Annotated in this window: 46 protein-coding genes (1 of these 46 running past the window's edge); 32 read left to right on the plus strand and 14 right to left on the minus strand. The window is 39.9% G+C overall.

Going from position 1 to position 57,671, the window contains the following annotated elements:
- A partial coding sequence (locus tag WC615_RS00005) for a DUF2135 domain-containing protein (RefSeq protein WP_372976085.1) occupies positions 1 to 2,020 on the plus strand: 2,020 nt, incomplete at its 5' end.
- 95 nt (positions 2,021 to 2,115) lie between these two features.
- Positions 2,116 to 3,258: a TlpA family protein disulfide reductase gene (locus WC615_RS00010; RefSeq protein ID WP_372976086.1), complete on the plus strand. Its 1,143-nt coding sequence runs from the start codon at positions 2,116 to 2,118 to the stop codon at positions 3,256 to 3,258.
- Positions 3,259 to 3,271: 13 nt separating this feature from the next.
- Here WC615_RS00010 and WC615_RS00015 read toward each other — a convergent pair whose 3' ends face one another.
- Positions 3,272 to 3,484 carry a hypothetical protein gene (locus tag WC615_RS00015; RefSeq protein WP_372976087.1) on the minus strand — a complete coding sequence of 71 codons (213 nt, stop codon included), beginning with the start codon at positions 3,482 to 3,484 and terminating at the stop codon, positions 3,272 to 3,274.
- A gap of 156 nt (positions 3,485 to 3,640) precedes the next feature.
- Positions 3,641 to 3,928, minus strand: a complete 288-nt coding sequence (locus tag WC615_RS00020) for a hypothetical protein (RefSeq protein ID WP_372976088.1) — start codon at positions 3,926 to 3,928, stop codon at positions 3,641 to 3,643.
- Between the two features lie 611 nt (positions 3,929 to 4,539).
- Here WC615_RS00020 and WC615_RS00025 point away from each other — a divergent pair.
- The 12 genes from WC615_RS00025 (at position 4,540) to WC615_RS00080 (ending at position 20,855) form a co-directional block, all read left to right on the plus strand.
- Positions 4,540 to 6,771, plus strand: coding sequence for a hypothetical protein (locus WC615_RS00025; protein ID WP_372976089.1), 2,232 nt, complete (start codon positions 4,540 to 4,542; stop codon positions 6,769 to 6,771).
- Positions 6,772 to 6,940: 169 nt separating this feature from the next.
- Positions 6,941 to 9,250, plus strand: a complete 2,310-nt coding sequence (locus tag WC615_RS00030; protein WP_372976090.1) for an ATP-binding protein — start codon at positions 6,941 to 6,943, stop codon at positions 9,248 to 9,250.
- Between the two features lie 7 nt (positions 9,251 to 9,257).
- Positions 9,258 to 10,343 carry a hypothetical protein gene (locus WC615_RS00035; protein ID WP_372976091.1) on the plus strand — a complete coding sequence of 362 codons (1,086 nt, stop codon included), beginning with the start codon at positions 9,258 to 9,260 and terminating at the stop codon, positions 10,341 to 10,343.
- A 2-nt stretch (positions 10,344 to 10,345) separates the two neighbouring features.
- Positions 10,346 to 11,110, plus strand: coding sequence for a hypothetical protein (locus WC615_RS00040; protein WP_372976092.1), 765 nt, complete (start codon positions 10,346 to 10,348; stop codon positions 11,108 to 11,110).
- Positions 11,110 to 12,954, plus strand: coding sequence for a class I SAM-dependent DNA methyltransferase (locus WC615_RS00045; protein ID WP_372976093.1), 1,845 nt, complete (start codon positions 11,110 to 11,112; stop codon positions 12,952 to 12,954). Before WC615_RS00040 ends, WC615_RS00045 begins: the two co-directional genes overlap by 1 nt.
- A gap of 409 nt (positions 12,955 to 13,363) precedes the next feature.
- Positions 13,364 to 15,202 carry an SIR2 family protein gene (locus tag WC615_RS00050; protein WP_372976094.1) on the plus strand — a complete coding sequence of 613 codons (1,839 nt, stop codon included), beginning with the start codon at positions 13,364 to 13,366 and terminating at the stop codon, positions 15,200 to 15,202.
- 379 nt (positions 15,203 to 15,581) lie between these two features.
- Entirely contained in the window at positions 15,582 to 17,303 is a 1,722-nt protein-coding gene (locus tag WC615_RS00055; RefSeq protein ID WP_372976095.1) for a hypothetical protein, read from the plus strand.
- Between the two features lie 200 nt (positions 17,304 to 17,503).
- Positions 17,504 to 18,277, plus strand: coding sequence for a hypothetical protein (locus WC615_RS00060; RefSeq protein WP_372976096.1), 774 nt, complete (start codon positions 17,504 to 17,506; stop codon positions 18,275 to 18,277).
- Between the two features lie 150 nt (positions 18,278 to 18,427).
- Positions 18,428 to 18,691, plus strand: coding sequence for a helix-turn-helix domain-containing protein (locus WC615_RS00065; protein WP_372976097.1), 264 nt, complete (start codon positions 18,428 to 18,430; stop codon positions 18,689 to 18,691).
- On the plus strand, positions 18,688 to 19,008 hold the full coding sequence (locus tag WC615_RS00070) for a hypothetical protein (protein ID WP_372976098.1): 321 nt from the start codon (positions 18,688 to 18,690) through the stop codon (positions 19,006 to 19,008). Before WC615_RS00065 ends, WC615_RS00070 begins: the two co-directional genes overlap by 4 nt.
- A gap of 351 nt (positions 19,009 to 19,359) precedes the next feature.
- A complete protein-coding gene (locus WC615_RS00075) occupies positions 19,360 to 19,914 on the plus strand; it encodes a BfmA/BtgA family mobilization protein (protein WP_372976099.1) in 555 nt (184 codons plus the stop codon).
- A 23-nt stretch (positions 19,915 to 19,937) separates the two neighbouring features.
- Complete coding sequence (locus tag WC615_RS00080) at positions 19,938 to 20,855, plus strand: DUF5712 family protein (RefSeq protein ID WP_372976100.1); 918 nt, start codon at positions 19,938 to 19,940, stop codon at positions 20,853 to 20,855.
- A 329-nt stretch (positions 20,856 to 21,184) separates the two neighbouring features.
- On the opposite strand, the gene WC615_RS00085 is transcribed toward WC615_RS00080, so the two are convergent.
- The 3 genes from WC615_RS00085 to WC615_RS00095 all read right to left on the minus strand — a co-directional run bounded on the left by WC615_RS00085 (position 21,185) and on the right by WC615_RS00095 (position 23,091).
- Entirely contained in the window at positions 21,185 to 21,706 is a 522-nt protein-coding gene (locus WC615_RS00085) for a hypothetical protein (RefSeq protein WP_372976101.1), read from the minus strand.
- 1 nt (position 21,707) lies between these two features.
- Positions 21,708 to 22,376 (minus strand): DUF3800 domain-containing protein, encoded by a 669-nt coding sequence (locus WC615_RS00090; RefSeq protein WP_121245172.1) that lies wholly within the window; start codon positions 22,374 to 22,376, stop codon positions 21,708 to 21,710.
- Between the two features lie 295 nt (positions 22,377 to 22,671).
- Positions 22,672 to 23,091, minus strand: a complete 420-nt coding sequence (locus tag WC615_RS00095) for a helix-turn-helix transcriptional regulator (protein WP_372976102.1) — start codon at positions 23,089 to 23,091, stop codon at positions 22,672 to 22,674.
- Between the two features lie 167 nt (positions 23,092 to 23,258).
- Here WC615_RS00095 and WC615_RS00100 point away from each other — a divergent pair, with 167 nt between their 5' ends.
- The 4 genes from WC615_RS00100 (at position 23,259) to WC615_RS00115 (ending at position 30,755) form a co-directional block, all read left to right on the plus strand.
- Complete coding sequence (locus WC615_RS00100; protein ID WP_372976103.1) at positions 23,259 to 24,806, plus strand: HEPN domain-containing protein; 1,548 nt, start codon at positions 23,259 to 23,261, stop codon at positions 24,804 to 24,806.
- A 478-nt stretch (positions 24,807 to 25,284) separates the two neighbouring features.
- On the plus strand, positions 25,285 to 25,575 hold the full coding sequence (locus WC615_RS00105; protein WP_372976104.1) for a helix-turn-helix domain-containing protein: 291 nt from the start codon (positions 25,285 to 25,287) through the stop codon (positions 25,573 to 25,575).
- A gap of 29 nt (positions 25,576 to 25,604) precedes the next feature.
- The gene (locus WC615_RS00110) at positions 25,605 to 26,831 is read left to right on the plus strand and encodes a site-specific integrase (RefSeq protein ID WP_372976296.1); all 1,227 of its coding nucleotides are present in this window, start codon (positions 25,605 to 25,607) and stop codon (positions 26,829 to 26,831) included.
- Positions 26,832 to 26,945: 114 nt separating this feature from the next.
- Positions 26,946 to 30,755, plus strand: coding sequence for a hypothetical protein (locus tag WC615_RS00115; protein ID WP_372976105.1), 3,810 nt, complete (start codon positions 26,946 to 26,948; stop codon positions 30,753 to 30,755).
- Between the two features lie 137 nt (positions 30,756 to 30,892).
- Here the strand turns inward: WC615_RS00115 and WC615_RS00120 are convergent, their stop codons facing one another.
- Positions 30,893 to 32,110 (minus strand): site-specific integrase, encoded by a 1,218-nt coding sequence (locus tag WC615_RS00120; RefSeq protein WP_372976106.1) that lies wholly within the window; start codon positions 32,108 to 32,110, stop codon positions 30,893 to 30,895.
- A 443-nt stretch (positions 32,111 to 32,553) separates the two neighbouring features.
- On the opposite strand from WC615_RS00120, the gene WC615_RS00125 reads away from it, so the two are divergent.
- Positions 32,554 to 32,877: a hypothetical protein gene (locus tag WC615_RS00125; protein ID WP_372976107.1), complete on the plus strand. Its 324-nt coding sequence runs from the start codon at positions 32,554 to 32,556 to the stop codon at positions 32,875 to 32,877.
- A 26-nt stretch (positions 32,878 to 32,903) separates the two neighbouring features.
- Here the strand turns inward: WC615_RS00125 and WC615_RS00130 are convergent, their stop codons facing one another.
- Entirely contained in the window at positions 32,904 to 34,526 is a 1,623-nt protein-coding gene (locus WC615_RS00130) for a hypothetical protein (protein ID WP_372976108.1), read from the minus strand.
- A gap of 139 nt (positions 34,527 to 34,665) precedes the next feature.
- On the opposite strand from WC615_RS00130, the gene WC615_RS00135 reads away from it, so the two are divergent.
- The 7 genes from WC615_RS00135 to WC615_RS00165 all read left to right on the plus strand — a co-directional run bounded on the left by WC615_RS00135 (position 34,666) and on the right by WC615_RS00165 (position 40,484).
- Positions 34,666 to 35,271, plus strand: coding sequence for an AAA family ATPase (locus WC615_RS00135; RefSeq protein WP_372976109.1), 606 nt, complete (start codon positions 34,666 to 34,668; stop codon positions 35,269 to 35,271).
- A 65-nt stretch (positions 35,272 to 35,336) separates the two neighbouring features.
- Entirely contained in the window at positions 35,337 to 35,609 is a 273-nt protein-coding gene (locus tag WC615_RS00140; protein WP_372976110.1) for a hypothetical protein, read from the plus strand.
- Between the two features lie 191 nt (positions 35,610 to 35,800).
- Positions 35,801 to 36,211 carry a hypothetical protein gene (locus WC615_RS00145; RefSeq protein WP_372976111.1) on the plus strand — a complete coding sequence of 137 codons (411 nt, stop codon included), beginning with the start codon at positions 35,801 to 35,803 and terminating at the stop codon, positions 36,209 to 36,211.
- On the plus strand, positions 36,178 to 37,434 hold the full coding sequence (locus WC615_RS00150; RefSeq protein WP_372976112.1) for a relaxase/mobilization nuclease domain-containing protein: 1,257 nt from the start codon (positions 36,178 to 36,180) through the stop codon (positions 37,432 to 37,434). The genes WC615_RS00145 and WC615_RS00150 overlap by 34 nt, the downstream gene beginning before the upstream one ends.
- 11 nt (positions 37,435 to 37,445) lie before the next feature.
- The gene (mobC, locus tag WC615_RS00155) at positions 37,446 to 39,395 is read left to right on the plus strand and encodes a conjugal transfer protein MobC (protein WP_372976113.1); all 1,950 of its coding nucleotides are present in this window, start codon (positions 37,446 to 37,448) and stop codon (positions 39,393 to 39,395) included.
- 196 nt (positions 39,396 to 39,591) lie between these two features.
- Positions 39,592 to 40,044 carry a MauE/DoxX family redox-associated membrane protein gene (locus tag WC615_RS00160; protein ID WP_372976114.1) on the plus strand — a complete coding sequence of 151 codons (453 nt, stop codon included), beginning with the start codon at positions 39,592 to 39,594 and terminating at the stop codon, positions 40,042 to 40,044.
- A gap of 134 nt (positions 40,045 to 40,178) precedes the next feature.
- Complete coding sequence (locus WC615_RS00165; protein WP_372976115.1) at positions 40,179 to 40,484, plus strand: hypothetical protein; 306 nt, start codon at positions 40,179 to 40,181, stop codon at positions 40,482 to 40,484.
- A gap of 47 nt (positions 40,485 to 40,531) precedes the next feature.
- Here the strand turns inward: WC615_RS00165 and WC615_RS00170 are convergent, their stop codons facing one another.
- The 4 genes from WC615_RS00170 to WC615_RS00185 all read right to left on the minus strand — a co-directional run bounded on the left by WC615_RS00170 (position 40,532) and on the right by WC615_RS00185 (position 47,128).
- Positions 40,532 to 41,086: a redoxin domain-containing protein gene (locus WC615_RS00170; RefSeq protein ID WP_372976116.1), complete on the minus strand. Its 555-nt coding sequence runs from the start codon at positions 41,084 to 41,086 to the stop codon at positions 40,532 to 40,534.
- 7 nt (positions 41,087 to 41,093) lie between these two features.
- Complete coding sequence (locus tag WC615_RS00175; RefSeq protein ID WP_372976117.1) at positions 41,094 to 42,473, minus strand: RagB/SusD family nutrient uptake outer membrane protein; 1,380 nt, start codon at positions 42,471 to 42,473, stop codon at positions 41,094 to 41,096.
- Positions 42,474 to 42,484: 11 nt separating this feature from the next.
- Positions 42,485 to 45,853, minus strand: a complete 3,369-nt coding sequence (locus WC615_RS00180; protein ID WP_372976118.1) for a SusC/RagA family TonB-linked outer membrane protein — start codon at positions 45,851 to 45,853, stop codon at positions 42,485 to 42,487.
- A gap of 162 nt (positions 45,854 to 46,015) precedes the next feature.
- Positions 46,016 to 47,128: a FecR family protein gene (locus WC615_RS00185; protein ID WP_372976119.1), complete on the minus strand. Its 1,113-nt coding sequence runs from the start codon at positions 47,126 to 47,128 to the stop codon at positions 46,016 to 46,018.
- Between the two features lie 154 nt (positions 47,129 to 47,282).
- Between WC615_RS00185 and WC615_RS00190 the strand changes: the two genes are divergently transcribed.
- From WC615_RS00190 to WC615_RS00200, 3 genes are all read left to right on the plus strand, one after another.
- Positions 47,283 to 47,423, plus strand: coding sequence for a hypothetical protein (locus WC615_RS00190; RefSeq protein ID WP_372976120.1), 141 nt, complete (start codon positions 47,283 to 47,285; stop codon positions 47,421 to 47,423).
- A gap of 202 nt (positions 47,424 to 47,625) precedes the next feature.
- Entirely contained in the window at positions 47,626 to 47,892 is a 267-nt protein-coding gene (locus tag WC615_RS00195; protein ID WP_372976121.1) for a hypothetical protein, read from the plus strand.
- 2 nt (positions 47,893 to 47,894) lie between these two features.
- The gene (locus WC615_RS00200) at positions 47,895 to 51,719 is read left to right on the plus strand and encodes a hypothetical protein (protein WP_372976122.1); all 3,825 of its coding nucleotides are present in this window, start codon (positions 47,895 to 47,897) and stop codon (positions 51,717 to 51,719) included.
- A gap of 118 nt (positions 51,720 to 51,837) precedes the next feature.
- Here the strand turns inward: WC615_RS00200 and WC615_RS00205 are convergent, their stop codons facing one another.
- Positions 51,838 to 52,164, minus strand: coding sequence for a hypothetical protein (locus WC615_RS00205; RefSeq protein ID WP_372976123.1), 327 nt, complete (start codon positions 52,162 to 52,164; stop codon positions 51,838 to 51,840).
- A gap of 432 nt (positions 52,165 to 52,596) precedes the next feature.
- Here WC615_RS00205 and WC615_RS00210 point away from each other — a divergent pair, with 432 nt between their 5' ends.
- The 3 genes from WC615_RS00210 to WC615_RS00220 all read left to right on the plus strand — a co-directional run bounded on the left by WC615_RS00210 (position 52,597) and on the right by WC615_RS00220 (position 56,153).
- A complete protein-coding gene (locus WC615_RS00210; RefSeq protein ID WP_372976124.1) occupies positions 52,597 to 52,833 on the plus strand; it encodes a hypothetical protein in 237 nt (78 codons plus the stop codon).
- A 471-nt stretch (positions 52,834 to 53,304) separates the two neighbouring features.
- Positions 53,305 to 55,281, plus strand: coding sequence for a hypothetical protein (locus WC615_RS00215; protein WP_372976125.1), 1,977 nt, complete (start codon positions 53,305 to 53,307; stop codon positions 55,279 to 55,281).
- Positions 55,278 to 56,153 carry a hypothetical protein gene (locus WC615_RS00220; RefSeq protein WP_372976126.1) on the plus strand — a complete coding sequence of 292 codons (876 nt, stop codon included), beginning with the start codon at positions 55,278 to 55,280 and terminating at the stop codon, positions 56,151 to 56,153. Before WC615_RS00215 ends, WC615_RS00220 begins: the two co-directional genes overlap by 4 nt.
- Before the next feature lie 100 nt (positions 56,154 to 56,253).
- Here WC615_RS00220 and WC615_RS00225 read toward each other — a convergent pair whose 3' ends face one another.
- Both WC615_RS00225 and WC615_RS00230 read right to left on the minus strand, forming a co-directional pair.
- Complete coding sequence (locus tag WC615_RS00225) at positions 56,254 to 57,045, minus strand: hypothetical protein (protein WP_372976127.1); 792 nt, start codon at positions 57,043 to 57,045, stop codon at positions 56,254 to 56,256.
- 23 nt (positions 57,046 to 57,068) lie between these two features.
- Positions 57,069 to 57,671 carry the 3' portion of a hypothetical protein gene (locus WC615_RS00230; protein ID WP_372976128.1) on the minus strand. Its footprint extends 282 nt past the window's final position, so only the last 603 of its 885 coding nucleotides appear in the window; the start codon falls outside the window, past its right edge; its stop codon occupies positions 57,069 to 57,071.

A 57,671-nucleotide genomic window follows, 5' to 3' on the forward strand; every position in this document is an offset into this window, starting at 1 on the left:
GATGCAGCCCCTGCATTTTTTAGGCATCAAAAATGGCGGAGATATTGAAGAAAGTTATCCATCACTGCCAGTTACCGTTAATGGCGCTTTTTCAATAGCCGGTATTACGCGCAACCCAAATCAGTCAATTATTTTACAGTTTGGCTATGGCAACAAGGTGAGCATTGAAAAAACCGTCGATCTCGACTTGCAAAAAAATGCTGTTGATAATGTTGATGTTGCCAAACTTTGGGCACAGAAAAAAATAAACGAACTGGATATTGATTATAATGCCAATAAACAACCGATAGAACAACTGGGTAAACGCTTTGGCATTATTACCCGTAACACATCGCTAATTGTGCTGGAAACAATTAATGATTATATCCAATATGAGATTGAGCCGCCTGCAGAATTGCGTGCCGAATATAATGCCATTATGAAGCAGCGGGGCGGCAATGTAAACTCCCTGCAAAGAGAAAACCTTACTACGGCCATAAATATGATGGATGAGTTGACACGTTGGTGGAACCAGGATAACAACCCTAAACTAACCCCAAAAGCCAAAAGGAAAATTGTTACGGGCGACACCCCTTCAGTAGTCCAAATTGACGAACCTGTTGGCAATGCAGATGTAAGGCAGGTTGTTGAGGAGAGGAGTGCCCAGGCGGCGAGTCAGCGTGTAAACCCGGGGCAACTTAACGAGGTTGTAGTGACCGGGACCAATGTACAAAGAAGAAGGGATGTAACAGGTTCGGTTAGTACCATAAATCCCCCCGAGAGCGCGCAAGGCTATTTTACGCAGCAAAATAAAACCCAGGCGTTGAATGGCAGGGTTGTCGGTTTGCAGGTAACAACAACAAACCCAAACACGCGCATCGTACTAATAGGCAACAGGTCGGTGGCCTCAAACGACAAAGCGCTGGTGGTTGTAGATAATATTATTGTTCCGCAGGATGTTTTGAAAAATTTAAAGCCGGATGATATCGATAATATATCTGTATTGAATGGCTCAAGTGCAACTGCTTTATATGGGGCAAATGCAGCGAGCGGCGCGATCATTATCACCACTAAAAGAAGCGCAGCTTCAAATGCAGATACATTGCGAAGTAGTGCTGCAAAAGGTATCGATATCACTTATAAAAAGGCTGACGAAGATTATCTGAAAGTGCTTAAAAAAACGACCAAAGAGAATCAGTATCAAAAATATTTAGAACTGCGTGCCGGCCAAAAAAGTAACCCGGTATATTATTTTGATGTGGCTAATTATTTCATAACAACAGGTAACCGGGAGATTGGTGTACGGGTATTAAGCAACCTGGCCGAGTTAGACCTGGAGAGCTACGAATTATACAAAATGCTGGGCTATAAATTTAAACAGCTTGGTGATTTTGAAAGCGAAGTATTTGCCTTTAAAAAGGTAACCGAACTGCGCCCCTTAGACCCGCAAAGCTACCGCGATTACGGGCTGGCACTTGCCGATGCCGGCAAATATCAAAAAGCGCTTGATGTACTTTATGCCGCCATGACAAAAAGCTACACCAACGATGCCGACAATATTTACAGAGGGATACAGGAGATCTTCCTGCCCGAGATCAATCATATTATAGCGCTGCATAAACCACGGCTTTCCCTGTCTGCTATCCCTAAAAAGTTTATTAAACCACTGCCTGTTGATGTAAGGATTGTGATGAACTGGAACATGAATAATACCGATATTGACCTGTGGGTAACCGACCCCAATGGCGAAAAATGCTTTTATAGCCATAACCGCACCGCAGCCGGTGGCCGTATCTCGCGCGACATGACCCAGGGTTTTGGCCCCGAACAATTCATGCTGAAAAAAGCCATAAAAGGCACCTACAAAATAGAGATTGATTATTATGGTGATACCCAGGCAACAATTGCCGGGCCAACAACCATTATGGCCGAGATGTACACCAATTACGGAACACCAAAAGAAAAGAAAGAGATGATTGTGCTGCAAATGAAAAAAGACGCCAAAGGCGGAGTATACATCGGCGACCTTGATTTTAAATAACAAACAGCCGGGTTTAACAAAATGTTGAACCCGGCTTAAAAGTTCTTTTAAAACTGAAAAGATATTCTCTATTTTCGGTCTCCTGATTATTTATAATGAAATACTATTACCTTATTGCCGCGGTGTTGTTTATTACAGCCTGCAACCAACCTCCTAAAGTTGAATTAAACGTTAAAGCCACCGGCATAGCAAGCGGCACGGTCATCATCAACCAAAACAACCAGGAGCTGTTGAGCCAAAATATAAAGGATGGCGACGCTACCATCAGCAAGGCTTTTGAAGCACCCGGCTATTTTAATATTACTATACTGGATAACACCAAGCCATTAAGCGCCAAAAACAATTTCGAGGTATACCTGGAGAATGGCAGCTATACCATAGATGTTAAACCAAACAGCAAGGGCATTTACCCGGGCATTACAACCACATCGCAAACTCAGCAACAGCTTTCTGATTATTATAAAACCGAGAATGAATTAGCCGGGGGCCTTAACCACACTATAGATTCGTTACTGATATATCTGGATACGCGCGAAGCGAAAGCGTTACCTAAAAAAGCGCATACAGCACTGACCGATAAAACCCGGGGCTACCAAATAAAGCGGAGAAAGCTGGAGCCGGAGATACTAACTGCCTACGTGGCCAAACATCCCGATAATGTTGTCGCTGCACATATTATGGCGCAGCAATACCTGGATGAGTACCCGGTTGAATACAACAGCATTTTTAAAAAGCTTACCGAAAAAGCCAAAAGTACCGACGACGGCGTAAAGATTACCAACAAACTAAGCATCTTAACCAACCTTTTGCCGGGAGCAGACGCCCCCGATATTGCTGGTTTTACCCCCGATGGGAAGGCCTTTGATAAAAAATCTATACGCGCCAAAGTAATATTGGTAGAGTTTTGGACATCAACCAGTCAGTTAAGTGAAATGAACCACTCTAAAATGCTTAATGCCCTTATTTTAAGCGATGGCGATAAAAAGAACTTTAAAATGGTAAGTATTGCAACCGATGCTAATAAACAGACTTGGGAACGCGCGGTAAAACTAAGCCAGTTAACCTGGTCACAGGTGGCCGATTTTAAAGGCGATAGTTCGCCAAACGTTGCTAACTGGCAGATAAAAACAAACCCGGCCTATTTCCTGGTCGATGGGCAATGGCACATACTTAAAGCTAATATAGATCTGGCAGATGTAGACCAGTTTGTACATGATTATTTGAAGAAGAAGGGCTAATACTATCCTTCTGCTAATCCTGGCTTGTTTCGTTTATTAAATAAATAACACCAATTACACTCGCTAAAAGAAAAATAATGTTTTTCACATCCCACAGATACTGCAAGTGAGCGGATGGGTGGTTAGCTTGAATATTGTTAAGCAGCCAGGTACCGGCAACCAGCCAAATAAACCCTATAATAGGGTAGAAGAGTATCGGCCAGAATAAAAACTTCCTGCTCACCATAGGTTAGATTTATTGTTAAACACAAAATGCAATATAAACAAAAAGCCCTTCAGATTTTCACCCGATGGGCCTTGGCAAACTCAACGTAATATATAGGTAAATAAAACGATTAACCTAACTAATTTTGAATGGGACAAAGAAACTACCTGCCGCCAATTAAAGAAATTGTAACACCAACTGCTCCCACTCGTCTTGTAAAGACAAGTTTGGGCGAATCTGCCGTGCTTTGCTATACCAGTAATCCGCGTTCCAGATATCACCTTCTTTACGGTGCAGGTATGCATGCACCCACGCGGATCCATGATCTTTTAGTTGATCAACCAGGGCATGCGCTTGATACCAATCACCTTTACCATCATACCAAAGGCTTTTTAACTGAACAGAGAGCCCGCCAACAGGCTGGTCTAAATTCAATGATTCTTTAAATTCGATTAAAGTTTTCACTGCTCATTCTTTTTTTCAAAAATAAGGGTAAAATACGATTTGTAGTAAGTGTTACCAATATCGCTGATCTTGGGGGGCTGAATTACTCACCAAAAAGGTGATTTTTAATGGATAATTTAATATTGTCAGAAAACAAAAAACCCTCAGATGATATCATCTGAGGGTTTTGCCCAATTTTACTATTGATAAAGCGGAATGGACGGGACTCGAACCGAGTTTGATACACTCCTTATTTTCAATAGATTACAATCTTCAAACGGTGGTAATTCCCGAATTTCCCACAATCAATTTGATCCAATTTGATTCCTAATGACTTAAGTAAAAATAGCAACTTATATCTATTGCTGCAATATATGTTGAGAGTAATATTCCTCAAATCTCATAAAAAGGATAATACTCACAGCTGATTTACGACCAAAACAGATTTGCTTACTCCATCAATTGATAATGTTCAGTTATCCGTTGTTAATAAAACAATATACATTCTTAATATTCTATAAGGCATCAGAATCGAAATGCGGCATTTCCTTAAAGCCTTAATAATGGTTTCCCAAGAAAAGTATGGATAAATACAAATATCATTAACTTGCAGTTTGTTCTAAACTATTACAATGGCCCTTTACGATTTTTCTTCCCTAAACTCATCTGACCTTGAACTGTTAGTATGTGACCTGCTTAATAAGGAAAATCAAGAACTGGGTAATGGATATATTTATCAGATTTTCAAGCCAGGTAAAGACAAAGGAATTGACTTTCGTCATGCTTTAAAATATGACGAAAATCACATTGTAGGACAAGTCAAGCATTATCTAAACTCTGGATTTGACGCTCTAATAAAACATCTCAAGGAATTTGAAAAGACGAAAGTTCTTAAATTAAAAACCAACCGTTACATATTCGCGACCTCCCTTCCATTAAGTGTATATGATAAGAGCAAAATCTATAAGATTTTTCAACCTCATATAATAACTACGGACGACATTCATGGACAGGAGTCTTTGAACCAGTTACTTGAACGTTACCCAATTGTACTTGATAATCATTTTAAGCTATGGTATTCAAGCACGCATGTACTTAAAAAAATAATTTTTTATGAGATCCTAGGTAGATCTTTAGAGTTTACAGAAGAATACCTGAAGAAGAAAATCAAGCTTTTTGTAGAAACATCTGAATTTCAAAAGGCAAAGAAGATATTGGCCGAAAACCGGGTTATTGTGATCAGTGGCGATCCTGGTTCAGGCAAAACCACTCTTGCCGAAATGTTGGTTTACGAATATTTGAAAAATGATTACCACTTAACGTATTTAGTAGATGACGTTCGGGAGATAAATCGGGTTATAACCGCGGACGATACTCCGCAGCTGTTTTATTATGATGATTTCCTGGGCCATAATGCCGCAGAAATTCAAAAGGCCAAAAGTACAGAATCTGTATTTATCACAATTCTTAATAGGTTATTGCGCGCCCAAAATAAGTACTTCATAATGACGACGAGGAGCATAATATTGAAGGACGTTACGGAAAGTTCTCAGCGTTTCAGAGATTTACATATCGAACGTTTTGTGTTTATTCCGTTTGAAAAAGAAAATTCATCCTTCAGGCAAAGAATTCTAGAAAACCATATCGACGTATCAAACTTGCCTTTTACCTTAAAGAAGGTGATACAACAACCTAAAATAGGTGAGTTCATAATTCATCATAGCAGTTTTTCTCCACGCTCTGTTGAATACATAACCAATCCGATTAGGGTGGGGAAACTTACAATGAAACAGTATAGAAATTATATCATTGATAACTTCAATTATCCCGATGAAATCTGGCGGGATGCCTACGAGCAACAAATTTCTGAAATTGATAGATTGTTGTTAAATACTTTTTACAGTTTGGGCGATTCAGTTGAATATGAAAACCTTGAAAAAGCATTCGCTGCAAGGATTAAATACGAAACTGAAAATTATAATTTAATATTTCCGACAGGGTCTTTTCTTAAATCCTTTCGAAAGCTATCGGGAAGTTTCCTTATTAAAGCGTACAGCGATCCTAATAGCAGTCATCTCAAATTCGCTAACCCTTCAATAGTCGATTTTTTAGATAACTATATTAAAATTGATAACACTGAGATCACGAGAATTACTCATTCATGCGTCTATGTCGAACAACTCTATGGCAGATTTTATAAATATTTTGATGAAACGGCAATTAAATTAATGCCGGATTTTTTGAAGCAGAAACTGTACCATCCTCAAAGCTTTTTACAACCCGATGGCCAAGATAATTTATTGATCAATTTAGTTTTTTTACTTTACAATTTTGACAAAACAAGCAAATCTTTGCCGTTGATATGCAACTACCTTGGGCAAATTCATGATTTTGAAGAATTGTTATTAGATCAGTTTATTTTGGACAATTTAAAGATTATTGTTGAAGATGTAGATGAAGAATTAGTGATTAAAACGCTCTCGGGAATAGGGATGCCAATATTTGAGCATATAATCGATAGCGAATATGAATTACACAGTATGTTGGATTGTTGCCACATGGTAGAGGCAAAATTTGGAATCGAGCCCCAAAAGCTTTTGAAGCGTAGCTCAAAAGACCTTTATAACCAGACAAAAGATGAATTTTTCAATAATTTGGAAGAGGAACTTGACGATTTAAAGACAAAAATATTGGATGAAAAAGAATTGGAAGAACCATTGACAACATATACAAATTATGCCAAAGATTTGGCACATTTCGGTCTCGATCTGCCAAACTTCGGGCGGTATTTTAATACTTTAGATTGGATCGATTGCGCAATGGAAAATCAGTTTAGGCAAAAATTGAGAAATGATAAAGATTGATAATGAAGTTAGCGACAAATTAACTTTATTTAACTTTGTAAACAGTAATAACTTATTTCAAAGAATACAATAAGTATATTACATTAACGGTATTTTTTTGCAACATTGACCAATTGTTGTTTGCAAGCTATATAAACAGTATTTCCTATCTTCGAAAAAAAAGTTTCTGTTGAATAAAGAACAAGACATAATCGCTTCCATCCAGAATGTTTTAGAGAACGATCCTAAAAATTACTCTAAAATTCTGGAACTATCTGCTCAGCTTAGTGAGTTTGATACGGAAAACGTACGCTTTTCTGTTGATGCCGGTGTTATAAGCAGACTTGGAAGGGAACTTGTTGGCAAAGAAGAAACCGCAGTATCTGAACTGATAAAAAATGCTTACGATGCTGATGCACTATCTGTAACGGTAGATTTTTTTGAATGTGATCGGCCGGGTGGTCGTTTGAATATTGATGACAACGGCTTAGGGATGACCCGGCAACAGCTGGTGAATGGCTTCATGAAAATTTCTTCCAGTGACAAAATTCATTTTCCAAAATCGTTACGTTATCAGCGAACAAGGGCAGGTCAAAAGGGCATCGGCCGTTTCGCCACACAGCGATTGGGTGATAGGCTCACAATTATAACGCAAACGCTCGATGAAGCTTTCGCAAGTAAGGTTACAATTAATTGGGATGACTTTGCAATTGATGCCAATTTAATTTTGATTGAAAATAAAATTGAATACGTTGAAAAAGTTAAACCTGAAGGTACGACACTTTATATTGAGGGCTTGCGCGAGGCCTGGTCAGAAGTAACAATTAAGAGGGCATTCCGGCACGTTAGTGATTTGCTACAACCATTCCCACTTTCTGAACATTACGAAAAATCAGTTGATGATCCGGGGTTCGCGGCGAGTTTTTCAAAAGATGACCAACAAGTAATTGATTTGCAAAGTGCATTTTATGAACATGCCTTGGCAGAAATTGAAGGTTATGTTGACGCGGATGGACATGGATTTTATGCGTTCAAAAGTGAAAAACTTGAAATGCAAGAGGAAGTATTTCTCGTCGGCAAAAAAGATCGTAATGACCCATTTATTGAGTTAAAAAACATTCATTTTAAAGCATATTATTTTATTTACAATGCAAAGGGAACAAATTATTTACCCAAACTTGTAAATACATATATCAAAGAAAATGCCGAAGAAAACGGAGGTATTAGACTATATCGAAACGGATTCCGCGTTTTACCCTATGCTTTAAAAGACGATGATTGGTTGGGGCTGGATGCATCTGTCAGACGCAGATCAATACTTCCACCGCACGGAAACAATAATTTCTTTGGGTTTGTCGAAGTTGTTGACACCTATGGTGTTATGTTTCAAGAACGATCCAGTCGTGAAGGTCTAATAGAAAATATAGCTTTCAGGGAACTTCAGGATTTTTGCTATAAGGTTTTATCTGAAGTAGCGTTAAAGATATCGGTCGTTCGAGAAAGAAAGGGGACGTCAAATCAGAAAGGCTGGATTGGGAAATCTTCTAAGGAAATCATAGATGATGCTAAAAAGGAAGTTGAAAATCTAATAAGCGCCACAACCGGCGACAATACATCTAATACTTCTGAGTCCGCTGAGGATGAACCAAAGCGAATATATCACAGTGTTGATAATACGCTAATCATTGAAAGCCTGCAAAAGGTTGAGGAGTTTCTCGAAGATGCGAAAAGTGCTCAGGAAGAGGAGGCCCGCGAACATGATCAGTTACTTAAAGAGGTACAGCTATTGCGTATACTCGCAGGTTTAGGATTAACTATCGGCGAGTTTGTTCATGAAATCAATCATTATAATCCTGCGCTGAAATATGATAGCGAGTTACTTGTATCGTTAGCAACCACTCCGAAGTATAAGGATGCTGGAGTGCGACTATTCAGTAATCTGAATGCCTTAACTGTTTATACAGCATATTTTCAAAGGGCAATTTCTGAAAACGCAAATCGCGAATTAAAACCCGTAGAGATTCGCGACGTCGCCGGCGACTTTATTACCGTTATTAGACCGGATTTGGAAAGAAGCGGTATCGAATTGGGTAACCCGGAATTCAATGGGTATAAACTTTTTACCCTGCCGATGCATAAATCAGAATGGGCGTCAATTTTATTTAACCTTTACACCAATTCTAAAAAAGCCATCATAAGGGCAAATAGGAAAGGTAAAATATCAATAAGAGGCGGCTCGTCAGGCAAAATCATTTATTTAGAGTTTTCTGATAATGGTGATGGTATTCCGGAAAAGGATTACGAAAATATTTTTGATGCGTTTTTTACCACTAGTGCCCCAGTAGGCAATGCAACAACAGAAATTGAAGAATTGACCGGGACGGGCCTCGGGCTAAAGATCGTTAATGATATAATTGAAGGTTACGGGGGGCGGGTATTTGTTTCGCCATCTCCAAAAGAATATAGCACCACTATACGAATAGAACTTCCTAAACTTTAACCATAAAATGAGCAAGTATTCACTATTATACCTGGATGACGAAAAAGATCGTTTGGTACTGCCGATTAAAGAAAAATTAGAAGATCAGGGGCAATTAACAATAACGGTGGATAAGCCAAAATCATTTGAGGATGAAATCGACAAATTAGCCGCAATCTTACCTGATTTCAGCGGTATTGTGCTGGACCTCCAATTAAATGGCCCGCAAGAGGATGGATCTCAAGTTCGGTATCAAGCCCCCTCACTCGCTCAACAATTAAGAATTTTGGCTTCTGAAGGCAAAGCGAAAGATGTTCCTATATTTTTGTGTTCAACGGACGATAAAGTTAAAGCTTCCTTTAAAAGAGATTTTACAAGTCATGACCTGTTCGATTGGACTTTTATGAAGGATGAAATCTCCTCAGCAACAATTGATAAAATTTGCTCGATAGTAGAAGGGTATGACCAAATAACAAAAGGCACTAAAGATTTCTCAGCACTGCTTCAGAGAGACTACAACGATCTCGATCAACGAATTCTTTCAAGATTTATAAACGAAGAAAACCCTCCTGTTCACGAAGTTGCACGAATTATTTTTAAAGAAGTAATCCAGGAACCGGGCTTATTGATTAATGAAGAGATTTTGGCGGCGCGCTTAGGTATCGATAAAGAAAAATCCAAAGATTGGGATAAAATTCTTGATGCCTTTAAAAGTGCGGGCTACGATGGCATCTTTGAATCAGGTTGGAATAGATGGTGGGCTGATCGGGTAGCAGACCTATTTGAATCATTTGCTAAAGAAAATTTGGGCTTTCTAAATGCAACGGAGAGAGTTAACGCTCTAAAAGCCAAATTCAATCTTGAAAACATCGTTCCGGCTAAAGCTTTACCATTATCAAACAGCACTAATTTTTGGACTATTTGCCAAGCTACAGGTAATCCTATCGACACTTTCGAGGGTTATAAAATAGATAAGAAGAAAGAACCCAGACCTTGGCAAGAATATAGTTATGTGTCCTTGTATGCTTTGATGGAAAGAATTGCTGAGGCTAAAAATATCAAACTTCACCCATCAGAATTTGAACGGTTTGACATTGAAAGCGCCGCGTTGTAATTATGGAAATTAACAAAGACAACCTGGCCTTTCGCAAAGTACTTGCAAAGGAATATGTAACGCTAAAATCGATACTCGAAAAATATCAAATCGACAGCAAACCGATTGATAAGGCGATTACCGAACTTAAAGACGAGAAATTTTTACCGGGCACTGAAGATTGGGAGCCGGATCCGCTTAATTGGGGCTATTCCGTTCGGAATATGGTTTTTGAAGAATCAACTTCTTCAGTTCAGTATCCGAAAAACATAAAAAGGCTGAAAATTACATTTGGAATAACCTGTGTTTCGGTATTCAATGGCGACTCGACCCAAATTTTAGACCCATTTAAGCATTTGGAATTCAATATTGTCGCAGAAGGGTTCAACAAGACGACAGTGCGCCATGTTGTGTCATTTCATTTAGATAGACATTTAGATGTTGGCAATAAACCAGATGAAGCACATCCGATTTACCATTTTCAATTTGGTGGCAGAAAATTAAAGGAAGCGGAAGAACAAAATTTTGGTTCGTCATTAATTCTTGATTCACCAAGGATGATGCACTACCCAATGGATTTAATTATGGGAATCGATTTTTTAACTTCTAATTTTGCACCTGCTAAATGGAGCAAATTACGGAAAGATCGAGATTTCATCATTTTGTTAAACAAAGCCCAGCAAAGGATTATGAAGCCTTGGGTTCATTCATTAGCAAATCATTTTAAATTAAATAGCGACGGTAACTTCAATTTTGACCCGAAGGTAATTTGTCCTCAATTGGCTTAATGGATAAAAAAAGCGTTTTCAAATTTTTAAAAAATTATACAACAGATCCCGTGTTAATTAACCGGTTGTTTGTTACGGCCTTTCTTAATACAAATAAATTACCTAAGCCGAGTTCGACATTCTTGAAAAAATATTTGATTCATGAAGAATCCGATGAATTTCAAAAATTACTGGATTTTATAAAGCTCACAAATACAATTGATATTGAGAACCTCATTGAGCTTTTTGAGTTTGTAGTTTCACCGGAAGATAAAATAGTTAATGGAGCTGTATACACTCCGAAAAAAATAAGAGAATATATAACTAGCTATACATTTAAGAAAAAACCGTTAAAGTCAGATAGTTCAATAGCTGATATAGCCTGTGGTTGTGGCTCCTTTCTACTTACAGCAGCGGAAGAATTACATAAAACCTACGGTAAAACATTTTCAAAAATTTTTCAGGAAAACATATATGGCCTTGATATTCAGGACTATTCGATTGAGCGTTCAAAAATACTTTTATATCTACTGGCACTTACACATGGTGAACAGGTTGGAGAAATAAAGTTTAACCTATATTCGGGCAACGCTTTAATTTTTGATTGGAATGTTGTACGATTAAATCAATCAGGATTTGATTTTATTTTAGGAAACCCACCTTATGTCTGCTCACGTAATATGGACGCAGAGACAAAAGCCCTTGCGATTCAATTTGAAGTTTCAAAGTCTGGTCACCCGGATCTTTATATTCCTTTTTTCGAAGTTGGTATTAATTGCCTAAACGAGGGTGGCGTTTTAGGTTTCATTACAGTAAACTCGTTTTTCAAAAGTGTAAATGGTAGAGCATTAAGGTCATATTTCCAACGCAATAAATATGGAATTGACATTTTTGATTTTGGTGGAGAGCAGGTTTTCAATGACCGTTCTACCTATACCTGTTTATGTTTTATATTGAAATTTGAAAGAGAGTATCTAAACTACGTTATCTCACCTACCGTAACATTGAATGTTCAATCGACTCCTTTCTTTAGTAAGATAAATTGGAACGATCTCGATTCCCAAAACGGTTGGATATTACGAGATGCTGCCTTTATTCGAGCGGTCGAAAAAACCGGCATCCCATTTTCTAAAAAGTACAGAACTAGAAATGGAATTGCAACTCTTAAAAACGAGGTTTATATTTTCACCCCAAAGGCAGAAGATAATAAATATTTTTACCTGGATCTTGACAAATTGATCCCCATCGAAAAAGGAGCTTGTGCCGACATTGTAAATTCAAATAAATTAATAGACCAAAACGTCTCAGTTACTTCGCTTCAGAAAATTATTTTTCCATACGAATTCAAACCTGGCAATGTGCGCGCCAGTTTATTGGGAGAACAGATTTTTCGAAAACAATATCCAAATGCCTACAGGTATTTGGAATCAAAAAAAACACTTTTGTCGGAAAGGGATAATGGTAATGGAGATTATGAGGCTTGGTTTGCCTTCGGTAGAAACCAAAGCCTCGAGAGAATGAAATTTAAATTGTTTTTTCCTCATCTTACATCAAGAATTCCAGTAACCCTTTTAAATAATGATGAAAATTTACTGTTTTACAACGGTTTGGCAGCTATTTCAGATAACGTTGAAGATCTTATAATCTTAAGTCGGATATTTCAATCGGATATTTTTTGGCGGTATGTTATTGCAATTAGTAAACCCTACTCATCAGGCTTTTTCTCGCTCAGTCGAAATTATATAAAGAATTTCGGAATTCCAGAATTTACAGATTACGAAAGGGGGATTCTTTTAAATTCTGATGACAGGAGTGTTGTTGATAAGGTTATTATTGCGAAATATAATTTAAACATAGCTTTATAGCCTTTAACATAGGAATACCTATTACACCATTCAAATGGTGTCAATAGTTCTAATGGAATGTTTTTGTAGTTGGTCACGATATCTAAGGATCGTATAGTAGTCACGAGTACATAATATGTCGCGTTTGTAAAACAATCCTTCTACAATTAATCGACGGTCATTTGCTCCTGTAACTGAAATGGCATCCAAGAGTTGATGACCCAAACGCACAACGATTAAAACTCAATATCATAATGGGTCAATTAATAAAGGATAATTATTTATTATCATAAATTGCCTATTCAGACTATCAGATAATTATTTGACATATGTTAAGTAGAGAGCGTTTTTCCAACCTTGCTTTTTAGACTTAGGGGTTAATAGTCAAAAATGCTTTATATTTATCCAACGCCAGTAACACCTTGTCTACGTGAATGCCAAACTTGAATTAGCCCGTCTTTCAGATTCTCTATTGACTAAAGGGGAAAAAGTGACGATATTTTGTGGTGCGGGTGTTTCTTATCCATCACAAGTCCCATTGGTTTACCCTATTATAAGCGGTTTACTTGCTCGACTTGGTGCTGGCGATGCTGAGATTAAAAAAATTATCGGTGCTGGAATACCTTTTGAAGTTTTTATGGAACTGTTCAAGGAGCATATCGACATTGACCCTATCTTTGAGTTATTTACAAATAAGGTACCCAATTACGATCACAAAGTTATGGCGAGCCTCGCAAAGGCCGGATATTGCAGCCTTATCATTACGACAAATTTTGATACATTAATTGAACAAGCGCTTGAAGACGAGAGATTGGTTGAAAATACTGAATTTATAGTGTATGCAAAAGATGAAGAATTCGCTACGATAGATTGGGATTCCAAATTGATAAAGATCATTAAGATACATGGCACTGCGACCCATATTGATTCGATCAAGATTATCATGTCGAAGATTGCAAGTAGCTCAGTATCTGATAATCTAAAGGAAGTTATTAATCAAGCGTTTTCTCTCGGAGCACATCAAAATGTATTGGTCCTTGGTTATAGTTGCTCGGATCATTTTGATGTTACCAAAATCTTAATAAATATATCAGAGCCCTTTAAAAATGTAATTTTCATTGAGCACCATGACACGAAAGTTGAACCGGATTCATGGATCAACGAGGATATCCGCTTAAAAAAAACTAATAATCCTTTTAAAAGGTTTGAAGGAAGTATTAGAGTCAATGCAGAAACAAAAACAACACTGGAATTTATTGCATCAAAATTAGCCCTTGAACCGGAGCCCGTTACCAAAATACCGGATTTTGACCCGAATAAGGCTTTAGATAATGTTTTTGCTACCATTCCTGAAAAAAAACTAGCGATGATTAAGTCACATGCGCTTGGCCGACTTTTGATAAAATCTGCTAATTATGTTTTAGCAGAAAACCGAATGAAGCAATCGTTAAACGCAGCGCTTAAAGCAAAAGACTACTTTTTTATTGCACAAGGTTATCTTAATCTCGGAATCATTAATTACAGGTTATCCCGCCCAATTGATGCGATACGTATGTACAAATTCACTCTCCGAATTCTTGAAAATCATGACATCAAACGTCCTGAACGTTATAAAAAACTTATTAAATCAAACACATTGGGGAACATTGGCAACGTATTATATGGCATCAGAAAACTTCGCTTCGCTGAATATTTCCAATTAGCAGCATTAAAAATAGCGACAGATGAAAATTTTGAGCAATTGGCGGCAAATTCAAATGGGAACCTTGGTATCGTTTATTTTGAGGGTCATCAATATAGTCTTGCGCTAAAATTTAACACTGCTGCATTGACACTAGCAGATAAGATCGGCGATCCTGAAGGAATAGCCAGGCATAATTATAATATCGGGTGTTGTCAAATTAAATTAAACCATCCAAGGTTAATGCATCGTTTCTTCAAAATAGCTTTAGAAATATTTAAACTTATAGGGCGGGCTGATGGTATTGCTTATTTGGATGTTGAGTTAGGTAAATATTACTTTGACAAAAAAATGCATTTTAAAGCCCGGGCGCATCTTAGAAAGGCTGTTGCCGCAGTGGAGCACATGAATGGGTTGTTGATACAAGCTGATTGTTATGAGTATTTAGGTGACGTGTATGCCGCTATTGATAACAAACAAAAATCTTTGAAATATTACCAGGGATGTAAAATTATTTGCGAGAATTCCGATGCAATATGGTTTAAGCAACGATCTCAGCAATTAAAAGTAAAAATTGAAAAGTTATAGAGACCGGGGCCTGTTCAATTCCAACCATGATTATAGAGAAGAAAAGATTTGTAAATCTTGAACTAAGCGATTCGGCTTTAGTCCTGCTCTCGCTAAGAATGGGAAGCAAGACCGAGCAAGACTCGAACCAGTTAATTGTTCTTAAGATCAAAGCTAATTTGTCTGATGTATGTGAATAAAAGATTTCAGGAAAAAGTTCTGACTTTTGTCTTCAAATGATATTAAAATGGTCAACATCATACTTAATATAAATACCTGGATCTATCCGGCTAACGGCTATGACCAGACTACCGTCAACTATCAAGACAGGCTTCATTTCAAACTACTCGCGGAAATTAAGGACTTTATACAGATAGATTTTCCTAATTTGTAATTGCGCATGGAGATCATTTTAACCACTGATTACGCCGATATCTTTCCGGGTGAAGACGAAACCGTAGTGTCCCTCTTAAAAGATATCCCATCACCCTTGCTGATCCAATTGATCTCTGCCCTAAATTCAGAGCTTTACATTAGGGACCAGGGGATGCCCACCCAAATCAAAATCCTTGATTTATTACTTAAACGACAAGCGTCTGACGTAAAAGAAAAGATATTGACAAGGGTGTTAAGCAAGGTCCGAAAGAACGAGGAGAACCTTTATTTTTTCTCCATAATGTTCAATATGAACTTTCTGCACTATGAGTTAACGCATTTCCGGGACCTGCCATACGATGAATTATCAGTAGATCAGGAGCTTCGAGTTTTTAAAGCTTACCTACGGATAGCAGAAACAACAAATGATGCCTACATCAAAGCGATGGGAACAATCCCACCGTATAATAACGAGTATTTTCGAAAAACGGTCTGGCCCACACTTATTGATCAATTTGAACTAAACAAGCAGCTGACCCCATTTCCGACACTTGTTCGCGGGGCGGTCTTCTTTAATTATCTAAAAAATCATTCACGGTATTCGAAATACGCGGAAAGTTACCTTCAACGCCACGGAAAAGCCACCGCGCTCAATTATCTTTTTGATATCGCTAACTTGTTTGTAGCAGGAAGTAACCGTTCAGCAGAGATGTCTCCAGATGGATTAGCCACTTTCTCAACCCAAAGCGCTCCCGGATTCATTACATTATTCGAGCAATTTACTCTCGACCGAGAGGCTTACGCTAAGCTTTATCAAAATAGTAAGAGTAATTTCTCGGGTATCAAATCGAAACCTTTATACAAACTCAATGATAATAACTATCTGATCCTTCACTGGGGATATCTGACAAATAAAATGTACGAGGGCCTGATATTTGATTTTTACCAATACTCCGGGATAGCGGAACACCATGACTTCAAAGCCTTCACTGACTTCAAACGCTTCCTCGGAGAATCAATAACCGAACGTTATTTAGTTCGGAAATTATTAACGAGAATGTTTAGCCGTAAACATCAAATTTTAAAATTCGATGAAAAAGAGATCAAAGGATTTCCGGACGCTTACTTTCGCCGGGGCAACGACGTTTTTTTATTCGAAATAAAGGATGCTTACTTCCCTGCTTCCGCTATTAATGGTTACTCTTACGAAAAGATAAAGGCTGCCATAGATCAGAAAATGAATAACGAAACCAAAGGAACAGGGCAGTTTATCAAACAACTTAAGTCATTGACCAAACAGCCCTTTGAAAATCCGGTTCGTTACAAACACCTTAGGAATCTTAACATCTATCCGGTTATCATTTATGCAGATTTGATTTTTGATATGCCGGGAGTTGATCAATATTTACAGGATGAATTTAAAGCCAAAGTACTCGCCAACGGCCTGGAGAAACACTATAAAAAAATTAAACCGTTGACCTTCATTAACTTGACGTTTCTTATTAAAAATTTCGACCTGTTGGAAGAAAATGGAACGCGTCTAAGCGATCTAATTGAACATTATAATAGCGAAATCGTAAAGCGAAAGAAACGTTCAGAAAGAACTCGCGATCTAATTGATCACATGCGGGTTTACACCAGTTTTGAACAGATCGTTTCTGACATGCTACCACATACGAACCTGAAGCGGAATTATCTCGATACTTGTATAAAGGTTCTTGACTTGAAGGAAGGACTACCCGTTTAATATCAGCCAACATCATTGACTTAATGGAGTTTTATATTTGATAAAAAGGCTAATAGATCTTGAGTAAAAGCTACAGTTTTCCATCGGAAAAATGCCGTTATTACAACATTTAAATATTCGGCATCAATAATAAGCTTCCATAGAGACATAGCACTAATATTTATTAATTACTAAATTCGGCTTCAAGAGGTTCAACTTAGATGTTAAATATGTATTTGCCCACTCAAAACACCTACTTTAAATTCAGAAGCCGCTTTAATTTCTCATCTCACCGGTACGATATTGGCAGGCCGTTGTTTAGTAACAGGAAGCTGGAGGACAATTTCTTTTTGCTGAAGATCTATGAAATAGGCGAAACAGAATATGGACTGTTTTATGATTATCAGTTAGGCTTTTACTTAGAAGCTAATTTAGAGGAAGAAGAATTGTTCTTCAATCATGTTTTTGATATAGTACTCAACCGCATCCGCCATTTTAAAAGACAAGATCCTTTCTCATCGAAATACGCATCCGGCCTCGAACAAACCCGCAAACTCGAAGCATTTTTAGCGTTCCTGAAAACGATTGACCGCTGGCATAAAGTTGAACCGTTAGAATCGGTGATCGGCGAAAAGGATAAGCTGATAGACCAGCTACAAGAGCGGGTTGCAGAACTAGAGTTGTTGCTCAAACAAGTCAGGGAATTTGATGCGAATGAAAAGATCGTGATCACGAACGGTTATATCGCAGCGTTCATGAATCTGATAGAACAGGTGCAGGGTTTAAGCCTGGGCGACAAAAAACTGACAACCTCGCAAGGGCAAAGCCCGTGGTATAAAATGATTGCCAAATACTTTATGCATGGTGATAAACCCATCTCCATAGATACCGCCAAGAACTACTTTCCGGCAAACAAAAAGGATAAGCCGTCCAAGTATCTGAATATCTCCGAAGAAGACAAGCTGTTCAAGATCGTCCCCAAAGACAAAAAGTAGAATCTCACCCTCCATTCGTGACCAAACGCCTCCATTGGTCATTCATTTTTATCCTTTCAACTTGACATTTGCTTCCGGATCGTTCAGGCGGCTTTGTTCTATGCCGCTTTTGAACGGGTCAAATGTTGAACAAAAAACAAGGAGGGAAAGATGAACCTGGAAGTGATCACCAAAGAAGATCTAAGAGAATTTAAGAATGAGATGCTCAGCGAGATTAAGCAGCTGATGCAGCCCGGACAAGGGCAATCCAAACAATGGCTTAAAAGCGCTGAAGTGAGAAAATTATTGAAAATCTCACCGGGTACGTTGCAGAACCTGCGCATCAATGGAACGCTTCGGTTTACGCGTATCGGCAGTCTTTTGTACTACAAACAGGAAGACATTAATAAGCTACTGGAAGGAGGGTTGCAATGAAGTCATCTGTATCAGCGCAGGAACTGGCCGGTTATGGCAAACTGCTCAAACGCATGCGGGAAGATGTTCGGCTGAATGCGACGCATGTCAGCCTGTTTACAGCTTTGTTTGTCCACTGGCAAAGGAATGGCTTCGCCATTCCTTTTGCGGTGACAAGACGGGAGCTGATGGCGTTCAGCAAGATCGCATCAATTGCTACGTATCACAAATGCATCCGGGAACTGGATGCATTTGGTTATATCCGTTACCAGCCATCCTATCATCCAAAGCTTGGCAGCCTGGTTTACTGGCCTGCCGGATGGGAGGCAGCCGGATGAAAAGTAACTCTATAGCTGCATATCTCGATAGCTGCGTATCTACGCAGCTATGTAATCAAGTATCTAACAAAAAGTCAGGCCGCTTAGCGTCCTTCCGCGAAAGCGGGGGGAGCAAGCGGAAGTCGGGCGCACCCGACTTTTTCCGCTTGCCCTGCGGGGCAGAGCAGATTCGCGTATACCTGCGGTATACTTTCCCCCCGCTAAAAGCTGCAATAAAGGATTATAGTATACTTAGCAGTATACAGATATTGATAAAAGGGTATCAGGTTATATAATAGTAGACCAAACTATATAACAACGGATCAGGATATATATTGATAGATCAGGATAAGTAATAGAACAAGACGGAACATGACGAAAGATGAAAATGTTAAGACCATACGGTTCCCGGTAAAGACAGACGAGAAACTGCAGGCTATAGCGAATAAATGCGGCTTGACGAAACTGGACTGCTTTGTCCATATGGTGGATTATTTCTACAAGAGCAAGAAAGATCCAAGGGACCTGAATGACGAACTGTTAAAGAATGCCATTAATAAAAAGACAGATAACATAATCGCTTTTATCAAGACGCAAGAGCAGGAATTGTTGATGCCGATGAAAAAGGAATCTGAAAGGATGATTGCCGGCCAGATGCAAATGGTAGGTTTCTTCAACCAGCATATTATCAAGCACAATGATGAGCAGAAAGCAGCATACAAAGTGCAACTACAGCATATCAGCAAAATCGCAGATTTCTTAATGAAGCTGGACGCTGCTCAAAATGAAAGCAAACACTTAAAAGCAAAGTTCAATGTCATACTGGAATATTATATCAGCGCAAGGGAACAGATGGGCATGATGACCAAGCAGTCGGATAAAGATGCCCTTGTTCAGAACGTCCGCCAGCAGGTAAATAATCTCTAACAATTATTATTAATGTAAGCGCTATGCATGTAAACATCACCAAAAGCGAAACAGGCAACAACAATGGCAGCAGCAGCCAGTTGGTCGCCTACCTGGAGAAGGAAAACCGTATAGCGGAAGCACAAAAGAATCACCTGATGGAGCCGCAGTATTGGTTCAACCACGGCAGCGATACCATTCAGCCTTACGAGGTGCGGCAGGGCATAGATAATAATATAGCCAAGCTGTCAAAGGATGACGCCAAATTCTTCCTGATCAATATCAGCCCGAGCAGTAAAGAGATCCTTTACCTAAAAGAGCGGTTCGGTGAGGAAAAAACAAAAAAGTACTTAAAAGAATATACCAACGCTGTCATGGATACTTACGCTAAGAACTTTAAGCGCAACGGCGTAAACGGCAACCAGGACTTGGTTTATTTCGGGAAGCTGGAGCATAACCGGTATTATACTTACAAAGACCTGGAGGTGAGAAAGGGTTTGGCAAAGAAAGGAGATATCAAGCCTGGCGAGCAGATGCATGTTCAGATCATTGTCAGCAGGAAAGATGCAACCAATAGGATTAAATTGAGCCCGCTCAACAATTCCAAAGGAACCAATGCAGCACATAGTCAAAAGGTGGGGCAATTTGACAGGGTTGCCTTTAAGCAGGCGACGGAAAGTTTATTTGACACAATGTTTGGTTATGAGCGGGAGATCAAAGAATCATTTCAATATGCTAATACTTTGAAGCACGGTTCATATGAGGAAAGGCAAGGAGTTAAAGAGCAATTAAAAGTAGAAGAGTCCTTGAGCGTTGAAAAACAACACAACCATGGTAAAGGATTGCTCGATGTTTTATTAGGCGTGACTGATGGAGGCTACATCGCGCCGACACTTGATGACTCAAAAAAAAGAAGAAAGAAGAAAAAAGGCCGCGGATATGATGGGGGATTATCATTGTAAACTTAAAAGCATAAAAAAAATGAAAAGAAAGATTTTAAATTAGGCTGTAGGGATAATAGTCTTGATTAACCTGCAATTGTGGGATTTATTTACAAAAAATCGAAGTAACCACCAAGCCACTATCAAATGATGACAAATAAGAATTCACAACTATTGGAAACTTTAATCAACTTTCATAGTTAATATGTAACAATAGTGCAACTTTTATCTTAAAATGTTGATAACTATGTAATGAAATTCAAAAAGAGTTGTACATTTGTCTCGCTCATCTTACCATAAGGAAGAAGGAGATTGGAGAACGCTAAGCCTTACCGCTTGGCGTTTTCTGCTTAATACACTTCTGGAAACCGCCTTTTATATTTCTTTTTTATTTTATCGGGATTTCTACCATCTAAGAAATAAGCAGTTAGTAAGTAATAACCGTTCTTGTCCCGATACGGACGTAAGATTACCACATAAGATTCTACTTCATTGAAAATATACGTTCGTACTTCATCCCTATTGTTTTGTTGATTTCTATCTAAGCAGCTAAAAACCTTGCAATGATCCAAGCATCCTAAGTCGATGTGAACTTTAACCCAATGCAATCGTTTTGATCTCTCTATATCAAATTCACGAGAGGTATCAGACTGCGAGTAACGTTTGCATGTTAGGTGGTCGAAAAGTACTTCCAAAGAAGTTTGGTCATCCTCCAGCTTGTTCGGATTAATGTTTTTTCCGTTGAACTTAAACTCTTTATTCTCTTCTACGTCACGCCTGAATATTATTTGAAGAGATTTTTTTCGCTGACCTTCATTCATATATTCCAATTCAAGCAATTGGTTATAAACCTTCGTTTGATTAATTGGCATATTATAAGTCAATAAAAAACATATTCAACTTTTCTTCATTTTTTGGAGTTGACCGGGATAGGTCAGAGCCACTTAATGACTGCATTAATTTTATTATCTCGATTTTGGCGCTTACCTTATTTAACCCCCTTAAGTGATAACCTATCGCCCCCATCATTAAATCAGCTATTTGCAAAAATACGCTTTCGTGAGAATGTATATTTTGCAGATTTTTAACTACCCCATATTTAGTTTGAAGGATTTCTTTTAATTTCCTCACCTTCCATGAACTTAGAGTATCTTTAATATCAAGATATATGTTGTAATTATAAAGCATATCTATTTGATGGTGGAGCAACTGATAATACATTTTGTAATAAAATGTGTCGTAGTCTTGACCAAATAAATCGTTCTTTATTTCATCTTTCTTTACTACAAGTACTCTAAATTTCAATTCACTAGCAAAAAAGAATCTAATAATATCTAAATAAAACTCGCTTTTAGAGTTAGATACATTAGCCCATTTTATTTCAGAATAAAAATTATGAAGGTCTTTTATATTAGAAATTTCATCTTTAAAAAGCTTTATTTTTTCTTTAGGTATAGAAACATAACCAAGAAGCATATAAGGCATGCCGTCGTTTTCTAAATGACCACTCTCATCGCAATAAACATTAAATACCTTACTCATCAATTTAGGTTTTAGCAAATCTATTAAAAAGTAACTATTATGAGTATATTAACACTATCTTGTTGCAAGTGATATACTTACTAGTTTTTTGATCTTTGTGGATATTAAAGCAAATAAACTACCCCACTTTAATTGCTGTTAAGGTATTTTAAGGTACAGAAGGACTCTTCTAATAAACGGACATGAGATTAATAGAAAACAGCAAATGTAAACCCATTGCTATTATCTCATTAAGTATTTCCATTGGATAACTTAATGAGACCTTCAAGAGTGATTATTGAACCGCTAGATAAAATTATTTATTTCTAAGGATCTCTACCTTTTCACGCTCACTGGCTAACAATTGCTCATAGAGTTTTTCTTTTTCCTCAAAAAGTTCTACTATTTTATCAATGGGATTGAAGTTAAATGTAGATTGATAGGCTATCGAGGTCGAATTATCATGACTGTTAAACGTTGTGTTAATAACGTTAATCGCAGCTTCTTCATCAAAGTTCTTAATAGATTCCACAGGCACTTTAAGTATGGCAGCTACCTGTGCAAGTATATCTTCTTCTATAGTTTCTTTAGCTTCTAATAAAGAAATCCTTTTCTGGCTCCAATCCTCACCTAACGCATAAGCCAAAGCCTCTTGTTTCCAGCCCAGCATTTCACGGAAACGTTTGATGTTACGGCCTTGATGTACTTGGTTTGGTTTTTCGGTATGGCTGTTCATAGGTTAGATGCTTGTATATGATATAACAAATGTAATAAAATATGTCCATGCGTAAAAAACGTTGACTCAATGAATTGCAGGAATAAAATAGTCTTTCCTTGTTCTCCGATAGAATGGTTAGGGATAGGATAGAAATGATGGCATGCGGAGTTTTGTTCTGCCGGTTAATGGAAGCCGGTATAAACGATAGTGTTATGCATTTAGGCAGATATGTTCCATGGGATAGTTCTCCAAGGTTTTTGAGGTTTAGCGAGGTGCAGCAACCGATGAAAGTGCTGACAAGGTTCTTTGGTGATCGTATCAACACGCACCGGGAGGAATTAAAGGTGTGGCGTGATTTTGCGGTATCGTATAAGCAATACAAGGATAGTAGAAACGGTGCGGGCCATATACTATTTATTTATGATCAGAACATCCAATTATTAGAGGCGTGCTACCTGCTGATGATGGCTTTCCGCGAGGAACCCTGGACCAGGAAAGAAATTTCAGATGAAGTGTTGAAAGCAGGCAGGGAACAGTGGTTTTATTTTCCGGATGAACTTTCGGAATTGCAGTTAGCTAATCCTTATTTGATCTTAAAGAAACTTTTTAGGGATTTCAGCCTGCCGGAGTACCGGGATCACCTAAAAGAATGGGCTTATGCTGCCTTATATAAAAATCCTATTGATGAAGCGGTGACGTCGGAAGACATCATCATGGTGTACGAGAACATGTTGCAGCTGTATTCGGCGGCATGGATTATTTATCAAACCGAAAGTGGTGCCCCTTATCTTAAAAGGTTATACTGGACAGACGTAGATGAAGTTGATTCAGCTAAGAAGGATGAGCCGGAAGACCAGCAAGAAATAGAAAAAGCTAACGAAGATGATAATACAGCGGCGGCGTTACCGCAGGATGCTGTAGTGCACCCGATCTCCCTGCATCCCTTCCATCCGGTATTAACGCCTGCTGAAAAGCTGGGGCTGAATTATCTTACCGAGACGATGGTGAAACTTGTACCCGGCATCCGGTCTGTTACTTACCTGGGTTCATGTCCGAAGCCGTTTACTTTTTACCTGTTGGTGCTGGTAGACGACGAAGAAAAAATGCCTGAGCATAGTATGGTCAGTAAGATCGAGGATAATTTGCGCACGCTTGCTGGTATCTATGTTATCGTCCATAAAATAGCAAGCGCGGTTAACGGGTTAAAAAGTAAAGGCAAATTTTGGAGCCTGGCCTTTAGCCGTGGCATAAATGTTTATCGTTCGGAAGATTTGCAATTACCGGATGCTAACGAGATCAGTAATGAGCAGGATATGGCGGTACGCTTGGCCAGTTGGAATAAATATGGCATCATAAGCAAAGAGTTCTTTCACGGCGCGGAACGTTATATGGAGGAGGGTAATGCGCGCTTGTCGCTCTTTCTTTTGCACCAGGCAACAGAGCATGCACTCATCGGCTTATTGCAAGTGATGTTCGGTTACCGGCAACCATCGCATAACCTTTTCAGGCTGATCAAGCTGACTTTGCTCTTTACTGATGAGTTCAGTGATATATTTCAATTAGATACTGATGAGGGGTTAAAGCTTTTCACCCTGATCAATGACGGCTATGCTAAAGCGCGGTATGACGAAAACTTTTTGGTAGAAGAAGAAATGGTCAAAGCGGCATTAGAGAAAGTACGGTTACTTATGAGTAAAGCGAAGCTTGTATTTAAAAGCAATGAAAAAATATAGTTTATAAAAGATAAACGAAAGACGCTCCCAGGTACCACCAGCAAGGTTAGGGGCCAGGTTTGGTTATGTTTTTACTGAACCTGCCCCTTTCTTATAGTCTGAGGTGGGCATCTGCGGCAGGCAGCCTGCATTGCACCACACGCTTCGCTCGGGGTTCCATTCCGCTGCCAGCCTCGCTGCAACTAGCTGATGTTCGCTACGCTCACAACAGCAGGATTGTTTTACCTCGATTGGGCACTGTACCGCTGACACAAAGGTAGCTACGCAGGTAAACGGTCAAGGGTATACAAGCAGTGCAGTGTTGTTGTTTTGTTTTGGCCTGCACTGCCCTTGACCGTTTCCCTGCTTACAGCTTCTGGCGTTTACGCGGTACAATGCCCGGGTGTGTTTGTTATAGACTTTTTCAACAAAACTTCAAAAAAATCAAAATCAGATCAATCGTCAATATCTGACCTTTGATCTATTAATTCATACGACCATGAGCCCGGATGAACTATTAACCAAAAAAGACCTGGAAAGATTCAAAGAGGAACTGTTCGATCTCTTGAAGCCACTGACGGATGCGCAGGCCCTGCAGCAACAAAAATGGCTTAGAAGCCAGGATGTAATGAAAATGCTAAATATTTCCGCAGGCACCCTGCAGAATATGCGCGTTGCGGGTAATATCACCTATAACAAGGTCGGCAAAATCTTCTTTTATAAAGCCGCCGACATTGATCGGATGCTTTCCGGGGTTGAAAAAAAAAGCCCGAAAAGGAAGAAACTCTAGTAAAGGCGCAGTCGCAACGGTTTCGTGTCCTGTTCCTTCCAAAACCGCCTAAGAGCAAGAAAAATACTTTACACCCCATCTATATTCGTTTGACCGTAAATGGCAGGCGGGAGGAATGGACGACCGGCAAGTGGTGCGAACGGGAAGACTGGGATAGCGGTACCAACCGGATGAAAGGCACAAAGGAAGCGGCACGTGCGACAAATGCCTGGCTTGATTTCTTGTACGCGAAGGCTTATCAGTCCCGGCAGGAGCTTTACGCAGCAGGAAAACCTTTGGAAGGCGTACTTATTCGCAAACTAATGCAGGGCGAAGAACTTGAACCGCCGAAAATGCTTACCGATGCCTGGAATTATCATACCAACCAGATCGCTGGCTTGCTGGGCAAGGATTATACGCCGGGTACCTTGGCTAAATACAAAACGGTCTTCAAAGTAATAAAGAGGTATATCAAACTAAAATCGAAAAGCGAAGACATCAGGCTGGATGAGATCGATTACCGCTTTGTTCGGGATTTCGAATATTACCTGAAAACGGATTATGGTGTGAAGATCAATACAGCCGTGCAAATGGTTAAAAAGCTACGAACGGTGATGAAGATCGCTTACGAGATTGGTTGGGTAAAACGAGATCCGTTTGTCGCGTATAGGGCCAGGCATGAAGAGGTGCATCGCGAATACCTCAGTAGCATGGAATTAAATGAGCTGGCCACGAAAAAATTTAACCGGAAGCGTTTGGTTGTGGTCAGGGATCTATTTCTTTTTAGTTGCTACACCGGCCTTTCGTATGCCGATACGGTTAAGTTAAAAAGGGCTGATATCTTAAAGGGTGAAGATGGCGGCTTATGGATTCAAACTTACAGGGTGAAGAATAACAACCGTGTTCGCATTCCGCTGCTGAGCCCGGCGCTCCGGCTGATCACACATTACAAGGACTACCCGCGTGTGTTGGATGAAGATTTTATATTGCCTCAAATCAGCAATCAGAAGGCCAATGCCTATTTAAAAGACATTGCAAGATTGTTGGGTTGGACAAAACGACTGACCTTCCATTGCGCACGCCACACTTTTGCTACTACGGTGACATTAACCAATGGTGTTCCAATTGAAACCGTAGGTCAAATGCTGGGACACAAGAATATTAATACGACTCAACTCTACGCCCGCGTTACAGATACAAGAGTAAGCCGGGATATGAAGCCGCTAAAGAAAAAATACGCTGGGCAGGAGCTTTTTCTGGCGGATATCATTGATTGAATTAAATACCTTTTGAATTTTCAGTATTTATAAAGACACCATTTAGACCTAGCTTGTTATTCAATCTGATTATCGTTAATTTTAACCTATCTTATTACAAACCTAAACTTATTCATGGCGATAAATTCGATTCAAAGCAGGGAAATAGAAGAGTTATCTGCAGAACAACTTACAAGGCTTCTTCAAATGTTATTATGTCTGGAGGTCGAAAAAAAAGATCTCCAGGGGTTTTACTATGTATCTAGAAAGATCACAACCGCTGATGGTGGCGAGGACGGGCGGATTACTGTCGATGACATAAAAGGCTCCAACTGGCTTGGTAATAAACTCACGCTCTTCCAATGTAAGGCGACAAATCTGATACCATCAAAAATTGAGGCGGAATTCATAGAAGTGGATGAGTTAAGCAAGGCCAAACGATTAAAGCCTATTTTGAAAGAGGTGCTCGACAACGGTGGAGATTACAATCTTTTTATGTCGGTTGATGCCAGTACACGCAGAGGGATTGAACATCGCATCGATAAAATGATTGAAGTCTGTGAAAATACTGGCGCAATTTATAAAAGAGGCCAATTCAAGGTTTATGATGCTAATAAGATAGCTGAATGGTCTAATGAATATATTTCGACAGTTGCGTATGTTTTGGAATGTAATGGCAAGAGCCGTCCCGATGTTTTTAGGACATGGCAGCAGTGGGGCCTAGACTATCAGACATCACTGACGTTTAAATTCGAGGATGCCGCTTTGCAAAAAAAGATATCGGAAATAAAATCTTTGCTGAAAACAGAAACATCTATTAGGGTCATTGGGCATTCCGGTATTGGAAAAACCCGATTGGTTTATGAAATTTTCAATTTAGACCCATCCAATTCGGACCTTGAACAAAACAAATTAAATGCGGCTGTGGTGTATTATGATTATGGGCTTGTTCAGGGCAATGATCTTATTCGTTACGTATTGGATTTCAAAGACAATACCGTTGGCATTATTGTGGTAGACAATTGCCCTAATGACCAACATGTTGCCTTAGCCAGTTTGGTCAGGAATAATTCGAAACTAAAGATAATCAGCATAGATTTCACTTTGGAGACTGAGGAGAAAAATGTCATCAGGATTGATAAGGACGGCCAAAAGGAAACCGTCAAGTTGATGCTCAAGAATATTTATCCTTTCTATGCAGATTCAGAGATCAACCGTTTGGTAGAACTTGCAGAAGGCTACCCCAAAATGGTGGAGTTATTGCAGGAAGCAATTGCAAAAAACGGCGCAAACTCAATAAATGCTCAATTACCCCAGGCTTTTATAGAAAAGCTTGTATTTGGGCATGAAAGACGTAATGACGCCGATTTTAATTTTATAAAAGCCTGCTCTATCTTCAGTGAGTTTAACTTTATCGATGAAGAGATCGAAGAATTAATTGCGGATCAAAAAAGACTTGATGAATACAAAGTCCATCGAGATTTTATCGCTTCATTCGTATGCGATCCTGCCATCACGGATGCGGTTTTTTACCGTACCTGCAGAAAGTTTAAGATTAACCGGAAAATATTAGAACGCCGTGGCTATACGCTGACTGTTGTTCCTACTCCTCTAGCAGCGAACTTAGCAGCTCAGTGGATACTGGATTATCCGCCTGACAAATTTCAAGAATTCTGTAACAAACTTATCGATGTAGGACTGATCGATGCTTTTTGTAAACGACTACGTTCACTTGATCAAATTGAGCGTGCGAAATCTCTTGTATCAAAATTGTGGGGCCCACAAGGCCCTTTTGCGTCTGCGGAAGTGCTTAATACAGATTTAGGTTCACGCCTCTTCCGCTCTGTTGTTGAAGTGAACCCTGAAGCCACCGTAAGTGCTCTAGTTACGCTTTATGGAAATTATAGCATTACAGACATTAAAGCCATTGATAAGGGTAGACGCAATCTGATCTGGTCACTGGAAAAGCTGGCTTTTCGAAAAGAGACCTACGATGATGGTATTATCATAATGGGGAAGTTTGCTGCAGGCGAAATTGAAACTTTTGGAAATAATGCAACTAACCAATTTCTGCAAACCTTTCATATTTTTCTACCAGGAACAGAGGTGCCTTTGGAAAGACGGCTTTCTGTTTTGGAACAATTATTAACCGAAGAAGAACCGGAATACATAAGTTTAACAATAAAAGCCTTAGGCCAATGCCTGAAAAGCCATGGCTTTTCACGTATGGGTGGGGCAGACGACCAGGGCAGCGCCACAAAGCTGGTCGACTATATGCCACAGAGTTGGGACGAGATTTACAACTACTGGCGGCAAGCGCTGAATATGCTTCTGAATATTGTCCGAGAAAATACTGTACGTATTGCTATTACGAAACCCATTATAGAGGCTAACTTAAGAGGGATATTTGGGCAAAACCAAGGCAACTTACTGACGCCTATTTTAACTTTTATCAAGGAAACTGACTCCTCGTTATGGGAAGGTGCAATTAACGCGTTACAGTCAACTTTAAAATATGAAAAACTAGACGATGCAAATCGGGACTTGGCGAACCAATTGATTGCCTCGCTCATGCCACAGGACTGGTCAAACAAAGTAAAGTATGTGGTCAGTGTACCGGCGTGGGACTATTCGGATCCCGATGCGCATAGAGGCCAAGATAGAATCTTGTCTCTTTTACGTCAACTTTTAAATGAATTGCACGAAAAAAACATCTTGCCGGAATACTTCCTGCCACAGCTTTTATCGGGAGAGCAGCGCAGAGGAATACTTTTTGGACGGATTTTGGCTGAAAATAAAGCAGATCAGTACCGGTTAGGTACGCTTATATTTGATCAATTGCGCACAATTGATAAGAGCCAACGCTCAACGGATGTTCTTGCTGGTTTCCTATCAGCGGTTGAGAAAACAACAAAGAAGAAACTTTTTGACGAGCTATTGGACGACGAAGAATTGAATTATTTACTCTTCACCCTGCTAAGATTTGGACAAATGGACGCAGCCGATATTACAAAACTATTTGTGCTTGTTGAAAGAGGAATTGCGGATATCACGGCCTTCACAAACGTAATTTATCATATTGGCCAAGGAGGCCTGTCTGTCGAGGAGGTTATCATACTATGTGATCAGATAAGAAAGTACGGTAACTTAGGTAATTGGACTGCTTTTAGCATTTATCATCATCTGAGTTACTCTGAAATTCACCTTTGGAATAGTTTTAAAAGCCAAATGAGAGCGCTCATGATTGATACTAACTTCCTTGCTCTAGATGAAAAACATTCTACTATGGATTTGTACATGTATACTAACGCAGCTCAACGGATTTTTAAGGAACACAAAGATGAGGAACTCGCTATAGCCATTTCAGACCAAATCGCTGAAAGTCTTAAATCGCCAACTTTTGCTTCAGGCAACTATCAATTGGAAGATTTGATCGAGATACTTATCACCGAATATTTCACTATTCTTTTTGATCGATTATCCCCTGCCTTAATTTCTAAATCAATCGAATACTGGAACGTTAAGACACTGCTTGGCTCTAGGAATGGAAATCTTGGAAATTCCGGTTTACTATTTAAAGGCGATACTAGCAAAATTATTGAATGGTGCGATCACAATATCCCAACAGGTCCTGAAAGAATCGCATATATGATGCCCGTATTTTCTAACGAGACAGAAGGGTCATTATGGCACCCCTTTGCCCGACTCATGATTGATCGCTTTTATAAAGTACCTGGCCTCCTCAATGAGATCGGAGCCAACATGGGAAGTTTTGGATGGGTAGGATCTTCAGTACCCTATTTTGAAAAATTAAGTTCAATGATGAACGAATTGTTTGATCATAATTCAATAAAAGTTCGAAAATGGGCAAAATCAGGCTTTAACCACTATCAGAAGCAAATCAAGCTAGAGAGATTAAATGACGAACAGGACCGCATATCATAACTTTGCCGAAAATAAAAGTTAAAACTTTTTACAAATATGACCTTGGACGGGTAATGCTATAATCTGAAGAGAAATTAAAACAGTGGCCTCTTTAAAAGCTTACCAACTGAGTTGAACCCAGTTGGTAAATATACGGATCAAATTACTGATAACTTTTTTTGTAATTGCTGCATATCAGAACTAATTTTATGATCCATCACCTTCGCATAGATTTGCGTGGTTTTGATACTAGTATGTCCCATCATTTTCGAAACACTTTCAATCGGGACCCCATTATTTAGCGTTACCGTTGTTGCGAAAGTGTGTCGCGCAATGTGAAAGGTAAGCGGTTTCTTAATTTTGCAGAGGTCTGCTATCTCTTTCAAGTAAGCATTCATTTTCTGATTGCTCATCACTGGAAGCAGCGTGTTATTTACCGCGCATTGGGGATGATCTTCGTAGTTTCGAATAATGGATAAAGCGACAGGCAAGATAGGAATTCGTGAAAAAGTGTCCGTTTTATGCCTGCGGGTGTATATCCATAAATCACCATCAATGCCCTTGACAAGTTCCGAGCGTTTAAGCTTATGGACATCCACATAGGACAAACCAGTATAACAGCAGAAGACAAACATGTCTCTAACCGTCTTTAGTCGCTCAATGCTGAATCTTTTTTTGTTTAGCCGCTGTAGTTCCTCTTTAGTGAGTACTTCTCTGTGTACAGCCTTCTGTTTAGGCTTATAGTTAAGATAAGGGTCAACGGTTAACCAACCATTGCCTAAGCAAATACGTACTATCTTGCCTAAGTTCTTAATGTATTTAATAGCAGAGTTATTACCGCACTTGCGAACGCTGCGCAGGTAATATTCAAAGTCATTTAAAAAGGCAAAGTTGACCTTGGTAATCGGAATATCCGAAATATTATACTGCCACTGCATGAAATCTTTGGTGTGCATCAAGCAGGTCTCATAACGTTGCAGCGTGCTTTTCTTAAATTCCTGCCCGACCAAGCTTTTCATTTTTTGATTATGATCCTCAAAAACTGCCAATAATGTCCGCGCTTTTTCTTCCTTACCCACAAAGCGATTCTTCAAGGTTTCTACTGTAAGGATATCGTCGGCTTCGGACATTTTGCGATGAAGTTCAAATATCTTGAACTGAATATCGTCAAGAAACGCATTTAATGTTCTTGAATCCGCTTTTGATCCGGTGGCCCTACCGCTCGCCGCATCCCATCTCGCAGGATCACATTTTCTGCTGACGGCGAGTTCTGAACGTTGACCGTCAACAGTAATGCGTAAATAGATTGGCATTTCCCCAACCTTGTAATTTTTTGGCTTTCTGAGGGAAAAAAGCAAGGAGATTGTAGTTCTCATGACTTTTGATTAATTAAAGGTGAAACAAATTTGATTAATTAATCATTTGGAATCAAGATATTCAATCGCTGAACATGTTGTTTATCAAGTTGTTATTAACAAATTCGGGAGTTTTCTATTCGACTTTGAATGACTCCCGAATTATTCGCATACACTATGCAAAAAGCTGAATAATTTGGTGTGTCCTGAAAATGAAAAACCCCTCAGATGATGTCATCTGAGGGGTTTTTACTGTTTTCATTATTGAATTAGCGGAATGGACGGGACCGTGTCCATTCGCGTAATGCATTATATTTCAAGCATATATATCTTTCAAATTCCACTAGTCACCGAGCAGGTCACGGTTAACTTTAAGGTTTTTTGAGTTGATTTTAAAGAACTTTCATTAAATCAAAGGTACCATTTTGACCCGAACTCTCGGTCATAAAGTTTATCTTTATTTTATGATTTATAAACTTTATAGAAAAGCTACTGGCGAAGATGCCGGTCAGGTTTTAGCCATTATTTCAGAGAATGAAAGTAAAATTATTGACGACTTTGAAGTCTATCTGATTACCAATAGTTCTCCCGTTGAATTGAAAGCTTATAAAGGCAATGATATTAAAGTTTATGGTGAAGGAAGGCCGCTGTGGTCCGAAATTACATGGACAAAAAATGGCAAATGGCAAGCAGTTGATACGGATATTGATCTCAGCAAAATTGTGGCTGGAATGTCATCGCCGCAGTTTGCCGAATCTTTAACGGAACTGACTGACTACTTTCTATAATTACATAAATATGTATTTATAGAAAGTTATTGGACTGTAAACCAAGGGTGCTTAATGATTTTTGTGTGGGTCGGATATTTTAAGACGTGATCTCCAAAGAAATAACATTCTTCCATAAACTCCTCTAAATGTCCTATAGTTATTGTTGGGTATAGCCCGTTATATATATAGAACGTTGGTGTGTTAATTATAAAAAATCCTACGACCTCATATTCACTCAGGTCTACTGATCCCGGCATGCCTTTATGAAGCATGAAGTGTGATTTAAGTAAAGTAATATTATCTTTGATATACTTCACCTTGCCTTTCATTTTCTTCTCGTAATATTTTTTAAAATGGGCGTAATCTCGTGAAAACCCAGCCATCTCATAACGAGCGCGGTGATATTTACAGTCAGTAACCATTATTTTTTTGCATTTGCTGTCTAAAAAAATAAAATCGATTTCTCCGGGTATATCAACAATGTCAACTACCCTCCCTTTCTTACCATATAGTTTTTCAATGTTTCGATCAAAGTAGAATCCATTCTTTTCAAGGATTTTTTGGACCTCGTTCTCCAATAATTTATCATGCTCATCGTGTTTGCGCTTTAAATAAGTGTTAAAGCACTCATTTTTCTTCCACTCCTCTGAAGCGAGTTGCCATTGAAAACCATTCGTGGCCATAACAACAATGCTTTCTTCCCATTTTTGTTCACCAACTAATGCTTGTGTTTCACCATTAATGTTAACAAGCAGAATAGGTCTAAAAAAATACCTGTAGAATGAGCCTGATTGATATACTGAGTCTTTAATTGGTAATTTATTATCCCTGGTAATAGTTAACCCATCGTAAAAAGTTGTAGCGTTGTCTCTTGATATCCCTTTTTGAACAAGATTTTCAATTAACATTCCGTATTGTATCGTTTGCACAAGGGGAAATTTTGGTGAAAGGTGCTGTTTCATCAAAAAGATTTGACCCCCTGCGAAATCGTAATCGATCCCAAAACAGCTCATTAATTGTGCTCTTAAACCCTTAACCGCATTTTTATCAATGATTCCTTTTTCATAAGCCTCTTTATTCATCTTTTCCGTAATATGGTAGATGTGTTCGTAATGATGCTGTCTTTGCAATAAAACATCGCCGTCACCAATAACAATTTTTGTAGGGTTCTCCATCATACGTTGTTCTGCCATGTACTCAGAAAAAGCGAACAGACGATCACCCAAGTAAAGCAAATCTTCCAGTAAGGCCCTGAAATGATTCATTTTAGCGTAGCTAGCACCGTTGTCAGGTCCGTAATTAATGTCCACTGCTTGTTCAAGTGCGAGTTTTAGTATTCTCCTATTTAATGAAAGCAAATTTTCTGTAATACCCTCTTTAACGAAATGAGGTTCTGCAACCTGATAATATAGTTTAATGGACTCCTCATGATTAGCTAACAGGTAAAAAAGGAATTGAGGATCTGTAGTTGAGCCCATTACTTCAAGAAATTTATCAGCAGCCCAGTTAAGTCCAAATTCAAGCATTGGCCGAGTTAACCTCTCTTCAGTAAAAGTTCCTTCACCGTATTCTGCCACCATTGACCAATAGAGCATATTTTGAAATTTCCTTTCGGAGCGGTCATCAAATGAGACAAATATATTTCCCTGTGAAGTTTTTCTTATCATACATTATTTAACAAAACTAACGTCCGAGTCGGATAACCTCGGAGAATTAAAGATAGTGATAAACCCACCTTTGTCTATGTAATTCTGCAATTACAGGATTACAGCGATATGTATTTACAAACTTTTAGAATTATGTAATATGGGCAAGATTATCACCGTAGCGCACCAAAAAGGAGGCGTAGGAAAAAGCACACTGGCGTTAAACATGGCGCTTTGTTTTCAGGATCAATTGAAGGTAGCATTGGTTGACTCCGATCTGCAGGGTAGTATTTATCATGTGAGAGAAGATTTTCCGGGTTTAAACGTCTATTCAGCTGATAAGATCAGCGAGATCCCGCAAATGGATTATGACCTGGTCATCGTTGACACCCCTCCCTACCTATCAAACAAATTAACAGATCTCTTTCTGATTTCAGATTTCGTACTGGTGCCAACAAAAGCGGGCTTTTTTGATGTCATGGCCGTCCGCTCTACGTTGGCCTTGATCAAATTCGCTCAAGCGAAGAAGCCATCTTTAAAAGCAGGTATCGCCCTAAACATGGTTAAGCATAGATCAGGGGTTACCAAAGATGTAAAAGACCTGTTAGCAAACATAGGGACCCCATTACTTCAAACGATGATTCATGACCGGGTAAGCATTACGCGTTCGGCGATTACCGCCGGCATAATGACCGGCAGTGACCAGAAAGCAAAAGAGGAAATAACCTCACTTGCAGAGGAAGTGGTGGATTACATAAGTGCATAATTATAGAATTGCAGATTTATGTATTTCTATAATTCTTGTATTGCATAACTATAGAAGTCAGCGGTATGGAAGATTACAAAAAGAAGTTAGGCGGTCTGGCGGACAAATTGAAAAATGAACCGCCAACTACCCCTATACAAGAAGTGCACCCGGTGAAGGAAGCACCAAGCCTTAAAGAGGCAGAGGCGCAATTGAATGTCTGGATTCCTAAAGGACTGCTTAAAAAAATGAAGAGCTATGGACTTGAAAATGATCTTTCCCTGAAGGACATTAATATTCTCGCTCTTCAATTCTTTCTGGATAACAAGTTACCTGCCGTAAATGATCAATTGAATTAAGGGGGCAATATTAACAATTACCGGCACAATGATTTACATAGGGATTAGCTATGGTTAGGGAAATAAACTGCTGTCTTTTTGCAGTTAGCAAGATGTACGTTTGTACCACAAACGAATCTTGCCCTTCCCTCCAAAGTCGTTTCGGGGCCATGGCCAAACCCTCCGAAGTCGGTTTGATAAAACTATTATCAATGGAAGAAGAAAATGAAAATCGGTCGAAGTGGATCAAGATCCGCCTTAAACCAAGTGAAGAGGAATTGCTTAATAAACGATATAAAAAATCCACGTTTCAGAATCTCAGTGAGTTTGGACGAGCTATGATCTTAGGCGACCCTGTGACGGTAATTCACCGGGATAAATCGATGGACGATGTGTTGGAAGAACTGGCATTGCTCAGGCGCGAACTGAATTTCGTCGGGAATAACTTGAACCAGGCCGTTAAGAATATTAATAGCGCCCATGGCTTTCCCGATACGCGCTTATGGATGAATTTGCTGACGATTATTAATGGAAAGCTGGAACCTTCCATTATACAAATCAAAGAGAGGATGAACAAATACGCTGATTTATGGTCGCAAAAATTAAGAGCGGGAAAAGCCTGATCGGTGCCTTGAGCTATAATGAAAATAAGGTCAAATCGGGAAAAGCAATGTTGCTCGTCACAAGCGGTTATACTAAGAGTGATGATGCGCTATCATTTCACGACAAGCTTTTCAGACTGACCGACCTTGCTGAACGGAACCTGCGGACTAAGACAAATACGCTTCACTTATCATTGAACTTTGATGTCAATGAAATGCTTGAGACTGATAAGCTGGTTGACATTGGCAGCGACTATATGAAACGGATCGGCTTTGAAAATCAACCTTACCTGATCTATCATCACTTGGATGCCGGTCACCCGCATATCCATATCGTCACCACGAACATTCAAGCTGACGGCAAGCGGATCAGTCTGAACAATATCGGCCTATCAAAATCCGAACCTGCAAGAAAGGAAATTGAAATAGCATATGGTTTGGTCAAAGCAAGCGAGAAAACAAAGAATATCGATCAGACAGACAATCTTAAGATCATCCCGGCGAAATATGGAGAAACAGATACGAAGAGGTCGATCTCTAATATCGTCAACGAAGTCGCCAAGTCCTTTAAATATACGAGCTTGCCTGAACTGAACGCAATATTGAATCTGTATAATATCGTCGCTGATAAAGGTTCTAAGGAATCCGTGATGTTTAAAAATGGTGGCTTAAACTATTGGATCACTGATGAAAGTGGGAGAAAGACAGGTGTTCCGATTAAAGCAAGCAGCATTTATCAAAAGCCGACTTTGAAATTATTGGAGAAACGCTTTAAACTCAATGAGTATTTGCGAAAGCCTCTTAAAGAACAGCTCAAATCAAAAATCGATAAAGTTAAGCTCCAGGCAACATCAATGGATCAATTCAGGGATCAGCTTAATAAAGTCGGTGTAACCCTTGTTGTCAGACAAAATTCTGAAGGTCGAATTTATGGCTTAAGTTATATTGATCGTAATGAGAAGGTAGTATTCAACGGAAGTGACTTGGATAAGGATAAGAGTTATAGTGCGGCAGCTGTTATCGGTAATTTCCAATTTATAATAAGCGGTAATGATTCTGCGACTGTTGAGCATGCCTTTGAAAAAAACGTATCAGCACAAACAGGCGAAACAACCACGTTAAATCAAAACCATGGACGGAGCCTGCTGGAGGAATTATTAGATCCCAACAACCCGGACCAAGTGGCGCAAAGTCAATTCGGGCCCAGGAAAAAGAAGAAAAAACGCAGGAAATTAAATCTCTAAATTTTAAAATCATGCAAACAGGAGAAAACGAACAGGCACTCAGAAAGATCATCGATTTTACCCGGTTTCTCGGGATACTGGTGTTAATCTTACATTTTTATTTCAGCTGTTACGGTGCCTTTAAGGAATTGCAGTTAACCTATCCTATCGTCGATCGGATACTGGTCAATATTTATAAGCTACCCATTTTTAAAGGCATCCTGATTGTAAAATCAGTCGCTATCGGCTTTTTGATCATTTCCTTGATCGGCACAAAAGGTAAGAAAGATGAGCATATAAAGTTGTCTAATGCGGTTGCGTATGCATTGATCGGTTTGGCTTTATATTATCTAAGCGGGCTTATATTTAAACTCCAGGCCTCCTTCCTTCTGGTGGCAGGTTTATACATGTTGGCGACCATTATTGGATTTCTCCTTTTTCTGACCGGTGTCAGCAGGATGTACAGGGTTATTGATCTTAATTTAAGTAAAGATGTTTTTAACCATGAAAATGAAACGTTCCCCCAGGAAGAACGAAAATTGGAGAATGAGTATTCGATTAACCTTCCGGCTAAATACCGATTAAAAGGCAAGGTGCGGGATAGCTGGATCAATGTCATTAATCCTTTTAGAGGGGCACTGGTCATGGGTACACCGGGTGCGGGTAAATCATATTTTGTCATTAGGCATATCATCACCCAGCATATCAAAAAGGGATTCACGATGTTCCTTTACGATTTTAAATATGATGACCTAAGTAAGATAGCCTACAATACCGTATTGAATAATAGCAGTGCCTATAAAGTAAAGCCAAAATTCTTTGTGATCAATTTCGAGGATCTGAACAGATCGCACAGATGTAATCCTCTTGATCCTGCAAGTATGCAGGATATTACAGATGCGATGGAATCATCGCGGACATTCATGTTGGGATTAAATAGGGAATGGATTAAAAAACAGGGTGATTTCTTTGTCGAGTCTCCGATTAACTTCGTTACCGCTCTGATCTGGTTTTTAAGGAAATACGAGGATGGCAAATATTGCACACTCCCTCATGCCATAGAACTTGCACAGGTGGATTATAAATACCTGTTTGCCTTGCTGAAGACGGAACCCGAGATCGAAGTTTTGATTAACCCTTTTATTTCAGCCTGGCAAAATGAAGCGTATGATCAACTGGAAGGGCAGATCGCCAGCGCTAAGATCAGTATGGCAAGGCTGGTATCACCATCTTTGTATTACGTATTGTCGGGTAACGACTTTTCATTAGATCTGAATAATCCCATGGATCCTAAGATTATCTGTATGGGGAATAACCCTTTAAAACAACAGGTATATGGGGCGGTATTGAGTTTGTATATTTCCCGTACGATAAAATTGGTCAATCAGAAAAACAAGCTGAAATGCAATCTCATCTTTGATGAGTTCCCTACGATCTACTTCAATAATATTGATAGCCTGATCGCTACTGCAAGGTCAAATAAGGTCGCCACCACTTTAGCGGTACAGGATTACAGCCAGCTTAAAAAAGATTATGGACGAGAACAGGCGGAAGTGATTATGAATATTGTCGGCAATATCTTGTCTGGTCAGGTTACAGGTGATACTGCCAAGCAACTCAGTGAGCGATTTGGCAAGATCATGCAGGAAAGGAATAGTGTAACGATTAACAGTCAGGACACGTCGTTAAGTAAATCGACACAGCTTGATTTTGCTGTGCCTGCATCGAAAATTGCCACATTGTCTTCCGGGGAATTTGTGGGATTGGTTGCGGATGACCCGGATAATAAAATCCAACTCAAAGTTTTTCATAATGAGATCATCAACGATCACCAGGCAATCAAAAACGAAGAGAGTGGATACAAAGAATTACCAATAATAAGGCAAATCGATGGTGATATGATTATGGCCAATTATCTGAATATTAAAAAAGAGATTGACCGCATTATTGAAAAGGAAGTTACTGCGATTTCTGAACAATGATTACAACCAGGGAGAGTAAACGGTAGTACAATTTATTCCATTTAATCGCAACATTCTTAAATTCTTAGGATTAAAAGCAATTTCGTACAGTCATCTTATATAAAAAACTTGAGGTTAATGGTAAACAAAGTACAACCGTTTTGTATCTGTTCTACCTATATGATAACAGCGATTTTTGATTAAAACATCAATCGCAATGCAACACCCTTCCATAAAAAATAGTAACCGCATATCTTTTCAAGATGTCGTCGCATTTTTTTTGATCGTTCTTTTCATTTATACTGCTGTCAGTAAACTTTTGGATTTTAGTCAGTTTCAAAAACAAATGGAATTGCAAACACTCCCGGCTTGGTTGCAGTTGGTGCTCATTTGGTCACTTCCTACCATCGAAATTATAACGGGTTTATTACTAATGTTTATCCGGACACGTATGGTCGGGTTTTACCTGTCTGCTTTACTCCTGATCATTTTTACCGGTTACATCGCATTGGTTCTGCTCAATTATTTTGGAAGGGTACCCTGCTCATGCGGCGGTGTAATTAGAACATTGGGCTGGGGCCTGCACCTCATCTTTAATGTATTTTTCTTGCTGTTAAGTTTTCTTGGAATATACTTAATAAACAGGGAAAGGAGGATCGACTGGCACTGAGGAATAACTTGATGTTTGTCATGAAGCAATGCAGGTGACAGACAGGTACTATGGATGCCAAAATATCCGCATAAATACATTTATCAACTAAAGTTTTTTGAATGTTTTTTGATGTAACAAAACATTCGTTCAACATGAAAAAGCAAATTCTTGGATTGATCGCTATCATTATTGCTGTTAGCGCCAGCGCATTTACTACTGTTAAAACACCGTTTCACAAAACTGCAGCTTTGTATTGGTACCAGGTTACCTATGATACAGCGCATCCTACCGGTGCCGTGCTTTCAAGCAGTGATCTGTACACGCAAGATGAAAAGGCGAACGTTGCCTCACCTTGTGATCCTGGCACTTCAAAAGATTGTTTGCGCGGTTTTTCAAGCCAGATAAGTACGTTTCCGTCAACCGCAATGGGCGCCGATAACATCAAAAGGCCTAATTAAGAAGTGTACGTTAAAAAAAGCATGGATTATATCCATGCTTTTTTGTGTTAGATACCCTTTCGGTTCACGGCTTTATCAAACTTAGGTTTTTTACCCCTTAGTAATGCCGTAAATTGCCGCTGATCTATATCCGTAGTTATCGCACGGACAATACCGTGTGGATCAACCACGACGATGTAAGGACATGGCCCGACATCGAAACGATGGAATAGGACTGAATCATAGGCAACCGGCAGACTGATGTTCGACTCTTTCCGAACACGATCATACAGCTTTTTTATTTCCTGCTCGTCCGTGCGATGCGTATATCTGGAACCGGTGTAGCCTACAAGGACCACTTTTAATTGTTCCCGAAATTTTTTCTGCAAGGAGTCTTTCCCTGGCATTCGGTTGAGGCATATTGTACAATACCGGTTCCAAAAGTCAAGGATCAGCCATTTACCCCTGTAATCAGCAAGAGAGAATGTTGGTTTGCTGTCGTAAGCCACTTGTGAAAAGTAGACATTCGGACATAATTGACCGATCACCGGATAAACGGAAGTTTGCGCTTTACTAATAAACGCAGATCCAAGTATCAAAATAATAATTCTTAACTTTTTCATCTAAATATTAATATCCTTTGTTTTGGGTTAATGCGGAGTTGAGCAATATTTGGGCTTGCGGGATTGGATACAATTGGTCTTCCGGTTGCCAATTACTGCCTTTGACCAAGCTGAGAATAGTGTCTGCAGTTGCCGTTCGTTTAAGATCAAACCAACGATGTCCCCATTCCGCGAAAAATTCAAGTTGACGTTCGTCGAGAACTGCATTTATAAGTTCTGATCTGGTAACAGCCGTTGTTGTGTTTAAACCAGCTCTTGCCCGCACAATATTCAGGTCTGACTGCGCTCCGCTTAAATTATTGAGTTGTGCCCTTGCCTCACTTCGGATCAGATAAAGTTCTGCCAACCTGATCACCACAGCGTTTTCAGTAACGACGGCACTGCTTCTTACTTTATATTTATATGGATAATAATATGTTATTCCACCAACAATATTGCTTTTCAACCAGTTGGTCTTCCTGTTGTCGCCCGGTAAAAACTTGTTCAGCAAGGAGGGGGTCACAACAAACGTTGGCCTCACGGTTCCGGAAGATGGAATAAATACCGAACCTTCCACCGTGTTATTAGTAGGCCGGGCTAACTGGTATATAGTTTCAGCGGATGTGGCTAAAAAGACATTCGTTAAGTTGCTTTCCAACCTGTAAGTGCCCGAATTAATAACTTCATTAGCCTGATTTTCAGCATTTACCCAATCATTTTGAAATAGATAATACCTGGCCAGCAAGGCCGTGGCCGCCATTAGGTTAGGCCGGGAATTGGTAGAGATGGAGTAGCTATTTTTTAGAAGTTGCTTTGCTCGCAGAAGATCGCTGATCATTTGCGCTTTAATAGTAGCTGCTGGGCTTTTCGGTAAAATACTGTTCTCACGGTACCCCGTTGCCGCTTCGTAGGGTACATCGCCAAACAGGTTGACCAGGTAAAAATAGTGCAGCGCCCGGGTAAACAGCATTTCTCCTTCTAATTGTTCCTTGATAGGGTTTGAAAGGGATTTTGATGACGCTAATCCATCAAGTACTGCATTAGCCTGATAGATATTTTTATAGGCATTACCCCATAACCGGGAATTGATAGTTGAACTTGCGATTGGAATATTATTATTTTTAAAGGCGTCGAAGTCGCTATTAGAAGAAACGTTGACAAGGTCATCTGAACTAAGGCCAGGATAGATGCTCAGTGCGCCACTCATGAAATTGAGATTAGCTGAAATCATTTGATAATATAGTCCGATCGCTGCCGCTGTTGCCGTTTGGTCGGTGGCGAAAACCTTTGAGGCTTCGGCCTGTGTTGCCGGTGGAGCGATGTCAATGAACTTTCTGCATGAAAGTAAAAGGGCAACAGGTATGACCAAAACCAGCCAGTGTTTGTGTGTATGGAGTTTTAATTTCATTTTAATAATGGTTAAAAAGTAAATTGCAGGCCGCCGATTATGGTCCTAAGTGGCGGTAATACATAGAAATTCTGGGTTTCAGGGTCACCGCCTTTATAATTGGTGATGATCAGCAAGTTCTGCGCTTCCGCGTATACCCTTATGTCCCGAATGTGTAGTCTATTCAGCAAACGTTTAGGCAGGTGGTAAGCTAATGAGACATTTTTGAGTCGGATATAAGAAGCATCCGTATACAGCGCGCCAGACAGCGATTTATATGCGATAGCCGTATAAGTGTCTGTAAATCCGGAGGTGAATTTTTGGATATCGGTTATATCTCCTGGTTTTTGCCAGCGTTGCAAAACGACGTCCGGTTGATTATATATCCATCCCGGCACGTTGCTGCCTGCTAATTGTGCAAGATAGCTTAGACCCGTTTGCTTTTTGAACTCTAAAAAGAAGCTAAGGTCTATTGGGCCCATGGTGAGGCTATTCTGCATACCCCCATAAAATTTCGGATCTGTGTTTCCCTGCACTTGATAATCTGCGAGGTCGAATTGTCCATCCTTATTCAGATCGGCCACTGTATACAGCCCCGTTTGGGGATCAACGCCGGTATATTTTAATGCATTGATCAAATTCAGGGATTGCCCGATAACATACTGTGAAGCATAGCTTGAACTTTCAAGCCCAGGGAATGCCAGCAATTTGTTTTTAGGGAAAGTGATATTAAATGATGTAACCCAATTAAAGTTTGCTTTATGAATGTTTCGTGTAGTAAGGCTCAGTTCCAATCCGGTATTTTCCACCAGCCCGGGAAAGTTCCGTGTCACGCTGCTGAAACCGGTTTGGTTTGGCAATGTATAGTTGATCAGTTGGTTATCGCTTCTATTTTTGAAGTAGGAGACATTCAATAAGACATCATCATTCAAAAAACCGAGTTCGAGTCCAAACTCCAGTTTCTTATTGATCTCCCATTGATAATCGGGGTTGTAAAGACTTCTTGGGTACAAGCCTGCGAGGCCAGAATAGGTATTGGAAGTGTTTGTCCACAAATTCAGGAATTTGTAGTCGCCGATCTGATCATTGCCGGTAACGCCGTAACTTCCACGTAGCTTACCAAAGCTTAGGAAGGGCAATAGGTCTTTAGCAAAACGCTCACTCCCGAATAGCCAGGCGGCACCGACAGCACCGAAATTGGCAAATCTGTTTTCCGGAGCGAACCTGCTTGACCCGTCCCTTCGACCTGTCAGATTAAGGATATACTTTTCATGATAGGCGTAATTTATCCGTCCGAAAAAGGCGGTGTAGCGGTATTTTACATCGTCATTAAAAGCTTTGATGGTAGGTGCCGCTGCAATGGAATTTAACAGCAGGTCTGAATTGTAGTTACTACCGTAGACAGACGACTGCCGTCCTGATCTGTCCTGATAAGTATTACCGATCAAAACATCTAGCCGGTCATTAGCTGTCGTCCTTAAATATTCCAGTTGAGGTTCGATGATCCAGCTCTTGTTTGATGCATTGGCCAACGATAAAGACGGAAGACTGGCTGTATTAGGATCCAGTGATGTAAAAGGTGCCGCGGACTGCTCATCGGAGCGGAAAGAAGTGTAGCCGAAACTGGACCGTATGGTCAGTCCAGGAAGGATACGATAACTTAATTTAAGATTACTATTCAAGCTTTCGTTAAGTGACTTGTATTTCTCTTCCTGTAACGAGAGCGGATTGATTATATCGGTGCCAAGAGTATTATAGACTACGCCGTTATCCTGCCAGGCCAATTTACCGCCGTCGTCATAAAGCCGGAGATTGGGGGGCAGGTTGATATAACGTGTCATATCATAGCGCGGTAAACGGTTATTATCATTGCCGTAAGAACCTGACAGCGTAATATTGAATCGTTTATCAGCTGAATTATGATTGATATTAAAATGCAGGGAGGCAATATTGTCTGAAAAATCGCCAGAGAATACCGAAGTCTCCTTATGATAGGCCCCGCTGATCAGGAACTGCGTTGTTGCACTCCCCCCGGAAACAGAGCCTTGCACGTCCGAACGGTGTGCGGTTCCCCCGATCAACAGTTTTTTAAAATCGGTATACCTTTTATTATCCCATAGTGTCAGGTCGGGTGCAAAGCCGGGATCTCCGGCAACATTATTTGGCGTTAACCCATCTTGGGTAAAGGCTTCTCTTCGCAATTCCAGGTATTGCGCTGTATTGAGCATATTCATCGTCCGTCCGATTTTGCTGACACCTGTATTAGCGGTGAAATTGTATTGCGTTGAGCCGGCTTTTCCTTTTTTTGTCGTAATTAATATAACGCCATTTGCACCGCGGCTACCGTAGATCGCGGTCGCGTCAGCGTCTTTGAGAACGTCTATGCTCTCGATGTCACTTGGGTTGATTGTATTTAGCGGACTTAGACCGCCAATACTGATCGATGTCGGATTATTTGCCGCGTTGTTGATCTGATTCGATGCAGTGATGCCACTCTCAAATGGCACGCCGTCAATAATGAAAAGCGGGTCATTGTGAGATAAGGTTGGATCCAGTGCGCTTTGTCCGCGGATTTGCGCTTTAAAGGAAGACCCGGCAACACCACTTGTTTGGGTAATGACCAGACCGGGCACCCTTCCTTCCAGTGCAGCAAGTGGATTGGAAACTGGTTGTTTTCCAATATCTGCTGCAGTAACTGTTGTAACACTGCCGGTATTCATTCTTTTGGTGGTTGTGCCATAACCGATCACCTGCACTTGATTAAGGCTGCTGGATTCAGCTATCAACTGTATGGCTACCGGCATAACGGATGTACGGTTGATAGCCAATTCTACGGTTTGATAGCCAATGTAGGACACGATCAGTACAATTTGGTCTGACTCCGCCGTGATAATAAATGAACCATCGGGGTTCGTGATTACTCCAGCCGTCTTGCCCTTGATCTTCACAGTTGCGCCGGGCAGCGGTATCCGGGCAGCGTCGGTTATAATTCCTGAAATATTCCAATCTTTTTGTGAATCATTTTTTATCGATTGACTAATGATTTTTTTAGTCACGATTATAATCTTGTCCTGGATCACGAAAGTCAATGGCTGGTTAGCGAATAGCTTATCCAGTGCAGGCTTTAATTCTTCATTTTGAAGCGAAATATTTACCGGAATTGATCTTTTTAGATTCTCTGTAGATACAATAAAATCGTAACCGGTCTGGTCGCTGATCTTTTTGAATACTTTATTTAAGTGAGTGTTTTGTTCCGATAAAGTGATCTTCTGTGCGAAAGTGCTGGCACTCACCTGCAGAATGGCAGCGACAAAAAACAGGGTCGTTAGCTTCATGATCAACAGGACATTAGGGGCACAGCCGGGCGGCTGCACCAATTTTTTGGGGTAAAAATTGTACATTTGTTTGGAGCGTGGTTATGCGTCGCGCCTGTTCATTTTCCAAGATGCGAGGGGCGCTTCGCGGTTCATTAATTTAATTGAATTGGGGTAGCCAAGCTTAAAGCCAGGTCGCCGACTACAATCGGTTCCCTGGCTTTGTCATTAACTAACTGATCTGAACTTTTACTTCATTACGGTGATCCTCCTTCCTTCCACTTTGAAATGGATAGTTTGAGTAGCCTCAAGTGCCTTGAGCACCTGGCTGAGGTTTTTGTTGCGTGAGATTTTGCCGTTGATGTTGTCGGAAGAAGGCGTTCCTTCATATTGCACTTCGACATTATACCAACGTGCAATTTTGCGCATAATACTGCTGATAGGTTCATCCTCGAATTGGAAATAGCCATTTTTCCAGGCAAGTGCTTCCATCGGATCAACCTTTTGAACCGTAATTTGATGTTTGATCATTACTGACTGTTCATTGGGCTTCAGGATAAGAGAACCGTTATTGCCTGACACACTAACTTTGACACAGCCTTCAATAAGGGTCGTTTTTAATGATGGTTCGTCCTTATAGCTATTGATATTGAAATGTGTGCCTAATACTTCTATCCGCTGGTCGTCGGAAATCACCATAAAGGGATGAGCAGCATTCTTGGCTACCTCAAAGTAACCTTCCCCAGTTAGTTTAACAATTCTGTTAATACCGCCGCCGAATGATGTCGGAAAGGTAAGGGATGACGCGGCGTTCAGCCAAACTTGTGAGCCGTCTGGCAAACGTATCTGCCATTGACCACCATTAGGGGTGGTTATGGTATTCTGTTCACCCGGGGATTTATTGCCGGAATAATCAAAAATGACCTGTCCTGATTTTGTTTTAGTGACCTTTATTCCCTTTTTTTGGTAGATCTGGCCATTCTTCGCATCAGATAGATTTAGATGCCAGCCACTGGCAAGAGTTAGTGTGGCTGTGTTCGTACCAGGGGAAACGTCCTCTGCGAGATAAGTAATGGTCGCGGGTTTTCGGCTCGCGAAAAATATCATAGTGACAGAAATAAGTAAGCCGATAGATATTGCCGCAGCTGCCAGTCTGATGCCGATCTTAAGGAACTCGCCATGGTTTCCGGGCAATCGCCGGTTAACGTCGTTCTTTATTGCTTTGATGTTTTGGGCTGAAATGTAGAATGGTTCAGCTTCGTTATATTGAAGATACCATGCTTCCAGTTGAGTTTTTTCCTCTTCTGTGGAAGTGCCGTTATGATATCTTTTGAATAATTCTTTTAGTTTTTCCTGTTCCATGACCAAAATTGGTGGTGCTCAATTGTAATACATGACGGCCCATGCAAAAAAAAAGGAAGAGATTTTTTAAATTATCGGCCATTATCAAAAAGTCCTGGATAGAATTTCATCATAATCTTTTAGGATAATTGATGAACTGAAGGCAAAATTTAAGTTGCCCGAAACGAAGTTTATCGAGATCCGGGAGTGGATCATCGGTATTTATACGCAATACGGCAAACCATCACTACAGCCTACAATGGTTATTCCGGGCGGCCAGCACGGTGCCGAACAAAGTGAACCGCTAAGGTCCTGATTCCAGGCTAATATGATCGTTTGTCTGAGTTAAAGCGAATTTACCCTATATGATTAATGATGCGCCAGTTATTCATTCCGATGTTTGAGATCGAGCGGGCAGGCTTCCTGCTAAGGGCTATTGAGACAAATATTGCTGCCATTCATGCCGTTAAATCAATAAGGAATATTTATATTTACTTCCTTCACCCGCAATTTAAGCCATGAACAAGTTCCGTAAAATCCTACTCTATACATTAAACCTACTGATGCTTTTTTTGGCGATATATTGGTATGCCAAAGCTAAAGAAATCGAACCGTTGATCGTCATAATCGGACAGGTTATTGCAGTGGTCGCGTTGGCCTCAGGTGAAATAAATACAAAAGTCTCAAATCAGGATATGCAACGTACGAAATTATTCATGAAAGGGGAGGGAAGCGTAAAGAATAAAAACGTTTCAGATTCTTATATCGATATTGATAATAAATAACAGTGTTAGCCAGATTAAAGAAATTTTTGGCTTCTGTTTTATTTGGCCCAAAAACAGAATTTAATAATGTTTCAAATTCGACTATTTTCAGTAGGGTATATAACAATGCTATTTTAATTTTCCGACCTGCTTTTGTATGCGAGGAAAACTGGTTGACCACAATATCTGAGTTATACTATGATGAGGAAATAAAAAGCAAATATATTGCAGAACTCCATCAGGAAGTCGATGAGCATAAATACAGATTGGTTGAATTGCTGAGATACGATAGCTTTTTGCAGAACTTTCTCGGCGAAATTAGCAGCTGCTTCGATTATATCCAGCGCTATGAGGAAAGCCGTGATGATTTCTATCAGGTATTGCAGGCAGAAGGGAAAGCGGATTATGATGCCTCAAAAACATTTCTTGCAAAAAGTAAAGTTCTTGAAAACAGGATTCCTGAAATCAAAACTTCACTAAATGAGCTTCGTCAAATAGTGACAACGAAAGACTTTGGCCTTTTTCAAAAATTCAGAACGCTGCATATACCAGACTATGGCTATTCAAGCATACAGTCAGGTGAAGTTGATCTATCGTTATTATTTGATGAGATTCCGGAAGATCCCTACCTAACACGTGACCTGACCAAAGACCATGACCAGGTTTACCAATTACTCTCCGGTATAAAAAGAATGGTAGAAAACACCCTTGAACAGGGTAACAATTATATCATTTCGGGTAATGCAGGTTCAGGAAAAACCAACCTGTGTGCGCATCTTATTAAAATATTAAAAGACAACGATGAATTCGTTATATTCTTAAAACCTACGCTCTTCAATGGCGATGATGTAAATTTTGAAACACGGTTACTGCAGCGATTAAAAGTCCAGGAAGGATATATTTTAACGGAGGTGCTAACCGCGATTAACAATTTCGCCAAGGCGAAGGGTAAGCGTTGTGTCATCATCATAGATGCTCTTAATGAAACCACTAAAGCAGGTATCGGGTTCAGCAATATCTGGAAAAATGAACTTCAGTCATTTATCAATACAATCAGGTTATTCCCAAACCTGTTTTTGGTCTGCACATTAAGAACTTCTTATATTGATCATATCTGGAAAATTCGTCCAGGGAACTTGTACGAAATTGATGGCTTTAATGATGATGAAGATGTGTTAAGCGCCTGCCGAAAATATTTCAAATACTACCGGATCAATGCTACCAATCTTGGAAGGACAGACCTTACACATTTCAAGGTTCCACTATTGTTGGATCTTTTCTGTAAAATGACTAATCCAAACAGGCTTGAAGAGATTACTATTCATCTGGGGATAGAAACTTACGTCAGTGTATTCAGTCAATATATCGAAACGCTCGTAAATGAGGTAAGAAATAAGCTCAATCTCCAAAAAACTAAATTAATTAAACAAGGTTTCGACAGGAGTTCTGACCTGTTTTGCGCAAATAATGACGCAACTCTGGAGTTAGAGGAATTCAACGATGCCTTCGATCCGGATGATCATGTTACCGAGGATCTTTCAATCGCGAAATCTGTTTTGGAGGGATATCTTATATTCATTAAAGATGCGTCAGGTAGCGAAAGTGAATTTATAAAACACACGCAACAAGAGGTTGGCGGGTATTTATTGGCCAGGCGTTTGCTTGACCGGTATCCGGAATTACCGAGCCTGATTTCTACAGAATTCTTTCAGGATGGCATCGTGGGCGCGGATCAAACGAAACAACACCAGCTTCGGTTAGATATCATTAAATTTTTAATTGCGCTAAATCCTCAGATCATACAATTTTTAGACAGCAGGGAGGCGAATAATGTCTCCTGGTGGTATGTTTTTAATGGAGGCTCTGAAAGATTGCCCGCAAATATTACCGCTGATCTATTGCAAAAAGAAAATCAGATCGAAACGAGGGAATTATTAAGGATCAGCAGGAATGTTTGGTTGTCTCCTCAGAGTAAGCACAATTTTCATTTCGTAGCAAAACTACTTTTCCGGCAATCACAGTGGGACATAGATAAAAACTGGACATCTTACATTTACCAGAATTCCATATTTTTCCAGCAAGCTGTAGAACGTTATAATTTGATGCTTTTAGAGCAAAGGGGTAGCAAAACCCAGTTAAAACTCGCCGCTATTTTTTGTGCCTACACTTGTGCAACAACACTTCGCAACCTGCGCGATTTAAGTACGGCATTTTTGGTCAACTTCGGAAAGAAATATCCAAAAGAATTATTAGGTCTCACTGTCGAAAATGCTGGAGTTGCAGACGGATATATCTATGAGCGTCTTGTCAGCAGTTGTTACGGCGTGGCGCTCAACCTCCAGAATGACAAGGCGTTTACTTCAGAGCTACTGCCCGTGTTTGCCAAAGCTTTTTATGAATTGCAATTTGCCCCTGCGGCAACAAACCCGGTTTATAATTATGTTGTTATCGATTCTATCAAACATTTGCTGGAATTGGAATTCTTTAAGAATGGGACAGCATTCGGTTTTAATACGCGAGAACAGGTTGTTAATTATCGTTTTCAAACTCCCAAAGCATGGGTTCCTCCGACTGAGGAACAACAACAGCTTGTCGATCAAAGCTCAGAACATTCATGGCCTGAGCCGATTGGAATGGATTTCGGGATTTACACGATTCCCCGCTTAATCGACAGGGAGCAAATTCCACAACGAACGGCAATTGCCAATGTCTATAAAAGGATATATGAACTCGGGTATCAAAATATTCGCTATGATAAATTTGACGATAGAGCGTTTAGAAACTTTTATAATGGTGAAAAGCTGGCTCGAAGACGGGATAAAGCGGACCGGCTCGGGAAAAAATATTCCTGGCTCGCCTTTTTTGATTATGCCGGTTTTTTGTTGCTGAACAGGAAATTAGCTGGTTATTCGCCGGAAGATATTCAAGGCTATAGGTATAGTCGGTTGGGGGATGTCGATATTGATATATCAAAGCCAAATACCAAGAACCAGCTTTCGGTCCGGCTTTATCCGCATAACCTCATGGCGGCCAGGGCAGCCAATGCCGATTGGCACAAGGAAGTCAAAATAGACACCATATTTCCGTTAATTCAACATGAAATAAACGGTTCCTTCCACACTATGCTTTATGGAAAAGTCGACCAGCGTGTAAATGAAGAATACAAAACCAGATCATTTCTGCTCGCCGAATCCTTCTTTATTGCAAGGAATGACAAAACAGATGCCTACAAAATATCATCATCAAGTATGGTATATGACTGGAAAAATGATGTGTCGTTTTTCAAGGATGACATAAGGCATATCTACTTTGGAGAGTTATACTGGCTTGGTATAGGCGATAATGAAGCGGGCTTTGCCCACCTACCAACTAATGAAATTGGCAAAAGAAAACGAAAAGCAAGTCCCTTTGAAATTTTTTCACGCGAAATCCCTAATGAAAAAATAAAGAAGGTCGTTGAAGAAGAATATATTAAAACCCTGAATGTCGATGTGCAGTCTTCTCTGTGTGAGTATCTTTGGGAAACCGACAGTGAAGTATTCCCGGCTTTTTCTGAATATTTCCCGTCAATTAAGATGGGTAAAGAATTGCATTTGAGTGCAGATCCTGCGGGGGGACGGATTCTCGACAAAGAGCTTGCACCATGTTTTGAAGTGGTCAAATACACCGATCAGGAATATTTTAGTAATGACTTCAACTATATGAGGAGCGATTTATTAAAGAAGTACATGGAGAATAATAACTTAACCCTGGTTTTTCAAATCAAACAACATAGTTATACCGAACAAATGGATCATAATAGGGCCATGTCGTTTTTCCTGCTAAATGCTGAAGAGATCAATATATAACAGCTATGTTCGACAAGGAAGTCCGTAGATTTCTGAGAAAATATCGCGCATCATCGTAGCAACCTGCTATAATAAAAAAGGCCTCCAGGGAGGCCTTTAATAAGTAATAATTTTCATGTTAGTGACAAACTTTTGTAAAGTATAAATATTTGGAAAGATCAAATAGATCTTCCTGGCTTTCAAAACCAGATTTTATTATACCTACGTTACACAATTGAAGGTAGTATGCAATAGTGTCGATAGCTTGTGCTACCGGTTGGCTTCTATAATTAGCTTTAAAAGTATCTAAACTTTTTACTACCGCTAAAAAGAACAGGTCATCTAGGAAATGTTCTATTGCCTCCTCGAATCGGGAACACAAAGGACACATACAAATTTGACTTCGCTTAATTGGTTGGGTGGAGCCTTGATCCTTGAAAAAGGCATCCATTTCTGGGGTTTCCATCTTTGGTTATTCATGTTGATAATAGGTTGCGCAATCAAAAGTGTCTGGAAATGTGTTTGGAAGTCCGGAATGATGTAAATATCTAAAAGAATAGTATTTTTGCACCAAAATCGAACCTCCATCTTTGGTCAGACTTTAGCCCAGGGTTTTCGTTGAACTTTGGGCTTTTTAGCTTTTTTCTTGCTATTTTGTTGTAAAGATGCTTCTTTTTTTTTGCAAATGCAAAAGATCCCAGGGCGTTAAAGATTTTATAATCAGCGTACTATGATCGCTACGGTATTACTTTATGCTTAGAATTTAGCAAAGATTAAATGAATTTTAATCGCAGGCTTAAAAGCATTATCTTATAGTTAGAATCCTGCATAACTTTAACCATTAGGCTAATTTTTAAATGATAAATTTTTGAATTGCAATACCTGAATTTATGCCGTGTTGACCCTGGAACAATATAACGCGCTTCATGAGCCGGAAAAGGCAGAAGTGATCATGCAGGGAAATTTCCTGGCAGAACGGGAAGAGAACGGCTTGCCCGTTCAGCTGTACAACCTCGGCAAAATTTACGGTGAAATATACTATGATCCGCTTGCTAACAAGATCCTGCGTTACCGGGCGTTTGACGATATCAGGCAATTAGGGCCGTACCTGGCACATATCCGTTTTAATCGGTAGTGAACGTACTTGAATGATCCATCAGGCGCTCCGTCAAATAATGAATAGCCGGATAAGCAACAAGATTGAGCTCGGTCTTGAGGACACGCGGCGTTTTTGGAGTTGTTTCGGTTTGGTTTTCCGGTATTCCCGCTCCTGCGCGACTTCCCTACGGCTCAAGTCTTCTCTTCTGCTTTTCTCAAATATAAAGCTTCATTTTCGCCGAAAGCTGCCGAACAGCTATAAGCTACTGGCTTTCTCCCGTAGGAGGTAATTCGTTGCACAGCTGGCGAAGATGCTCAGCTAATCTTTAAGCGAATTTTAGCCCGTTAGTGTGATAGGTATATATTATTATCTACACATGCGGGGCTCTTTGAATGATGTGAATTAATAAATAAACATCGATCCTTAAATAGGATCAATTATTTATATATAAAGTATTGATATTTAACTATTAACCCGTAAATTAGAAGTGCCAAACCTGTCATATTTATGAAGTCTATAAAAAATATATTCCTTATATTGTTTTTTATAACTATTGCACACGTATCAGTTGCTCAATCGCAGATGATGAGCGATACCACCGTGTTTAATAGTGCAAAAGACAGCACCGTCTTTTATATAGACTGGTCGAAAATAACCCCTGAAGTAAAGGTCACATTTATAAATATCATGAGCGATATAGCCAAGCGTAATGGTTTTTATAAAACGGTTACGATACAGGCAGATGAAAATATAAGCCGACTGATCAAGGATAACTATGATGTTGTAGCTGAAAAAAACAACCATACCTATCAGGCGCTGGTGTCGGTAATCCATAATGTGAATGGACTGGATGCTCAGAATACCTTAGTTGTAGGTACGCAGGTGAGGTTACCAAGGCTGCCTGTAACGAGGTCCAAAAATAGTAATAAAGCTTTTACGCAGTTTTTCGACCCTTATATCAGCCAGGCGTATATATTATCCACAGATTCTGCGGCAAAGTCAAACCTGACCACCGCTGAGCAAAACGTCCAATTCTCAGATGGTGGATTTTATGCCTATAAACTCAGTCCGGGTGACCTGGCACTTGTCAAGTCAAAGCTTTCAAAAAAGCTATACCGTCAGCTATATGGACAAGCGTTGGTAACGCTTGATAGCGTTCATATCTCAATGGCGCGGTTTCCTGATCATCATGGTACACCAACCGAATTAAAAATTCTGCCTGCAGCTGTAGATTCATCTGTAGCACGTTTATTAGCTACGCTGGATAAAAAGAATTTCGGTACGTATTATGTCTTCGATAATTTTAATGCGCGATCTACACATGGAAAAAAGGTGTTAGATGTTATTAATGCTCGTTTCGCTGCTTACGGACTAGACACCACTGGGCTGGCGATCCGCCCGGTTCCCATTAATTATTTTGACAATATAGCGTTCGGAAAAAATGTACTGGATAATTATTTTGCTTTGTCGGGCTCCGCTTCAAAAAATCTTCAGGCAGTTGAATTGAACAACGAAGCAAATTTGTTAAAAAATGTAGATACCTCTCTATATACTTATGCCGTTTGTGAAAACTGCATTCCTGAAGTTTACTTACATGCCCTTTTCGGTTACTATTATCGGGATAAGCCGGATGTAATATCAAGTTCTTTTTGGGCGAATATGGCACTAAAGGGTGTATTGCCCAGGCTTTATAAAGATCCGCCAACGAGTCTGGTAACCGCCGCACTAAATGAAAATGGAGAGATTGAAGATAAGATTAAAAACATTCTCGTAGATAAGGAACTGTTGGTGGGGGAGATCCAGCCGATCAACGATTATTTCAACGCCTATCCGGAGAATGGGGCAATGATCATCGGAAATCGTTTAAATAAGGGCGTTTTTTTGGGATCACACGGCAGACATATTACCACTACCGGGCTTGGCGTTGGTTGGTCAGGCAGGACGATACTGCCAACGGATACGGGTACAAGCTTTGCAACGCCTGATGTGGCGACCAAAATCTATATCGCTAAGGCTTATTGGCGGTCAAAACAGATGCAGCCGATTGCGGCAGAGGAGACTCGTCTTCGTGTATTATTGGCGACAGATATAGATAGCAGTTTGATCGGCAAATTCGAATCGGGCGGTACTGTCAATATGTTAAAATTGCTGCAAACCGGGAATTATGCCGAATTGATTTCCGGAGAAATTGTCCCCATAACGGAACTTAAACTTTTAGACGCAGGTATCGGTGCTTCCAAATTTAAACGAAGTCCCTTTGGTCGAAAAATAACAGATGATGGCGAAACAACAGATGGGGTGTGCGGGCTTGCCTACATCGATGGTCGATTTTTTAAAATAACTGAACTGACGCCGTGGTGGCAACCGGCAAAATTTAAGGAAATCTCAATAGCATTTTCCACACCGGCGGGGCCGGTTGTTATTCAAAGCCTGGAAGATTTCAAATCAAACTTTAAACAGCTTATCATATTAAAAAATCCATGAAAAAAACAATCAAATTTGCGTTATGTGCCACAATGTTGCTGGCCGTTACCCACCTACATGCCCAGAATTATAACGAAATTTTAATTAACGTAATTAAAAATGAGTTCAAAAAAGACTTGAAGGGCTTCCAGTTTCTGAATACGCCTACTGACAATTATGGCCTGGTCACGACATACAAAAAAAATACGGATCCGAAAAATTTTGAATGCGATATGTATAACTGTATCGGGATAAAGGCGCCCGGCTCGGCGGACGCCGCCTGGCTCACGATGAACGGTTTCGCAGCCGGCGGAGACAATGGCCGGAAGATTACACTAAGCCAGGATGTGAATGATCAGGTGGGTTTTAACCTTATTCTTCCCAAGATTATGAAGATCGTAGGACTGAACGGAAACTTTAATAAAAATACGGTAAAACACCTGGAACTAACGCTTGGCCCTGTTTATATTAGGCAACTGAGAAAAAGCGTCATGCAGGACTATCTTAATAAATTGGATCATTCGTCCCGACAGTACCAATTGTTTAACAGCGGACAGATGGTGCTGATCGTTGGCGACTGTGTGATCCAAAGTATGGATGTGGATATCACGCTGGCTGATACAACCGAAACGTCGATAGATGCTAAATTTGGCTGGCAGGGTTCTTCAGTCGCAGCTAAAATTTTGGATAGTGCTGCCATCGGTTTAAAGGTGGCTAAAAAGTCAGCCGGGCATTACCAATTCACACTGCAACACCCTGTTATTTTTGCTCGTTTGGCAAAAAAGCAAGCCAATGCGGGGGAATTAGGATTGACTCAGGATCAGGATTTTAATGATTGGGCCACAGTAGATCCGGATGCAATTATCGACCCCGATAAGCTCGGTAAAAAATAATGGGGTTTGGCGGGCTGCAACGTTTTCATATAGAGTGCGGCCCGCCAATTTTATGCCATTCGACTTCAGTAAAGAATATTCCGGCAAATAGATAGGATGATCATTTGCAGTTAGCTTTCCATCGCTCAAACGAGCTTTTCTCATTGCTGACTTTTCCCGCGATTTTTTTCCCACCCGAAACAGCTTCATAAACTTTTAGGATAGCATCAATTAACGACTTAGGAAGTTCATATGACCTGTATAAATGCGATTCAATAATGTCTTTTTCGGCAGGAACCGCATATTTCTTAAGCGCTGAAAACATGCTTTTGATCGCGTCCTGCTCATGGTCACGGAGTCCGGTGTGAGCCGGATTGATCGATGTGACAGCCTTCAGGGCCTCCTTCAAAATGCATTCAGGTTCCGCGTAGGGTCGTAAGACATTTTCTGCCGGCAGCGTCTGAGCATTCGTGATTCGAACCCATTTTTCAATTTCATTAATCCGCGACGGGATAGCGATCAGGCATTTCGAATTTGATTTTTTATCGAGCTCCAAAAGCTCATAGCTGTTTAGGCCCAACGCAATCACAACCTCTGTATCCGTAAAATAACCGCTTAAATTACCATGAACATAATTTAATGGCGTACCAGGGAACTTGACACCCTTAGTCGCATTCTTGGCGGCGTTCGGATCATTAAAAAATTCGTTTAACAATTCTTTTTGATTAAGCTTAGCAGTAACTAAGTTTATCCGTCGTTGATCGGCGTTATTCTGGATAAATAGCTTGATGACTTCAAATATCAGGATCCTGTTATCTGGGGTATTTATTCCTTCTTTATAAAATCTGAGTTTATTTTTCATATTTAAATTATTGATCATACTTTGATTTGTGGCTTCAAGCTTACCCGTCATTAGCCATTGACGCTTTCATAAAATTATTGCTTATCCACTTTCACAAATTGGAAGAAGGACAATCCGTTCTCCTCCATAAAACCCCCGATATTTTCATTTCCGGAGTATTCCCTGTCTGTTGTGAGCCTGCTTAATGGCTCATCATAACTCTTCCCAAATAACATCGGGATGCGTACCTGCATTTTCTTATCGTTCGATCTCAACTCAAAACTGGACTGTCCCGGATCTACCTTAACAGGCTTTCCTAAGCTGCAATTCAGTAAACCATTAATCATTGTTTTAAGATTGGTTTCTATTTTTAACCCTAACGGGGAATGCTGCGCTTCTGATAAAAGCGCTTCGATATCCTTGTTTTCCCATAGCATTTTCAAAGAGGGGTCTTTTGTTATTAAGCGTTTGGCAATTTTATGGTGCACACAACTGGAGCCCAGCAGGTCATATTTGACATGAACGGTTCCCGGAGATAATTCCAGAAAAAACATTTCCCAGATTGCGGCCTGTTTGGACCATTTTGCCTGGCGTTCGATCTGATGCGTAAAATGGGACCGTTTAACGGATTTCTGATACCTGTCCCAGTGATAACCAGGATCTTTGATAACACGCGGCCACTTGGCTTCAAATAAGCC

This window comes from Mucilaginibacter sp. (assembly GCF_041663085.1).
Lineage (GTDB): Bacteria > Bacteroidota > Bacteroidia > Sphingobacteriales > Sphingobacteriaceae > Mucilaginibacter.

Bases quoted from the DNA above. Each gene is read 5' to 3' on its own strand.
- WC615_RS00010 (WP_372976086.1), top strand. From the start codon at position 2,116: ATGAAATACTATTACCTTATTGCCGCGGTGTTGTTTATTACAGCCTGC.
- WC615_RS00015 (WP_372976087.1), bottom strand. From the start codon at position 3,484: ATGGTGAGCAGGAAGTTTTTATTCTGGCCGATACTCTTCTACCCTATT.
- WC615_RS00025 (WP_372976089.1), top strand. From the start codon at position 4,540: ATGGCCCTTTACGATTTTTCTTCCCTAAACTCATCTGACCTTGAACTG.
- WC615_RS00035 (WP_372976091.1), top strand. From the start codon at position 9,258: ATGAGCAAGTATTCACTATTATACCTGGATGACGAAAAAGATCGTTTG.
- WC615_RS00040 (WP_372976092.1), top strand. From the start codon at position 10,346: ATGGAAATTAACAAAGACAACCTGGCCTTTCGCAAAGTACTTGCAAAG.
- WC615_RS00045 (WP_372976093.1), top strand. From the start codon at position 11,110: ATGGATAAAAAAAGCGTTTTCAAATTTTTAAAAAATTATACAACAGAT.
- WC615_RS00055 (WP_372976095.1), top strand. From the start codon at position 15,582: ATGGAGATCATTTTAACCACTGATTACGCCGATATCTTTCCGGGTGAA.
- WC615_RS00060 (WP_372976096.1), top strand. From the start codon at position 17,504: ATGTTAAATATGTATTTGCCCACTCAAAACACCTACTTTAAATTCAGA.
- WC615_RS00065 (WP_372976097.1), top strand. From the start codon at position 18,428: ATGAACCTGGAAGTGATCACCAAAGAAGATCTAAGAGAATTTAAGAAT.
- WC615_RS00070 (WP_372976098.1), top strand. From the start codon at position 18,688: ATGAAGTCATCTGTATCAGCGCAGGAACTGGCCGGTTATGGCAAACTG.
- WC615_RS00075 (WP_372976099.1), top strand. From the start codon at position 19,360: ATGACGAAAGATGAAAATGTTAAGACCATACGGTTCCCGGTAAAGACA.
- WC615_RS00080 (WP_372976100.1), top strand. From the start codon at position 19,938: ATGCATGTAAACATCACCAAAAGCGAAACAGGCAACAACAATGGCAGC.
- WC615_RS00085 (WP_372976101.1), bottom strand. From the start codon at position 21,706: ATGCCAATTAATCAAACGAAGGTTTATAACCAATTGCTTGAATTGGAA.
- WC615_RS00090 (WP_121245172.1), bottom strand. From the start codon at position 22,376: ATGAGTAAGGTATTTAATGTTTATTGCGATGAGAGTGGTCATTTAGAA.
- WC615_RS00095 (WP_372976102.1), bottom strand. From the start codon at position 23,091: ATGAACAGCCATACCGAAAAACCAAACCAAGTACATCAAGGCCGTAAC.
- WC615_RS00100 (WP_372976103.1), top strand. From the start codon at position 23,259: ATGGAAGCCGGTATAAACGATAGTGTTATGCATTTAGGCAGATATGTT.
- WC615_RS00105 (WP_372976104.1), top strand. From the start codon at position 25,285: ATGAGCCCGGATGAACTATTAACCAAAAAAGACCTGGAAAGATTCAAA.
- WC615_RS00115 (WP_372976105.1), top strand. From the start codon at position 26,946: ATGGCGATAAATTCGATTCAAAGCAGGGAAATAGAAGAGTTATCTGCA.
- WC615_RS00120 (WP_372976106.1), bottom strand. From the start codon at position 32,110: ATGAGAACTACAATCTCCTTGCTTTTTTCCCTCAGAAAGCCAAAAAAT.
- WC615_RS00125 (WP_372976107.1), top strand. From the start codon at position 32,554: ATGATTTATAAACTTTATAGAAAAGCTACTGGCGAAGATGCCGGTCAG.
- WC615_RS00130 (WP_372976108.1), bottom strand. From the start codon at position 34,526: ATGATAAGAAAAACTTCACAGGGAAATATATTTGTCTCATTTGATGAC.
- WC615_RS00135 (WP_372976109.1), top strand. From the start codon at position 34,666: ATGGGCAAGATTATCACCGTAGCGCACCAAAAAGGAGGCGTAGGAAAA.
- WC615_RS00140 (WP_372976110.1), top strand. From the start codon at position 35,337: ATGGAAGATTACAAAAAGAAGTTAGGCGGTCTGGCGGACAAATTGAAA.
- WC615_RS00145 (WP_372976111.1), top strand. From the start codon at position 35,801: ATGGAAGAAGAAAATGAAAATCGGTCGAAGTGGATCAAGATCCGCCTT.
- WC615_RS00150 (WP_372976112.1), top strand. From the start codon at position 36,178: ATGGTCGCAAAAATTAAGAGCGGGAAAAGCCTGATCGGTGCCTTGAGC.
- mobC (WP_372976113.1), top strand. From the start codon at position 37,446: ATGCAAACAGGAGAAAACGAACAGGCACTCAGAAAGATCATCGATTTT.
- WC615_RS00160 (WP_372976114.1), top strand. From the start codon at position 39,592: ATGCAACACCCTTCCATAAAAAATAGTAACCGCATATCTTTTCAAGAT.
- WC615_RS00165 (WP_372976115.1), top strand. From the start codon at position 40,179: ATGAAAAAGCAAATTCTTGGATTGATCGCTATCATTATTGCTGTTAGC.
- WC615_RS00170 (WP_372976116.1), bottom strand. From the start codon at position 41,086: ATGAAAAAGTTAAGAATTATTATTTTGATACTTGGATCTGCGTTTATT.
- WC615_RS00175 (WP_372976117.1), bottom strand. From the start codon at position 42,473: ATGAAATTAAAACTCCATACACACAAACACTGGCTGGTTTTGGTCATA.
- WC615_RS00180 (WP_372976118.1), bottom strand. From the start codon at position 45,853: ATGTACAATTTTTACCCCAAAAAATTGGTGCAGCCGCCCGGCTGTGCC.
- WC615_RS00185 (WP_372976119.1), bottom strand. From the start codon at position 47,128: ATGGAACAGGAAAAACTAAAAGAATTATTCAAAAGATATCATAACGGC.
- WC615_RS00195 (WP_372976121.1), top strand. From the start codon at position 47,626: ATGAACAAGTTCCGTAAAATCCTACTCTATACATTAAACCTACTGATG.
- WC615_RS00205 (WP_372976123.1), bottom strand. From the start codon at position 52,164: ATGGAAACCCCAGAAATGGATGCCTTTTTCAAGGATCAAGGCTCCACC.
- WC615_RS00215 (WP_372976125.1), top strand. From the start codon at position 53,305: ATGAAGTCTATAAAAAATATATTCCTTATATTGTTTTTTATAACTATT.
- WC615_RS00220 (WP_372976126.1), top strand. From the start codon at position 55,278: ATGAAAAAAACAATCAAATTTGCGTTATGTGCCACAATGTTGCTGGCC.
- WC615_RS00225 (WP_372976127.1), bottom strand. From the start codon at position 57,045: ATGACGGGTAAGCTTGAAGCCACAAATCAAAGTATGATCAATAATTTA.